Origin of the sequence: Gilliamella sp. CG35, assembly GCF_046635745.1 — a bacterium.
Lineage (GTDB): Bacteria > Pseudomonadota > Gammaproteobacteria > Enterobacterales > Orbaceae > Gilliamella > Gilliamella apicola_I.
In genome coordinates this window covers 1-57,671 of the sequence record NZ_JBIDFH010000016.1, presented here as the reverse complement: position 1 = coordinate 57,671, position 57,671 = coordinate 1, and the positions used below count along the sequence as shown (strand labels likewise).

At 36.4% G+C, this 57,671-nt stretch carries 52 protein-coding genes (1 of these 52 running past the window's edge); 33 read left to right on the top strand and 19 right to left on the bottom strand.

What is annotated here, in order from left to right:
• From ptsI to ACGH4F_RS08305, 3 genes are all read right to left on the bottom strand, one after another.
• On the bottom strand, positions 1-719 hold the 5' portion of the coding sequence (ptsI, locus tag ACGH4F_RS08315) for a phosphoenolpyruvate-protein phosphotransferase PtsI (RefSeq protein WP_065559774.1). Its footprint begins 1,009 nt before the window's first position; 719 of the gene's 1,728 nt are visible here — the first part of the coding sequence; its start codon is at positions 717-719; its stop codon lies beyond the left edge, outside the window.
• 55 nt (positions 720-774) lie between these two features.
• Positions 775-1,032 carry a phosphocarrier protein Hpr gene (gene ptsH / locus ACGH4F_RS08310; RefSeq protein WP_065559773.1) on the bottom strand — a complete coding sequence of 86 codons (258 nt, stop codon included), beginning with the start codon at positions 1,030-1,032 and terminating at the stop codon, positions 775-777.
• A gap of 142 nt (positions 1,033-1,174) precedes the next feature.
• Entirely contained in the window at positions 1,175-1,519 is a 345-nt protein-coding gene (locus ACGH4F_RS08305; RefSeq protein WP_267352127.1) for a hypothetical protein, read from the bottom strand.
• Between the two features lie 123 nt (positions 1,520-1,642).
• On the opposite strand from ACGH4F_RS08305, the gene ACGH4F_RS08300 reads away from it, so the two are divergent.
• Together ACGH4F_RS08300 and pepP are read left to right on the top strand one after the other, a co-directional pair.
• Positions 1,643-2,185 carry a UPF0149 family protein gene (locus ACGH4F_RS08300; protein WP_267352129.1) on the top strand — a complete coding sequence of 181 codons (543 nt, stop codon included), beginning with the start codon at positions 1,643-1,645 and terminating at the stop codon, positions 2,183-2,185.
• A 29-nt stretch (positions 2,186-2,214) separates the two neighbouring features.
• Positions 2,215-3,528, top strand: a complete 1,314-nt coding sequence (gene pepP, locus ACGH4F_RS08295) for a Xaa-Pro aminopeptidase (protein ID WP_411590820.1) — start codon at positions 2,215-2,217, stop codon at positions 3,526-3,528.
• A gap of 102 nt (positions 3,529-3,630) precedes the next feature.
• On the opposite strand, the gene ACGH4F_RS08290 is transcribed toward pepP, so the two are convergent.
• Positions 3,631-4,470: a TonB family protein gene (locus tag ACGH4F_RS08290; protein WP_267352132.1), complete on the bottom strand. Its 840-nt coding sequence runs from the start codon at positions 4,468-4,470 to the stop codon at positions 3,631-3,633.
• A 154-nt stretch (positions 4,471-4,624) separates the two neighbouring features.
• Between ACGH4F_RS08290 and ispB the strand changes: the two genes are divergently transcribed.
• Both ispB and ACGH4F_RS08280 read left to right on the top strand, forming a co-directional pair.
• Complete coding sequence (ispB, locus tag ACGH4F_RS08285) at positions 4,625-5,611, top strand: octaprenyl diphosphate synthase (RefSeq protein WP_267352134.1); 987 nt, start codon at positions 4,625-4,627, stop codon at positions 5,609-5,611.
• 168 nt (positions 5,612-5,779) lie between these two features.
• Complete coding sequence (locus tag ACGH4F_RS08280) at positions 5,780-6,646, top strand: EamA family transporter (RefSeq protein WP_411590818.1); 867 nt, start codon at positions 5,780-5,782, stop codon at positions 6,644-6,646.
• A 99-nt stretch (positions 6,647-6,745) separates the two neighbouring features.
• Here ACGH4F_RS08280 and ffh read toward each other — a convergent pair whose 3' ends face one another.
• Complete coding sequence (ffh, locus tag ACGH4F_RS08275) at positions 6,746-8,113, bottom strand: signal recognition particle protein (protein ID WP_411590816.1); 1,368 nt, start codon at positions 8,111-8,113, stop codon at positions 6,746-6,748.
• 184 nt (positions 8,114-8,297) lie between these two features.
• Here ffh and ACGH4F_RS08270 point away from each other — a divergent pair, with 184 nt between their 5' ends.
• The 4 genes from ACGH4F_RS08270 to galU all read left to right on the top strand — a co-directional run bounded on the left by ACGH4F_RS08270 (position 8,298) and on the right by galU (position 12,090).
• Positions 8,298-8,681: a RidA family protein gene (locus tag ACGH4F_RS08270; protein ID WP_411590814.1), complete on the top strand. Its 384-nt coding sequence runs from the start codon at positions 8,298-8,300 to the stop codon at positions 8,679-8,681.
• 372 nt (positions 8,682-9,053) lie between these two features.
• A complete protein-coding gene (locus ACGH4F_RS08265; RefSeq protein ID WP_411590813.1) occupies positions 9,054-10,247 on the top strand; it encodes an aromatic amino acid transaminase in 1,194 nt (397 codons plus the stop codon).
• 29 nt (positions 10,248-10,276) lie between these two features.
• Positions 10,277-10,426, top strand: coding sequence for an entericidin A/B family lipoprotein (locus ACGH4F_RS08260; RefSeq protein WP_411590811.1), 150 nt, complete (start codon positions 10,277-10,279; stop codon positions 10,424-10,426).
• Between the two features lie 749 nt (positions 10,427-11,175).
• Positions 11,176-12,090, top strand: a complete 915-nt coding sequence (gene galU / locus ACGH4F_RS08255) for a UTP--glucose-1-phosphate uridylyltransferase GalU (protein WP_411590810.1) — start codon at positions 11,176-11,178, stop codon at positions 12,088-12,090.
• A gap of 79 nt (positions 12,091-12,169) precedes the next feature.
• Here the strand turns inward: galU and ACGH4F_RS08250 are convergent, their stop codons facing one another.
• The 5 genes from ACGH4F_RS08250 to orn form a co-directional block, all read right to left on the bottom strand.
• Complete coding sequence (locus ACGH4F_RS08250) at positions 12,170-13,591, bottom strand: cation:dicarboxylate symporter family transporter (RefSeq protein WP_267352140.1); 1,422 nt, start codon at positions 13,589-13,591, stop codon at positions 12,170-12,172.
• A gap of 184 nt (positions 13,592-13,775) precedes the next feature.
• Entirely contained in the window at positions 13,776-15,107 is a 1,332-nt protein-coding gene (locus ACGH4F_RS08245) for a CoA-disulfide reductase (protein WP_411590808.1), read from the bottom strand.
• Positions 15,108-15,314: 207 nt separating this feature from the next.
• Complete coding sequence (hemH, locus tag ACGH4F_RS08240) at positions 15,315-16,280, bottom strand: ferrochelatase (RefSeq protein WP_411590806.1); 966 nt, start codon at positions 16,278-16,280, stop codon at positions 15,315-15,317.
• 9 nt (positions 16,281-16,289) lie between these two features.
• Complete coding sequence (gene waaA / locus ACGH4F_RS08235; RefSeq protein WP_411590805.1) at positions 16,290-17,561, bottom strand: lipid IV(A) 3-deoxy-D-manno-octulosonic acid transferase; 1,272 nt, start codon at positions 17,559-17,561, stop codon at positions 16,290-16,292.
• 5 nt (positions 17,562-17,566) lie between these two features.
• Positions 17,567-18,130 (bottom strand): oligoribonuclease, encoded by a 564-nt coding sequence (gene orn / locus ACGH4F_RS08230; protein ID WP_065559759.1) that lies wholly within the window; start codon positions 18,128-18,130, stop codon positions 17,567-17,569.
• Between the two features lie 79 nt (positions 18,131-18,209).
• Between orn and rsgA the strand changes: the two genes are divergently transcribed.
• Positions 18,210-19,238, top strand: a complete 1,029-nt coding sequence (gene rsgA, locus ACGH4F_RS08225) for a small ribosomal subunit biogenesis GTPase RsgA (protein WP_411590803.1) — start codon at positions 18,210-18,212, stop codon at positions 19,236-19,238.
• Between the two features lie 108 nt (positions 19,239-19,346).
• Here the strand turns inward: rsgA and ACGH4F_RS08220 are convergent, their stop codons facing one another.
• Both ACGH4F_RS08220 and dauA read right to left on the bottom strand, forming a co-directional pair.
• Complete coding sequence (locus ACGH4F_RS08220; protein ID WP_220215987.1) at positions 19,347-19,895, bottom strand: HdeD family acid-resistance protein; 549 nt, start codon at positions 19,893-19,895, stop codon at positions 19,347-19,349.
• 187 nt (positions 19,896-20,082) lie between these two features.
• Positions 20,083-21,756 carry a C4-dicarboxylic acid transporter DauA gene (dauA, locus tag ACGH4F_RS08215; protein ID WP_411590802.1) on the bottom strand — a complete coding sequence of 558 codons (1,674 nt, stop codon included), beginning with the start codon at positions 21,754-21,756 and terminating at the stop codon, positions 20,083-20,085.
• Between the two features lie 269 nt (positions 21,757-22,025).
• Between dauA and ACGH4F_RS08210 the strand changes: the two genes are divergently transcribed.
• Positions 22,026-23,405: a histidine-type phosphatase gene (locus ACGH4F_RS08210; protein ID WP_411590801.1), complete on the top strand. Its 1,380-nt coding sequence runs from the start codon at positions 22,026-22,028 to the stop codon at positions 23,403-23,405.
• Between the two features lie 89 nt (positions 23,406-23,494).
• On the opposite strand, the gene dtd is transcribed toward ACGH4F_RS08210, so the two are convergent.
• The 4 genes from dtd to rpsT all read right to left on the bottom strand — a co-directional run bounded on the left by dtd (position 23,495) and on the right by rpsT (position 25,754).
• The gene (dtd, locus tag ACGH4F_RS08205) at positions 23,495-23,929 is read right to left on the bottom strand and encodes a D-aminoacyl-tRNA deacylase (protein ID WP_267360798.1); all 435 of its coding nucleotides are present in this window, start codon (positions 23,927-23,929) and stop codon (positions 23,495-23,497) included.
• Between the two features lie 7 nt (positions 23,930-23,936).
• Positions 23,937-24,779: a virulence factor BrkB family protein gene (locus ACGH4F_RS08200; RefSeq protein ID WP_267352147.1), complete on the bottom strand. Its 843-nt coding sequence runs from the start codon at positions 24,777-24,779 to the stop codon at positions 23,937-23,939.
• Positions 24,780-24,787: 8 nt separating this feature from the next.
• Complete coding sequence (locus ACGH4F_RS08195) at positions 24,788-25,288, bottom strand: SPOR domain-containing protein (protein ID WP_267352148.1); 501 nt, start codon at positions 25,286-25,288, stop codon at positions 24,788-24,790.
• Between the two features lie 202 nt (positions 25,289-25,490).
• Positions 25,491-25,754, bottom strand: coding sequence for a 30S ribosomal protein S20 (gene rpsT, locus ACGH4F_RS08190; RefSeq protein ID WP_025316521.1), 264 nt, complete (start codon positions 25,752-25,754; stop codon positions 25,491-25,493).
• A 229-nt stretch (positions 25,755-25,983) separates the two neighbouring features.
• Here rpsT and pgk point away from each other — a divergent pair, with 229 nt between their 5' ends.
• From pgk to ACGH4F_RS08080, 22 genes are all read left to right on the top strand, one after another.
• Positions 25,984-27,147: a phosphoglycerate kinase gene (pgk, locus tag ACGH4F_RS08185; protein WP_065559751.1), complete on the top strand. Its 1,164-nt coding sequence runs from the start codon at positions 25,984-25,986 to the stop codon at positions 27,145-27,147.
• Between the two features lie 74 nt (positions 27,148-27,221).
• Entirely contained in the window at positions 27,222-28,301 is a 1,080-nt protein-coding gene (gene fbaA / locus ACGH4F_RS08180; protein ID WP_065559750.1) for a class II fructose-bisphosphate aldolase, read from the top strand.
• 175 nt (positions 28,302-28,476) lie between these two features.
• The gene (gene rplK / locus ACGH4F_RS08175) at positions 28,477-28,905 is read left to right on the top strand and encodes a 50S ribosomal protein L11 (protein ID WP_065559749.1); all 429 of its coding nucleotides are present in this window, start codon (positions 28,477-28,479) and stop codon (positions 28,903-28,905) included.
• Between the two features lie 3 nt (positions 28,906-28,908).
• Positions 28,909-29,610, top strand: a complete 702-nt coding sequence (rplA, locus tag ACGH4F_RS08170) for a 50S ribosomal protein L1 (RefSeq protein WP_065559748.1) — start codon at positions 28,909-28,911, stop codon at positions 29,608-29,610.
• Between the two features lie 234 nt (positions 29,611-29,844).
• Positions 29,845-30,342 carry a 50S ribosomal protein L10 gene (rplJ, locus tag ACGH4F_RS08165; RefSeq protein ID WP_025316516.1) on the top strand — a complete coding sequence of 166 codons (498 nt, stop codon included), beginning with the start codon at positions 29,845-29,847 and terminating at the stop codon, positions 30,340-30,342.
• A 58-nt stretch (positions 30,343-30,400) separates the two neighbouring features.
• On the top strand, positions 30,401-30,769 hold the full coding sequence (rplL, locus tag ACGH4F_RS08160; protein ID WP_065559747.1) for a 50S ribosomal protein L7/L12: 369 nt from the start codon (positions 30,401-30,403) through the stop codon (positions 30,767-30,769).
• Between the two features lie 245 nt (positions 30,770-31,014).
• Complete coding sequence (gene rpoB / locus ACGH4F_RS08155; protein ID WP_065559746.1) at positions 31,015-35,043, top strand: DNA-directed RNA polymerase subunit beta; 4,029 nt, start codon at positions 31,015-31,017, stop codon at positions 35,041-35,043.
• 91 nt (positions 35,044-35,134) lie between these two features.
• Positions 35,135-39,352, top strand: coding sequence for a DNA-directed RNA polymerase subunit beta' (gene rpoC, locus ACGH4F_RS08150; protein WP_065559745.1), 4,218 nt, complete (start codon positions 35,135-35,137; stop codon positions 39,350-39,352).
• 79 nt (positions 39,353-39,431) lie between these two features.
• Positions 39,432-39,746 (top strand): antibiotic biosynthesis monooxygenase family protein, encoded by a 315-nt coding sequence (locus ACGH4F_RS08145; protein WP_065559744.1) that lies wholly within the window; start codon positions 39,432-39,434, stop codon positions 39,744-39,746.
• Between the two features lie 449 nt (positions 39,747-40,195).
• Positions 40,196-40,792 carry a LemA family protein gene (locus tag ACGH4F_RS08140; RefSeq protein WP_267352149.1) on the top strand — a complete coding sequence of 199 codons (597 nt, stop codon included), beginning with the start codon at positions 40,196-40,198 and terminating at the stop codon, positions 40,790-40,792.
• Positions 40,793-40,800: 8 nt separating this feature from the next.
• Complete coding sequence (locus tag ACGH4F_RS08135; protein ID WP_220215978.1) at positions 40,801-41,718, top strand: TPM domain-containing protein; 918 nt, start codon at positions 40,801-40,803, stop codon at positions 41,716-41,718.
• A 256-nt stretch (positions 41,719-41,974) separates the two neighbouring features.
• A complete protein-coding gene (yceD, locus tag ACGH4F_RS08130) occupies positions 41,975-42,484 on the top strand; it encodes a 23S rRNA accumulation protein YceD (protein ID WP_267352151.1) in 510 nt (169 codons plus the stop codon).
• A 4-nt stretch (positions 42,485-42,488) separates the two neighbouring features.
• Positions 42,489-42,656 (top strand): 50S ribosomal protein L32, encoded by a 168-nt coding sequence (rpmF, locus tag ACGH4F_RS08125; RefSeq protein ID WP_025316508.1) that lies wholly within the window; start codon positions 42,489-42,491, stop codon positions 42,654-42,656.
• A 33-nt stretch (positions 42,657-42,689) separates the two neighbouring features.
• Positions 42,690-43,736, top strand: coding sequence for a phosphate acyltransferase PlsX (gene plsX / locus ACGH4F_RS08120; RefSeq protein ID WP_267352152.1), 1,047 nt, complete (start codon positions 42,690-42,692; stop codon positions 43,734-43,736).
• A 4-nt stretch (positions 43,737-43,740) separates the two neighbouring features.
• Positions 43,741-44,694, top strand: coding sequence for a beta-ketoacyl-ACP synthase III (locus ACGH4F_RS08115; RefSeq protein WP_411590799.1), 954 nt, complete (start codon positions 43,741-43,743; stop codon positions 44,692-44,694).
• Between the two features lie 36 nt (positions 44,695-44,730).
• Positions 44,731-45,666, top strand: a complete 936-nt coding sequence (fabD, locus tag ACGH4F_RS08110; RefSeq protein ID WP_267352154.1) for an ACP S-malonyltransferase — start codon at positions 44,731-44,733, stop codon at positions 45,664-45,666.
• Positions 45,667-45,685: 19 nt separating this feature from the next.
• Positions 45,686-46,420: a 3-oxoacyl-ACP reductase FabG gene (gene fabG / locus ACGH4F_RS08105; protein ID WP_267352155.1), complete on the top strand. Its 735-nt coding sequence runs from the start codon at positions 45,686-45,688 to the stop codon at positions 46,418-46,420.
• 150 nt (positions 46,421-46,570) lie between these two features.
• Entirely contained in the window at positions 46,571-46,804 is a 234-nt protein-coding gene (gene acpP, locus ACGH4F_RS08100) for an acyl carrier protein (RefSeq protein WP_065559736.1), read from the top strand.
• A 160-nt stretch (positions 46,805-46,964) separates the two neighbouring features.
• Entirely contained in the window at positions 46,965-48,209 is a 1,245-nt protein-coding gene (gene fabF / locus ACGH4F_RS08095) for a beta-ketoacyl-ACP synthase II (RefSeq protein ID WP_267352156.1), read from the top strand.
• Between the two features lie 165 nt (positions 48,210-48,374).
• Positions 48,375-51,851 (top strand): DNA polymerase III subunit alpha, encoded by a 3,477-nt coding sequence (gene dnaE, locus ACGH4F_RS08090; protein ID WP_411590797.1) that lies wholly within the window; start codon positions 48,375-48,377, stop codon positions 51,849-51,851.
• Positions 51,852-52,092: 241 nt separating this feature from the next.
• A complete protein-coding gene (accA, locus tag ACGH4F_RS08085) occupies positions 52,093-53,052 on the top strand; it encodes an acetyl-CoA carboxylase carboxyl transferase subunit alpha (RefSeq protein ID WP_267352158.1) in 960 nt (319 codons plus the stop codon).
• A gap of 21 nt (positions 53,053-53,073) precedes the next feature.
• Positions 53,074-53,442, top strand: a complete 369-nt coding sequence (locus ACGH4F_RS08080) for a diacylglycerol kinase (protein ID WP_065559732.1) — start codon at positions 53,074-53,076, stop codon at positions 53,440-53,442.
• Between the two features lie 68 nt (positions 53,443-53,510).
• On the opposite strand, the gene ACGH4F_RS08075 is transcribed toward ACGH4F_RS08080, so the two are convergent.
• The 3 genes from ACGH4F_RS08075 to metK form a co-directional block, all read right to left on the bottom strand.
• Positions 53,511-54,353: a 23S rRNA (adenine(2030)-N(6))-methyltransferase RlmJ gene (locus tag ACGH4F_RS08075; protein ID WP_267352159.1), complete on the bottom strand. Its 843-nt coding sequence runs from the start codon at positions 54,351-54,353 to the stop codon at positions 53,511-53,513.
• 273 nt (positions 54,354-54,626) lie between these two features.
• Positions 54,627-55,130: a SprT family zinc-dependent metalloprotease gene (locus ACGH4F_RS08070; RefSeq protein WP_267352160.1), complete on the bottom strand. Its 504-nt coding sequence runs from the start codon at positions 55,128-55,130 to the stop codon at positions 54,627-54,629.
• A complete protein-coding gene (gene metK, locus ACGH4F_RS08065) occupies positions 55,114-56,265 on the bottom strand; it encodes a methionine adenosyltransferase (protein ID WP_267352161.1) in 1,152 nt (383 codons plus the stop codon). The genes ACGH4F_RS08070 and metK overlap by 17 nt, the downstream gene beginning before the upstream one ends.
• A gap of 210 nt (positions 56,266-56,475) precedes the next feature.
• Here metK and murI point away from each other — a divergent pair, with 210 nt between their 5' ends.
• Positions 56,476-57,300, top strand: a complete 825-nt coding sequence (gene murI, locus ACGH4F_RS08060) for a glutamate racemase (protein ID WP_411590794.1) — start codon at positions 56,476-56,478, stop codon at positions 57,298-57,300.
• The last annotated feature ends 371 nt before the right edge of the window (positions 57,301-57,671 follow it).

Sequence of the window (57,671 nt, the reverse complement as noted above, 5' to 3'; positions counted from 1 at the left end):
TTGAGTTTTTCTTGGGTAGTATGATCAGGATTGATATAAATGGCGTTATTTATAGCATCAAGTATAACAAAATCACCTTGTTTAATTGTTTGTGTTGCATTTGATGTACCAACAATTGCCGGAATTTCTAATGAACGAGCCATAATTGAAGTATGGGATGTACGTCCACCTGCATCAGTAATAAAACCAAGTACCATATCTAGATTTAGTTGTGCAGTTTCAGATGGAGTAAGATCTGTTGCAACTAAAATACAAGGTTGGCTAATAGCACTTAAATCGACAATTTCAATCCCTAAAATATTTTTGAGTAAACGTTTGCCAATATCACGAATATCAGCAGCACGCTCTTTTAAGTATTCATCGTCTAAGTTTTCAAGCTCTTTAGCTTGAGTTTCAAATACTGATTGGACAGCGGCATCAGCGGTTGAATGCTTGCTTTGTATACGAGAAATAACTTCTTGCTCCAAATCCTCATCTTCTAAAAGCATAATATGCCCTTCAAAGATAGCAGCTTTATCTTCGCCTAATGTGGATTTTGCTCGTTCCATTATCGCATTTAATTGCTCGCTGGATTTTTGACGAGCATCTTTAAAACGCGCAATTTCAGCATCAATTTTGTTATCTGGAATTGCCCTATTATTAACAACAATAGGTTCTTCTTTTAATAATAGCGCTTTTGCAAAAGCGATACCGGGGGAAACAAGTATACCTGATACCATAACATTTAATCCTTATTCAATTTTAAATCTGTTCTTTATCGCATTTTGGAGCTAATTATTCCAATTCAGGAATTAATTTAACTAGATGATTTACCGCTTCTTTTTCATCTTCGCCTTCTGCTGAAATGGTGATGGTAGTACCTTGTGTTAGACCAAGTGTTTGTAGTTTGAATAGACTTTTAGCACTAGCACTTTTACCATTTGATGTGACGGTAATTTCAGCATTAAAGTTTTTTGCTTCTTTTACAAATTGTGCAGCAGGGCGGGTATGGAGACCATTTGGTGCGGTAATGGTTACATCTTGTTTATACATAATAATTCTACTCCTAAAAATATTTTCATTTACGCGACCAATATAAATAAAAACCGCCTTAATGGCTAGTAACATTTAATCGATCTTTGGAAATTTAGTTAATCTTATTCAAATCAAAATATAGTTGTTATATCCATATTTCTCAATAACGGTAAATTCGAGTGATTCTATCACTACATTTTTTAAATTCTACTTCTCCATGTATACCACGCTTTATATTTTCAAAAACAATTTCTTCACTTCCATCAAGTTGTGACTCTTTTATTTCTTTACTGCAAAATGTTTCAAATCGTTGAAGTTCTTCTTCACCATTACCTAATTGGTAATTATGAGGTAAATCGTGACTTGTTATGAATGTTTGGGTTTTGTTCTGCACGTCAAGGATGATAGTGCCTTTGTTAGATAACCATGAACTACAAGCAGTTAATGATATAGCAAACGCCAGAAGGAGAAGGGAAAATTTCATCACAAATCTTACAATATTCAAAATAATTCCTTTATAAAGCTTAGTAACCTGTTTATTATTTATAGCTAGTTGTGGATTATATACTAATAATTAATGAAAGTGCAGAGTGCTTTTTATTGATATGACAAAATCAGGGTGACATTAATGACCAAAACTGTAAATTATGATGAACTTAATCATGAATTAAACTTAAATAAAATGGGTATTACTGCTGCTGAATTACATGGTTTTATTTCGGGTATTTTAGCCGGAGGCAATCATGATGAAAGTTGGCGCCCTTTAGTTGAAGATATGCTCAATAATGGGCAAAAAATACCAGAATCTTTAAATAAGAAAATGGTGGAACTTTATTGTATTACCAAGCAACAATTTTTGGATGATGATTTTGAATTTCAATTGCTACTTAACGAACATGATCTTTTTTCACAAATTGATGATTTAGTCGGTTGGGTTAACCATTTTTTATTAGGGATTGGATTAGTTCAACCAAAATTAAATCGTATTCAAGGTGATGTAGGTGAAGCAATTTATGATTTAAGGCAAATTGTGAAGCTAGGTTACGATGAAAACGAAGATCAGCAAGAGTTAGGCTTTGCATTTGAAGAGATCAAAGAGTATGTTCGCATGACTTCGATTCTCTGTTTTGATGAATTTAATGAGGCTGATATCGCACCAACCATTCATTAATATTAACTTGTTTTTAAAAGGTTATCACTATGCTAAATATCGATACCAAAAAAGAGCTTTTTTCTCGTCGAGAAAAGCTTCTTTCGCAGATGCAACCTAACAGCGTCGCACTTTTTTTTGCCTCACCCGAAGTCGTCAGAAGCAATGACACGCATTATCCTTATCGGCAAAATAGTGATTTTTGGTATTTCACCTGTTTTGATGAACCCGAAGCCGTATTAGTGATGATTAAACAACAAGATAATCATGCTCGATATGTGCTGTTTAATCGTAAAAAAGACCCTCTGGCTGAAACATGGACAGGCTATCGTTTAGGGCAGCAAGCTGCGTTAGAAACCCTTGGCGTTGATGAAGCGCATCCTTTTGATAAAATTGATACTATTTTGCCTGAGTTGTTGAATGGTAAGCAGGCAATTTATCATGCTGATCTGCAATATGATTATGCTGACACGATTGTCAAAAAAGCCCTTACGATTTTAAAACAAGGTGCAAGATTTAAGCTTTCAGCACCCAGTAGCGTGATTGATTGGCGTCCTATTGTGCATGAAATGCGGATGTTTAAATCTAATTTTGAAATAGACCTTTTACGTCAAGCGTGCAAAATTAGTGCCCAAGCCCACTGTCGAGCTATGCGTAGATGTAAACCTTCGATGTATGAATATCAGTTAGAGGCAGAAATTTTACATGAATTTGCCTGGCATGGTGCGCGTTCTCCTTCCTATAATACGATTGTAGGAGCCGGAAACAATGGTTGTATATTGCATTATGAAAATAACAGTGCGCTTTTAAACGAGGGTGATTTAGTGTTAATCGATGCCGGCTGTGAATATCAATATTATGCAGGGGATATAACACGGACTTTTCCTGTTAATGGTCAATTTAGCCAAGCGCAACGGGATATTTATAACATTGTTTTAGCTGCTCAATATCAAGCAATTAATCTGTTAAAACCTGGAACATCGATTATGGAAGTAAATGATCATGTTGTGAAAACTATGGTGACGGGCTTAGTTAAATTAGGCATTATGCAAGGGGATGTCGATTCGCTCATTGCTGATAAAGCTTATACCGCATTTTATATGCATGGTTTAGGGCATTGGCTCGGCATTGATGTACATGATGTCGGTAGTGGAAGGGATCGTATTTTAGAGCCGGGTATGGTGTTGACTGTTGAGCCGGGGCTTTACATCAATCAAGATGCAGATGTGCCAGAGTGTTATAAAGGTATTGGTATTCGTATAGAAGATAATATTTTAATCACAACATCGGGTAATGAAGTATTGACCAGTGATGTGCCAAAAGAACCAGAGCAAATCGAAAAATTGATGTTATCGGATCAATAATCTTATCGCTAAAGCAATAATCTTCAAACTGTGATTATTGCTTTTGTTTTGATTATAGATAATAAAATCGTATTTTATTATTTTAAGAAACTGTTCCGACCATTAATTATCTAATCTGATTGATTTATCCCGATTAAAAATTATTTTTATTTTTAAATCTTTTGCTATTTTACCTTCGTATTTCCACGTTTTCATCGCTGTGATAACTGAACGATTAAAAATATTGTTCGGTTTGGTTTCGATAATTCGAATATTTTCGACCCGCCCATTACTATTGATATCAAAGAGTACAACGACATAGCCTTCTATGCGCATATCAAGTGCCCGACGAGGATATTCTGGCTGATTACGACTAATTGGCGAGGGATTACCCGAATGTTGACGGCTGTCAGAAATGGAAGATGCGACGGCTGTTTTGGCAAAGTTATCCGTGATCACTTCTTGTCTGACTTGCTGACGAGACTCTTTTTGAATCGGTTTGGATTCCGTTCTTGGTTTGGGTTTTGGCTTCGGTTTCGGTTTTTGCTCGATGACAATGTTATTTTCGGGCATGACTTCCGGTTTTTTTTCAACGATAGGTTCCGGTTTTTCTTCATTAGTCATTTGGGTTTCAATAACTGGCTCAACTATCGGTTCTGGTATTGGTTTATTATCGATAATGTCACTTTCTTTTACACCTTTGATATCAGGTGTATTTTCAACTAATGATTGTTCAGGCGCTGCCATTTGCGATATATCAATCATGATCGCTTTAATTGAGTTGTCACCTTCATCAACGATGATATTTTTGGCAAAAAGCATAGGGCTGAACAGCAACGCTAGTAAAAATAGATGTGACACAATCGAAAGTGACGTGAATAAATAAACACTCTTGGGTTTGATATGTGTTGGCGATTGAGGCGCTTTTTCGTTGCTAATGTCTATATCAAAATTGATTTTCATAACAATTATCATGTTTAACTTAAGGTAATTATTCTAAATGAAAATGCTTATCATTTGTAGTCTTTTTTAAAATATGCTAATCCAACACCTTGTTGCTCGGCAATATTTATCAGATAATAGCAATTAAATATCTATTTTTTTAGTGGTTTGGGTGATGAATAATCCTTCAATGAGTCAAATACTCGATCTTGTAAAAGATGACTTGGTTAAAGTTAATGAGGCAATTCAGGCGGAACTTAGTTCGGATGTTGTGCTTATTAATCAATTAGGTAATTATATTATTAGTAGTGGCGGTAAGCGTATTCGCCCTATTATTGCGTTGTTAGTTGCCAAAGCACTTAATTATCAAGGTGACAAGCACATCGTTGCCGCTGCGTTCATTGAATTTATTCATACTGCTACATTATTACATGACGATGTCGTTGATGAGTCCGATCTCAGGCGTGGAAAGTCAACCGCGAATGCATTATTTGGTAATGCAGCCAGTGTTTTAGTTGGTGATTATATTTATACGCGTTCTTTCCAAATGATGGTACGGACTGAATCTTTCAAAGTTTTAACTATTATGTCGGCAGCAACAAATGTGATTGCTGAAGGTGAAGTGCAACAATTAATCAATTGTAATGATCCCGATATTACTAAAGAACAATATTTAGAAGTCATTTATCGTAAAACCGCTCGTTTGTTTGAAGCAACTTCGCATTCGGCAGCGGTATTAGCTGGCGCCAATGCAGAACAAGAATTTGCCTTACAAGAATATGGAAAATATTTAGGTACGGCCTTCCAAATTATTGATGATTTATTAGATTATAGTGCTGATAGTAATCAAACCTTAGGTAAGAATTTGGGTGATGATCTTAATGAAGGCAAACCAACTTTACCATTGTTACATGCGATGCGTCATTGTCAAAATGCTGAGGAAGCCAAGTTGATTCGTCAAGCCATCGAGCAAGGAAACGGGCGACATTTGTTGGATCGTATTTTGCAGATCATGAATGAGTGTGGTTCACTTGAATATACTTTACAAATAGCACAGCAAGAAGCCCAAAAGGCTTTTGATGTGATTGCTATCCTGCCAGACTCTCCCTATAAAAAAGCATTGCAAGATCTCGCATTGCTCTCAGTAAAAAGAGAAAATTGACAGGAGTTAAATCGAAGTATGGATTGAAAACATTCCTACTCGTACTTATATGGACATTTTATATTAAATCATCATTAGCAATGATCAAAAATTGATTTCTTTAGATTTCATTGTATGTTGTGAAATGACGAGCAATTTTTTCTGATTATATTAACAAGGTAATTAGGCATGTTTAAACGATCTTGGCCGGTCTTTATTATTTTTATTTCTATGATTTCGTTACAATCAAGTGCATCTATGGCCAAATATCTTTTTCCAGTATTAGGCCCTGAAGGGATGACTGCTTGGCGATTAACTTTTTCATCCTTGATGCTTATCATTATTTTTAAACCATGGCGTAAACCCATTACTAAACAAGCTTTTAAGTATGTGTTTTTATATGGTGTAGCAACCGGTTGCATGAATTTGGCTTTTTATAGTGCCATTGCCAGAATTCCGCTTGGTATTACCGTTGCGATAGAACTTACTGGACCGATAGTTGTCGCAATGTGTTATTCGCGTCGGTTAGTTGATTTTATTTGGTTAGGCGTTGCAGTTATCGGGCTTGCGATACTTTTACCGATTCATCAAGCTTCTGGTGATTTAGATCCCGTTGGCATTTTAATGGCATTATTAGCCGGTTCAGGTTGGGCATGTTATATTGTTTTTGGGCGTAAAGCTGGGGCATTATATGGTTCATCAAGTGTTGCGATAGGGTCTTTAATAGCGTCTTTATTTGTATTTCCTATTGGTGTGTGGGATAGTGGGAGTGCTATGTTTTCTTTGGAACTTCTTCCTTTAGTGTTTGTGGTTTCATTATTGGCGTCAGCCATTCCTTATGGATTAGATATGATAGCGTTGCCAAGATTACCCGCTCAAACATTTAGTACATTAATGAGTTTGTCGCCAGTTTTTGCTGCTTTGTCAGGCTTCATTGTTTTGCAAGAGCAATTAACGCGTTATCAATGGTTAGCCATTACATTTATTATTGTTTCATCAATCGGGACGGTATTGACAATGAGCCGACCAACTAAAATTAAATCGGTTAATTCATAATGTTTTTACCAGCATTACGCAGATTAATACGCAATGCTCGTGTAAATATCGCTTGTTATACTTTGTTTAAAGCATAACAAGCGAGTTGATATCAGCTTATTAGCGGTGGGGGAAACCCATTCCGCCACCCATAAGTCCTTTCATTTGGCGCATCATTTTCATCATGCCGCCGCCTTTCATTTTTTTCATCATTTTTTGCATATCTTCAAACTGTTTAAGTAGTTTGTTGACGTCTTGTACTTGAGTACCTGATCCATTAGCAATTCGACGTTTTCGAGATCCTTTGATGATTTCAGGATTGGCTCTTTCTTTTAACGTCATTGAACTAATAATCGCCTCCATTTTAATGGTAATTTTATCGTCCATTTGCGCTTTAATGTGTTCAGGTAGTTGCCCCGCACCGGGAAGTTTTGCCAACATAGCTCCCATTCCACCCATATTTCGCATCTGTTTAAGTTGATCTTGGAAATCGTTAAAATCGAACTTGTCGCCTTTTTTTAACTTCTTGGCAATTTTTTCTGCTTTTTCACGATCAACATTTTGTTGCAATTCTTCGATTAAGGAGATGACATCTCCCATACCTAAAATTCGTGAAGCAATACGATCTGGGAAGAATGGCTCTAAAGCATCTGTTTTTTCTCCCATTCCTAAGAATTTAATCGGTTTGCCCGTAATATGACGAATTGATAATGCCGCACCACCACGGGAATCGCCATCCACCTTGGTTAAAATCACACCGGTAAGTGGCAAGGCATCATTGAAGGCTTTTGCGGTATTGGCGGCATCTTGCCCTGTCATTGCATCAACAACAAATAACGTTTCGATTGGATTGATAGCCTGATGCAGTTCTTTGATTTCATCCATCATGTTGCTATCAATATGTAAGCGTCCCGCTGTATCGACAATTAACACATCGAAGAACTGAAGTTTAGCGTGAGAAATGGCTTTATTAACAATATTCACTGGTTTTTCATGAATATCCGATGGGAAAAATTCCACATCAATGGCTTTTGCAAGCGTTTCTAATTGTTTAATTGCAGCCGGACGATAGATGTCAGCAGACACAACCAGCACTTTCTTTTTTTGCTTTTCTTTTAAAAATTTAGCTAATTTAGCGACGCTGGTGGTTTTACCTGCCCCTTGCAAACCAGCCATCAAAATAACAGCGGGGGGCTGTGTTGCCAAATTGAGTGTGCTATTAACTTCACCCATAGCCGAAGTGAGTTCAGCCTGCACTATTTTGATAAATTCTTGACCCGGTGTTAAGCTTTTAGAAACGTCCAGACCAACGGCTTTTTCTTTTACTTGATTAATAAATTCACGTACAACAGGAAGTGCTACGTCGGCTTCAAGTAATGCCATACGTACATCACGTAGTGCTTCTTTTATATTATCTTCAGACAGTCGTCCTCGACCACTGATATTACGGAATGTCTGCGATAAACGGTCGGTTAAATTCTCAAACATGTTAACTCTCAATAAACAAAAAAATTGTGATTATCATAACAGAAAATCTTAAGAAGTCCCATGATCATAATTTTGTTCTTGCTTGACACCAAATAGTGTTCCTGTTCAAATGTTGAAAATTAACTTAGCATAATATTCCCCTTTATTTTTTTAGCAAGGGCAGATGATTACAGGAGATATTGATATGAAAAAAATCATTAATACAGATAACGCACCCGCAGCAATAGGACCTTATGTACAAGGCGTTGATTTGGGCAATATGTTATTTGCATCCGGACAAATACCGTTAGATCCAGTTACCAGTAAAATGTCAGATTGTGTCAAAGAACAAGCTAAACAAAGTTTAGCAAATGTAAAAGCTATTATTACGGCAGCGGGTTATCAAGTTAGTGATATCGTTAAAACCACCATTTTTTTAGCTGATATGAATGATTTTGCGGCCGTTAATGCAATTTATGAAGCCTTTTTTACAGAACATCATGCTGCGTTTCCTGCTCGTTCTTGCGTACAAGTCGCCAGAATACCCAAAGATGCTAAGGTTGAAATTGAAGTCATTGCTGTAAAATAAACGCAATATATCCTTTACTCTGAAAAATTTTGGACTTATACCTAGTGCCCAAATCGAATTGGTGTAGTCACTTGGTGACTACTTTTTAATTGCATGAATTTTCGCCCTTCATTTCCGCTTTTTTTAGATAATCCTATAAGGTAGTCAGTATACTCGTTTAGGTGGACAAACATCTTTTATGATCAGCAATATCTAAAGAAATTTTATCGTTTAAGCTTTGCCATATTTATCTTTTTTTACATTAATCATTCAAGTGAATGATTAATCATACCCAGAACGTGTAAACTTCTATTTAATGATTGATTGCCGATTGAGTTGATGCAATAATCTACAATTATTTATCATTAGTTGCCGTGTAATTAGGTTGCAAATATGTTTGAAAAAGTTGAGTCGTACGCAGGGGATCCTATTTTATCATTAGTTGCTGAGTTTAATCAGGATAACCGAATGAATAAAACAAATTTAAGTATCGGTTATTATTATGATGAAAACAGTGTTGTACCTCAATTAGCATGTGTAAAAGCTGCACGGGATTTTATCTATCAAAACGATAAAACTGCATCACTTTATTTACCGATGAGTGGATTACCTGAGTATTGTCGAGCTATTCAATGTTTGCTATTTGGTGAAGCACACAGCGCGTTTAAAGATAAACGCATTGCAACCATTCAAACTTTAGGTGGTTCAGGTGCATTAAAAATAGGTGCTGATTTTTTGTTTCGCTATTTTCCGAAATCAGAAGTTTGGGTCAGTGATCCAACATGGGAAAATCATATAGACATTTTTCATGGTGCTGGATTTAAGGTAAATAAATATCCGTATTTTGATTCACAAACTTGTGGCGTTAAGTTTGATGCAATGCTTGAAACTTTACATCAATTACCGGCTAAAAGCGTTGTTTTGCTACACCCTTGTTGTCATAATCCAACCGGTGCCGATTTAACACATGCACAGTGGGATCAGGTTATTGATATATTAAAAACACGCGATCTTATTCCCTTTATGGATATTGCCTATCAAGGATTTGGTAAGAGTATCGAAGATGATGCATATGCAATTAGACGAGTGGCAGAGTTAGGGATATGTGGTTTTGTGTGTAACTCTTTTTCAAAAACATTTTCGTTATATGGTGAAAGAGTGGGTGGTTTATCCGTTTTATGTGATAACAGCGAAGTCGCTAATCGTGTACTTGGTCAACTTCAAGCAACCGTACGTCGAAATTATTCAAGTCCTGCGGCCTATGGTGCTCATCTTGTTAGTTATATTTTGAATAATGTCGAACTTAAAACCCAATGGATTAATGAAGTTACTGCAATGCGTGAACGTATTATCTCAATGCGAATAAAGCTTGTTGAATTACTAAATAAGTTAGTACCCGAAAACAATTTTGATTATCTGATCAAACAGCGAGGTATGTTTAGTTATACTGGATTTTCTGAAGAACAAGTTACACATTTAAAAAATAACTTTGCTGTTTATTTGGTGGGCAGTGGACGGATGTGTGTGGCGGGTTTAAATCACCATAATATTCATCGAGTAGCAGAAGCGTTTGCTACATTAAAATAACCATGTAATTAATTAGAGGAGTATTTAATATGTTCCGAAAAATGTTAATGTTAATGCTAGGGTTAGTTATGGCAATGTTTGTCGTGGGTTGTAATACGGTAAGTGGTGTCGGTAAAGATGTTCAATCTGGTGGTAAAGCAATTACCCATACGGCTGATGAAGTGAGCGATAGATTATAAATGGAGCAGTGAGTCGAAATATACATAATTTATCATTCACATTTACTTCTAAAATAAATCTATTTTTCTCATAAAAGCACAGTTCGTCAAGTTGACGAACTGTGCTTTTAATCAAGTAACTGTTGGATATTTAATAATATATATTAATTCATATTGCGTCAGATCTTATTTTTTTGAAATGAATATTTACATAAAATGATTTTTGATAATTTATTAAATTGAGACAAGCTAATACAAAAAAATTGTAAGGATTAGAGGGTTAATTCATTGTAGTCGACATTGGTATGTTTTAACTTATTTTTTATTGGTTATTAACTTTATGATTGATTACATATGATGTTTTCGCTGTTTTTAGGAAGAATTTGTTTATAGTAATTCACATCATTTTATTCCATATATTGATAAGTTGTTTTTATTTGAACTAATTGGGAATTCGCTGTTAATTGTTATAAACATCTATTTAACTTACTTATTTTCTAAAACAATATAAATTTGCTAACGCATTCGTTTTTTTTACAGATTTTCAATACTATTTTTATCGTAGGCGATCATGGTCTATACCAAAATCTATTGGTTCAATTTTTTAGACCAGTTTGATCGAAAAAAGATGTAGAGAGTATTTATTCATACACTTATTTTGATACCTTTTATGTTAAAGTCTGTGAGCGTTAAAAATACCATTTATTAATGGTCGTCCAACGGAAGCAAATTATGATAGTATTAGCCGTTAATTTTTTCGAGGAATGATTATGTCATTTAATTTTGAAAATTCCCTAAAGGGTAAAGTAAAAAAAGCGGTTATCCCTGTTGCTGGTCTAGGAACACGCATGTTACCCGCAACTAAAGCAATTCCTAAAGAAATGTTACCTGTTGTGGATAAACCACTTATTCAATATGTGGTTAATGAATGTATTGCAGCCGGTATTACCGAAATCATTTTTGTTACGCATTCATCCAAAAATTCAATAGAAAACCATTTCGACACCAGCTTTGAATTAGAAGCCATGTTAGAAGCACGGGTGAAGCGTCAATTGTTGCAAGAAGTACAAAGTATACTTCCTAAACATGTAACGATAACAAGTGTACGTCAAGGTTTAGCTAAAGGGCTTGGTCACGCTGTTTTATGTGCCTATCCTTTAGTGGGCGATGAACCTTTTGCAGTAGTATTACCGGATGTGATTATTGATGAATATGAAAGCGATCTGACTTGTGACAATTTAGCTGCCATGATTCATAATTATCACGAAACTAAACATAGTCAAATCATGGTTGAACCTGTGCCTAAGGAATTAGTGTCTTCATATGGTATTGTCGATTGTCGTGGTGAAGAACTTGCCGCAGGGAATGTGGCACAGATGTATAGTGTGGTTGAAAAACCGTCGGTTGAGGATGCGCCATCAAATCAGTCTGTGGTTGGGCGTTATGTATTATCTGAGAAAATTTGGCCATTACTTGCTAAAACGCCATTAGGTACTGGCGGTGAAATTCAATTAACAGATGGCATTGCAATGTTACTTGAAGAAGAGCCTGTCGATGCGTACTGTATTAAAGGACAAAGTCATGATTGTGGTAATAAACTTGGTTATATACAAACGTTTGTTCAATATGCCATGCGTCACAAAACATTAGGTAAAGATGTTTCTGATTGGTTGAAATCACTTTAATTGGTTTGAATTGTTTTATTAACCTAAAAAAGGACGCTTAATCGCGTCCTTTTTATCATTGAATATATATTGTTGTTACTTAAGCTTCGGCGTTGTCATTATCCAGAGTGACATTCGGATCGTTAAAGACATTCATATTCATCAATCCTACTTCACGATCTGTGGCAACCGCTGCGGTCATTGCGCCCGATACGTTAGCTAAAGTTCGAGCCATATCAATAATTGGATCGACAGCGAGTACCATACCAATTAACGGGAAGTATTCGACCATTCCCATCCCAGATAAAACCACTGTTGCTGCAACGGTTGCTGTTCCTGGAATGCCTGCAATTCCTATTGATCCAATGACAACGACTATTACAAGCATAATGTAAAATTGAACATTGGTATCTATTCCAACCATATGCGCAACCATTACCGCTAATAACGCAGGAAAAAATCCAGCACAACCATTCATACCCATGGTGCTGCCAAGTGAGCCAACTAAGTTTGCTGTACCGGTGTTGACCCCCATTCTGACGGTTAATGTTGAAATAGTCATTGGTAAGGTGCCCACTGACGAGCGGCTAGTGAATGCTAATAGCCATGTTCCTAATGCTTTTTTGATAAACATTACTGGTGAAATACCATGAATTAAGACAATTAATACATGTACGATAAGCATAACGAGAGTTGCAATATAAACCGCTGCAACAAAACTTGATACTTCAACAATTGCAGGAATACCATTAGATATGATTGTACGGGCGAGTAACGCAATGACAGCATACGGCATATATTTAATAATGGTCATTGCAATTGACATAACAATTTTATATAGCGCTTCAATAAATGTTTTAAACAAGGCAATCGGTTGAGGGTTTTTCTTTTCCATTCTATTGGCGGCAAGCCCCATTAATGCTGAAAAGATAACTAATCCTACAATATTTTCTTTTGCCATGGCTCCGATAATATTGCTAGGGATCAGATTAACGAAGGTATCAATAATATTGGTATAATGTTTAGCTTGAGCGTGATGTACTGATGTTGAGCTTATTTCACCGAGTTCAAAAACGTTAGCTAAAACAATGCCGACTATACAAGCGATTGCCGTGGTGAAAAGTAACCAAAAAATGCCACGGAATGCTATTTGGGGTAAATTCTTTTTTCCCGAAAAATCAATAATAACTTTAACAATTGAGACAAATACCAGTGGAATCACTAGCATACGTATAAAGGCAATAAAGGCACGCCCAAAAAGACCATACCATGTTGCAATCTCTTGCATCCAAACTGTTGAACTTTTTGGAAAACCTGCCGACCATTGGATTCCCAGACCAAGAACCGCCCCAAGTATCAAGCCAACTAACATGCGTACAGAAAAATTAACTTTTTTGTCTTGTAATGGTTTCATTATGACAAAAAAACAGATGAGTAATAACCCAAGACCAATTAATGTTTGGTAATAAGTAATGGATAGGAACTTTTCAAAAAAAATACCGTGAAAAATGGCATCTGACATAATCGATCCTCGCCCTTTTAGGGTGTATATAATTAAATAATTATCAATAATGCTTTAATTTTATCTATTAATCAATTTGTTAAGTGCTTTAAGAGTTTGTGTTGAGACTAAAGCCGTTGATTAACAAATTTAATTTTTTTATTGACTATTTTTGAGTGATTAGTAAACACTCTTTTCATCATCTCTATTTGGCAATAGAACCTGCAATATTTAAAATATCCCAAGGCCGTGAAAAAGGTGGTGCATACAGAAAATCTAACATTGTAAGTTCGTCAATCTTCATTTGTGACCATATTGCTGTGGCTAATACATTTATTCTCAATGCAGAACCAGTGCCGCCGACTAATTGTCCCCCCAAAATCTTGCGTGTTTCAGCATGATAAATAAGTTTAGCCGTAACGGGTGATTGACCTTCGACATAATTACTGTGGTTTTTATCGTTTACTAAAACCGTTTTATAGGGGATACCTAATTTGATGGCTTCATTTTCAGTTATTCCTGTTCGTCCTGCTTCAATATTAAATACTTGGAGCGCTGATGTGCCTAACGTACCAGGAAATTGACAATTGCCACCTGCAATGTTTTCACCTACAATTTTCCCCAATTTGTTTGCTCCAGTTGCTAATGGAATATAGACTTTAGTTTGGCTGACTTTATGGAACAGCGTGGCACAATCTCCAGCGGCATAAATATCAGTGATATTTGTTCTACCTAAATCATCGGTAATAATGGCACCATTATTTAGGGTATTAATGCCAATGTTTTTGTAGATTTGACTATTTGGTCTAACGCCAGTAGCGATAATGACCAGATCAGCAGGATATTGTCCTTTATTTGTAATAACCTGCGTCACTTTATCTTGACCAATGAAACCTTGGACACTTTCTTGTAGATGTAAGTCACAATGTTGCTCAAGATTTTCCTGAATAATGTCAGTAAGTTGCTCATCGAATGCTTCGACTAATACTCGATTGTCTAATTGAATTAATTTTACTTTCTTTCTTAATGCAACCAGTGATTCGGCTATTTCCAATCCAATATAACCAGCTCCAACAATAATAATATTTTTGCATTCCGGTTTTGACAGCGCTTCTTTGATTGCTAATCCATCATAAAGATTGCGTAACGTAAAAATATTGTCCAGCTGATCATTCGCCAGTGTTGGAATAATTGGACTTGCACCTACAGCAAATAGCAATTTGTCATAGCTATCTTCAATGTTTTCACCGTTATTTAAATCTTTAATAAGTAATTTTTTTTGTTTAACATCAACAGATATCACTTCATGTCGTGTTTTTATTTCAACACCATCTTTTTGAAATTGTTCAGGTGTTCGGGATATCATTTCATTAGCATCAGTAAAATGATTGCCAATATAATAAGGTAAGCCACACGCACCGAATGAAACAATATCCGATTTTTCATAGATACGAATTGTTGCATTAGGGTTTATTCTTTTGGCTTTAGCTGCAGCACTCGCCCCAGCTGCTTGAGCTCCAATAATGATTATTTTCATCTATTATTCTCCTTTGTGCGCCTATTTTGAACACTTATCTGCTCATTGATTAAGGTAAAGTAACAAAGCATATCGATAAGTATTCATAATTGTCCATTTTAATTGTAATAAATGTACAATGATGTGTTAAATTTAACATTTCACTTGCAAATATAGTTTTAATCTTATTTTAAATCAAATTAATCGAAAAAAAAGTCGGATCGGTTTTTAAGATTCCGTCTGATGTATGAGATCGATGATAGTATTAATATGTTGTTGTGAATCATTTAATGCAGGGATGTAATGAAAGTGTTTTCCTCCTGAATTAAGGAATATTTCTCGATTTTCTTGATCTATTTCATAACAAGTTTCAATACAATCCGCAGAAAATCCTGGGCACATCACATGAACACGAGTCACGCCATTTAAAGCTAAATTTCTAAGTATGTCACTCGTGTTTGGTTCAACCCATTTTCCTTTTCCAAATTTTGATTGATAGGCCATTTGTATTGGCAGCGTGATCCCGTTCGCTAAACACTTTTCAATTAATAATAAGGTGGTGAGTTCACATCGCTCGATATAATCATCATGGCGTTTAATAATATAGCGCTCAGGCATACCATGATAAGAAAGGAGTAAAACATCGGGTTGTCCTTGCTCTAAAAAAGCCTGTTTTATCTGTAAATAGAGTGCATTAATGTAACTTGGGTGATCAGCATAGTCTCGAATATAGTGAATATTACTTCTTATAATATTGGTATCATTTAATTGTTTGATTTTATCTAGAACGGCAAGTGTTGTGGTTGTAGAATATTGCGGGAATAGGGGTAACAACGTAATTTTTTTACAGGATTTTAAGTTATTTAAGGCAGCTTGAAGACTCGGCTCACCATACGTCATGGCAAGCTCACATTTTATATTGGGTAAGTGTTGCTGCAATTTTTCGTGTAACAATTTACTGTAATGTAACAAAGGTGAACTACCCTTTATCCAGATTTTTTGGTAATGCTTGAGAATGTAGGGGATACGTTTAGGTAAAATAACATATTTTAAAATTGGATACCAAATAAAGCTGGGCAGATCAACAACATGTCGATCAAGCAAAAATTCTGTTAAATACTGTTTTATAGCATCTGGCGTTGTCGCGCTAGGTGTACCTAAATTAACCAATAATAAACCGTTTTTTTTATCCACAGCTTAGCCTCATTTGATATTAAGATAATGGTTAATAACTGCTAAAAGTCTACTGAGTGCTCCTTGATTTTGCTTCAAAACGAGATAGGCATTTTCGCCCAGTTGTACTCGGCGACTATTATCATTTAATAGGCGATCTATTGTTGAATATAAATCATCCGCTGAGTTTGTGCAAACAATCATTCCTTGCGCTTCAATCAACTGTTCACAAATCACTTGGAAATTAAAAAAATATTCACCGGTAATAATAGCAATATGGTGCAGTGCAGGCTCTAAAGGATTATGTCCACCCTGTTTTACTAGGCTACCACCAACAAAAGCGATATCTGCCATTGCGTAAAGCTCTACTAGTTCGCCCATTGTATCGCCCAAAACTATTTGAGTTTGTTCTGTAGGTATTTGATTTGTACTACGCTTTAAATAATTAAAATCATTATCACTAATGAGTTTTTCAACCGTTTTAAAACGTTCAGGATGACGTGGAACCAGAATTAACAATAAATTGGCATGTTTAAGCAGTAATTTTTTAAATGCAGTTAAAATAATTTCATCTTCGCCACTATGGGTACTTGCTGCAATTAACACAGGCCTTTTTAATTGCCATTGTTGTTTTAACTGGTTTATGTTTTGGCGCTGCTCATTGGATAAGTTAATATCAAACTTTATGCTGCCTGTTATTGCTAAATGATCAGCAGGTAAACCAAGTGAAACAAATCGTTCACCATCTTGCTGATTTTGAGCTGCCACCATACTGATTTTCGAAAATAATTGTTTGACTGCTTTGCCTAATTTGCCATAGCGAGCAGCAGATCGTTCTGATAATCTGGCATTTGCAATAATTAAAGGAATCTTTTGTTTATAACATTGGCTAATTAAATTAGGCCAAAGTTCAGTTTCCATAATTATAACAATTTTAGGCTTTGTGGTTTTTAAGAATCGTTTTATGGCTCCGGACAGATCATAGGGTAGATAAACATGACTGACACTGTCTTTTAATAACGATTTTACTCGCTCAGAACCTGTCGGCGTCATGGTGGTAACAGTGATTGGTAACTGTGGATATTTTTGTTGCAATGCTTTAATTAGCGGAATCGCCGCTATTGTTTCACCTACGGATACGGCATGCACTAAAATACCATTTGGTTTGACTTTATTTTTGCAAAAACCATATCGTTCTAACCAGCGCTGACGGTAGGCTGGCGCTTTACGACTGCGCCATAATAGTTTTAGCCAAACAAATGGCTGAATTAGATATAATAGAAGGGTATAGATAATTTGCATGCACGTTAATGATCTAGATTAAAAAAATGCTGACGATAATAGACAAGTTCTGAAATGGAATCACGAATATCGTCAAGCGCTTGATGGGTACCTTGTTTTGTAATGCCTTTCAAAATTTCGGGTTTCCAACGTTTTGCTAATTCTTTAATAGTACTGACATCTAAATAACGATAATGAAAATATTTTTCTAACTTCGGCATATAGTTAAATAAAAACCGTCGATCTTGACCAATCGTATTACCACATATTGGTGAGCAGTTTTCTGGTACCCATTGTTGTAAGAATGCGATGGTTTGTTGTTCGGCTTGCTGTTCTGAAATAGTACTTTTGCGTACACGGTCGATTAATCCCGAATTACCATGAGTGTTTTGATTCCATTCATCCATGAGCGCTAATTGTTCATCTGATTGATGAACAGCAATAACCGGACCTTCTGCAAGAATATTCAGGTCAGAGTCAGTTACAATAGTGGCAATTTCAATAATACGATCAGTTTTTGGATCAAGTCCCGTCATTTCAAGATCAATCCAAATTAGATTACTACTATTAATTTGAGAGTGTTTGATCATAATTTGCTGTGGAAATTTTCTTTTTAATGCCGAGTAGTGTAGCATATCTGTCAAACTGTTTAGTAAAAAATTCGTAACTGTGGCAAAAAATCAATTATCAAAAAATCAAAAAAGGCGTGTAGCTGCTAAACATCAGCAACGATTAGAGACAAGACAAGATGACAACTTGTCGAGTTTTTCGTTGCCGCGTGAAGGTGTCGTTGTGAGTCGTTATGGTAAATCCGCTGACGTCGAAGATGATACTGGACTAATTTATCGTTGCAGTATTCGCCGTACCTTACCGTCGTTGGTTACCGGTGATAAAGTAATATGGCGAGATAGTTTGGAATCCAATACTAATGGTATTATTGAGGCGGTACATCCTCGACACTCAGAATTGGTGCGTCCGGATTTTTATGACGGTGTAAAACCTGTCGCAGCCAATGTCGATCAGATTATCATTATATCGGCAGTTTTACCGGAATTATCCTTGAACATTATTGATCGTTATTTAGTGGCTTGTGAAGCAACCAATATTCAGCCCATAATTGTGTTAAATAAAATTGATTTACTTACCCCTGAACAGCGTAGTGAGATTGAAAAGCAGTTATCAATTTATCGGGATATTGGTTATCCGTTATTGTTTGTCTCTTGTCAAAATCAGCAAGGGTTAGCCCCTTTGCAAGATGCGTTGCAAGGAAAAGTGTCTATTTTGGTTGGTCAGTCTGGCGTAGGTAAATCAAGCATTATTAATCTGTTATTGCCTGAACAGGCACAATCAGCTTTAACAGGCGATATCTCTGAATTATCGGGTCTTGGTCAACATACCACAACCTCTACACGGCTTTATCATCTACCCAATGGTGGCGATATTATTGATTCGCCGGGGATTCGTGAATTTGGATTGTGGCATCTTGAACCTGAACAAGTTATTCATGGCTTTATAGAGTTTGATGATTATTTAGGCGGGTGTCAATTCCGTGATTGTAATCACTTAAATACACCAGGATGTTTGTTACAAAAAGCGGTACAAGAAGGAAAAATAGCACCATCGAGACTTGATAATTATCATCGTATTTTACAATCCATGAAGGATGTGAAGGCTAAAACAAATAAAAGCTATAAATAGCCTGCTTTTCAATACGTTCAGAAAATGACAGTGAGATTGAATGAGTTAGAAAACATTGCTCATAATCCCAAAACACTTGATTATGAGCAATTAGTATAGTTATTTTAACTATTGGCGCTTTTTAAGTGCAAAACCGATAGCAACATACGCCCAACCTTGGAAAATAAGGTCAATTCCTAAAAACATGCCCAATACCCAAAGACTATCGTATGGCCAGCCGGCAATAATCATTAAACCTAAAATTAGCGTAATAATCCCCGATGCTAAAATCCATCCCCAACGTGGTATTTCTCGGTTATTTAATGAAGCAAATATTTGTGTAAATCCACTGATAACCAGTAAGAGTGAAATCAGTAATGTAAACGCAGAAGAAACGGCAATAGGTTGGAAATACGCCATTAATCCAATAAAGATATACAAAATGCCCATTACCGCCCATAAGGCTGTTTGACCAAAACCTTTAATATTAAAGGCATGTATTATTTGCGCAATACCTGCAATTAAAAGTAATGAACCGATAAAGTAAACAGAAAAGACAGTTGCAATAAACTGGTAGCCTAATGCTAAGCATCCCAAAATAATTAAAATCACACCGATAAAAATAAACCAGCCTGTTTTTTGTTTAAGATCTTGAGTATTATTTTCAGTAGATATCATATTAAATTCCTATTTTATATGGTTAACTTTCGGTTGTAATCAACATAGCCTTTCAATTCAAACTAGCCAGACGTTTTTAGCGAGTGAAAAGAAAGAATGACGGAGGTAATGCTAAATGTGCAAAAGAAATGCATATCATCCCCTTTGCGTATAATAATTAATCAATATAATAAAACTAATTGTCCTTTTAATTTTTATCTTTCAGTGCTTCATCTAATGTTGAATAAAACATTAATTTATTCGAAATCGGTATAAACTTGGCTCTGGCTAATGTTTTCAGTGGTTGGAATTGTAATTCACAAATAGATAAATCTACTTGTTCTGGCAATTCATCAACAAAATGGCGTAATGCATTAAGCCCACCCGCATCAAGAATAGGCACCGCATCCCACTGTAATACGATGTGCTCATAGCCATTTATCTTCTGATAGATTTCGGAAAAGGTACGTTCAGCGGCGGCAAAAAATAGTGGTCCATTAATGCGAAGTACTAATGTTTTTTCACTGCTTCGATTGAGTTCAACCAATCGTGTCATGTGTGCAATACGACGCATAAATAGGATTGAAGCTAACACTATGCCAAGTGTTATAGCAATAACCATATCAAATAATACCGTTAAAGACATGCAAATAAGCATGATTAAAATATCATCTTTAGGTGCGCATTTAATTATATATATCACTCGTTGTACAGCGCTCATATTCCATGCCACAATTAATAACAAGGCTGCCATTGCTGATAAAGGGATATAGGATAATAATGGTGCAAAACAAATGAGTGCAAGCAATACTACAATCGAATGCAGCACGGCAGCAATAGGTGATGTTGCGCCAGCTTTGACATTAGCAGCGGAACGGGCTATAGCGGCTGTTGCTGAAATCCCTCCAAAAAATGGCGCAATAATATTGCCTAATCCTTGTCCGATAAGTTCACTATTTGAGTGATGTTTTGTATGGGTCATTTCATCTAATACGACGGCACATAATAATGATTCAATCGCGCATAGCATTGCCATTGTAAGCGAAATTGGAAGCAGAGCGGATAACATTGACCAATCCCATTTAAAATCAGCGTGCTGCCAAGGTAAGATAAATTCGGGTAAAACGGACGGGATACCATGACCGATGCTATTATCAGGTAAAATATAGATAAATCGAGAACCGATAGTTTCAATTTCATAGCCAAATTGATTCAAAATAAACATGACCAAAATACCTGTTATTAATGCAGGTAAATGCCCGGATATTTTTATTCGAAGTTTCGGCCACACAATCAGTACTATCAGTGTTACAATCCCTACTAAAGTATCGGCAAAATTAATAGTTGGAAAGGTTTTAACTAAAGCGGTTACTTTGCTGATATAACTTTCCGGCATGTGTTCAAGTGTTAAACCAAAAAAATCTTTGATTTGCATGGTGGCGATAGTTATCGCAATGCCAGAGGTAAAGCCTAAAACAACAGGTAAAGGAATATATTCAATTAATCGACCAAGTCGAATTACTCCCATGATTATTAGAAAGACACCGGATAATAAGGTCGCAACAAGTAATCCAGACAAACCAAATTGTAATGAAACGGGATATAAAATCACGACAAATGCCGCTGTTGGGCCCGATACGCTGAAGCGTGAACCTCCGGTTAATGCAATGACAAAACCTGCAATTATTGCGGTGTAAAGCCCATGTTGTGGTGGAACACCACTCGCTATTGCTAAAGCCATGGCTAATGGTATAGCAATAATACCAACCGTAATACCAGCAATTAAATCCTTAAAAAAACGGGTAGATGTGTAACGATCTTTTATGCACGCTGCGATAAAAGCGCAACAAATTTTGGTGCCAGTTATGCCATATAATTTCATTATTTTTATTCGACTAATAGAAGTTTTTTGAAATGCTTACTAAGATAATCTTTTTTACAAAAATTAAAAGAGTGTTATTAAAATAATTTATATTGTCATTTAATTGCGTTAGGCTTTTTCAATTGAGGCATAAATAAGTTTATTAGGAATGATTTTGTAAATTGTTTCTAAGGTGCTTTTTTCTATTGATTTGATACCAGTATCGTTTAAAAATAATGTCGTAGACCCATTCGCTTTTCTTGATATGGTATGATTAGCAGGAGCAATGTATGGTAGTAATTAATCAAAACGTGTTTATTCATTCTTTTAGGGGAATAGGTGCAATTATGTTACTTGCTTTCTCTTCATTTTGTTTTGCATTACCACAACTAGCAGGCTCAAAGACGGCCTATCATTATGACACTAAGCAAACCATTACCCCTGCTCCAAAAGGCTATCAAGCATTTTATATTAATCATATTGGTCGTCATGGTTCTCGCTATATTAGTAAATCAAAATATGAAGAGATTGTTTATCAGACATTATTATTAGCCGACAAAGATAATCAACTCACTGATGAAGGAAAATCGTTACTCAAGCAAGTTTTGTATATTAAACAGTTGAATAATAATCACTATGGAGAGTTAACCGATTTAGGACGTCAAGATATAGGTCTCATCAGTCAGCGAATGTTAGCAAATAATCCAACGGTCTTTAAAGGCCATAACATTGCGGTAATTTCATCTACGTCGCCTAGGGCTAAAGAGACGGCTGAAATTTTTGTCCAACCCTTTAAAGCAAAATATCCTCATATTCAAGTCACCACCCAGCCCGAAAATGGACAAACGTTGTTACGCTTTTTTAACTATTCGCCTGCTTATGATAAATATAAACAGAGTAAAGTGGTTAAAAATGCCTTAAAAACAATTAAATGTTCACCTAAAACTGTCGCACTGAGTCAAACCGTCGCCATAAAATTTTTTACCCATAATTTTATTGAAAAATTAAATGTAGGAATGGATATTGGTGAATATAATTCGATTAAAACCGAAGATTTTAGTCTGGCCGTTTATCAACTCTATCAAGAGTTACAGGCATTACCCACAGAGGTATTAGTTAATCATCAACTTAATTTTGATGATTATTTTTCAGAGGAAGCAAATGCGTGGTTTAATACGGTTGTCACTGCCAAAAATTATTTACAAATTGGTCCGGCATTTGATGCCAATGGTATTCAAATTAAAATTGCTGCACCGTTATTAAGGAATATGCTAATGACAGCCGATAACGCAATTACCAATAATAATGTTGATGCTAATTTGCGTTTTGCCCATGCAGAGACGCTTTCTCCGTTTGCAACGCTAATGGAAATTGAGGGTACAACAAAAGTTGCCAAGACGCTATTTGATTATCCGACTGTCTGGCATGCAGAAAAAATTATTCCTATGGGCGCCAATATACAATGGATTTTTTATAAAAGTGAACAACCACATCATCCGATACTGGTTAAAATCTTATTAAATGAACAAGAAGTCCATCTGCCAATTAGTACCCAACAATATCCTTATTATCGTTGGCAGGATGTTAAACAGTATTATACCAATAAATTAAATCAATTAGGCTTAAATGAAAATCAATCCGATATCGATATGCTTAAAAAATTAAAATGATTCTAGATTGAGCATATGGTAAATGACTGTTTTGCTGAATTAGGTAAAGTAGAAACTATTTCTGCATAAGCCTATGATCCGTCAAATGACTAAACCTGAAGCCAGAAGGTTACCGGACCATCATTAATTAATGATACTTGCATATCTGCTGCAAACTGACCAGTTTGCGTCTTAATATTCTTTTGGCATTGCTCAACAAAGAATTGATACAGTCTATTGGCATCTTCTGGTTTAGCCCCTTTGGTAAAGCTTGGACGCATTCCTTTTTGGGTATCTGCAACTAAAGTAAATTGGGATACAACAAGAACTTCACCTTGAGCTTGATTAACATTAAGGTTCATCTTACCGTCGCTGTCACTGAAAATACGGTAGCCAAGGACTTTTTCACATAATCGAATTGCTTTTTGTTCATCATCATCTTGCTCGACACCAAGTAATATCAACAAACCATGATTAATTTTTCCAATAATCTGATCTTCAACAGTGACAGAAGCTTGTTTAACACGTTGGATTAAGGCAATCATAAAAATATTACTCCGCTTGAGCTTGGTTATCCGATATTCGTTTTTTAGGGCGGTTAAATTCGGTTAAGGTTGCTGCAAATTCAGCGCCAAATAAGACAATACACCAAGAACAGTAAATCCAAACAAGCATGATTGGAATAGAAGATACTACGCCATAGATTAACTGATAAGTTGGAAATGAACTTACATAAAACGCAAAGGCACGTTTACCTATTTCAAACAATATTGCTGCAACAATCGCACCAATGAATGACTCTTTAAAAGGAACGGATTCAGTAGGGATAATACTGTAAAGTAACCAAAATCCAACGACAGAAATAATAAACGGTAAACTACTCAGCATAATATTCCCCGTTGCTCCAGTTGATAACCAGTTTAACGAAAATATATACGAACTGACCGCTACACTTGAACCCGCTAAAATAGGCCCCAAAGTCAATATTGTCCAGTACATAGTTAGATTATACATAAATGAGCGTTTGCGTTTTGTTCTCCAAATATGATTAAGCGCACTATTAATTGAGTTAATAAGCAATAATGAGGTAACGATTAATCCAACTATACCCACTACCGTCATCTTTTTAGTATTGGTGATAAATTGTTCTAAGTAATTTTGAATGGTATCACTTGCGGTAGGCACGAGATTACTGTAAATGAGCTGTTTTAGCGATAGGCTAATTTCATCAAACATTGGAAAAGCGGATAATAATGAAAAAATAACAGTGATAAGCGGAACAAGTGCCAGTATTGTGGTATAGGCAAGGCTGGCAGAGGATGTGGTCAACTGATCCTGATTGATTTTAGCCCACAACATTTTTAAGAACAACGTTATCTGCTGAAATGTTTTCATGGTTTTTTCTATTTGTTAGAAAGAATACAATTATTGATCCCACTATTTTTTAATGAGTTCAACGCTTTATCAGCTTCGCTTTTGCTAGTATAGGGCCCAGCTGTAACGCGATATAACTGACCAGAAGAAATATTACCATTTATACCTGTCATAGCAAGTTGAGCTTTTAGGGTGTCCGCATTGGCTTTTTCCTTAAAAGCACCACATTGTAATGTCCATTTCGTTGTTGTCGATGAGGTTTGATTGGTATTCGATCGTGTATTGGTGTTATTCGCAAAACTATCTAAAATCTGTTGCCGTTCGCTTGCAACTGAATTCGATGTTGCGTTTGAACTGGCATTGGGCGTTTCTAACGCTTTAAGGTATGTCCAACGTTCCTGAGGTTGCTCTGGTAAGGTAACGGCAGGTGGAGGCGTTTTGACTTTTGGTTGTTCAACGGGTTTGTTAGGTTTATTATTGGTAATTAAATAGAGAATGGCGGAAAATAAGACAATAAGAACAATTGCCATAAATATCATAAATTTTGGCATAAAGCTTGATTTGTTTTTTTTCGGTCGACTTTTTCTTCTCACATAATCACGCTGAACCACAATATACTCTCTTATTCTTTTTTTATTGATATGGAATAACTGATTATTATACAAATAAAAAAAGTGGCTTACACCACTTTTTAGCATTTTCTTTAACTACAATAGTTAACAGATTCGGGCATTAAGCCAATGCTTTAATCTGTTTAATTAAATTTGCTTTATGACGTGCAGCTTTATTTTTGTGGATTAAGCCACGAGCCGCTTGACGGTCAACAACTGCTTGCATGTCTTTGAATGCTACTTCAGCTGTTTGTTTATCACCAGCTGCAACAGCTGCGTAAACTTTCTTGATATAAGTACGCATCATTGAACGGTTACTAGCATTATGTTTACGGCGTTTTTCGGATTGAACCGCACGTTTTTTAGCTGATTTGATATTAGCCAAAGTCAACTCCCAAGTTTAAATAAAATTACATATTAATAAGGCGGCAAAATATGCCTGATTTTCTGCCAGTTGTCAATGCTGTTACATAAAAAATTTGCAATTTATAAATTACACATTGATGACAAACGTTTACTATTTGAACAATAATCGCTATAACCTAAAAAGAATTTTTATGTTAGAATACATGAAGTTTATTTTTATTTATATTTTTTTATTAAGAGGAAGTCTCATGTCTGTTATTAGAATGCAAGATCTTGATCTAAAAGGGAAACGTTTATTTATTCGTTCAGATCTTAATGTACCAGTCAAAAATGGTAAAGTCACTTCTGATGCACGTATCAAGGCATCATTACCGACAATTGAAGAAGCAATCAAAAAAGGCGCTAAAGTGATGGTGACTTCTCACATTGGTCGTCCAACAGAGGGAGAATATAACCCTGAATTCTCATTGCAACCAGTCGTTGATTACTTAAAAGAACATGTTTCATTTCCTGTCCGTCTTGTTAAAGATTACCTTGATGGCGTAGATGTTAAAGAAGGCGAGTTAGTTGTTCTTGAAAATGTACGTTTCAATGTAGGTGAAGGTAAAGATGATGAAACGTTATCTAAAAAGTATGCCGCACTTTGTGATATCTATGTAATGGATGCATTTGGAACAGCTCACCGTGCTCAAGCTTCAACGCATGGTGTGGGTAAATTTGCACCAATTGCTTGTGCAGGTCCTTTATTAGCTGCGGAACTTGATGCATTAGGAAAAGCACTTGATAACCCAGCTCGTCCAATGGTTGCGATTGTTGCGGGTTCTAAAGTATCAACTAAACTTACTGTACTTGATTCGCTTTCAAAAATCGCTGATCAAATTATTGTCGGTGGCGGTATTGCTAATACTTTCATTGCGGCTGAAGGTTATAATGTAGGTAAATCACTATATGAAGCGGATTTAATCCCAGAAGCGAAAAAATTGATGGCTAACTGCCATATTCCTGTTCCAACTGATGTACGTGTTGCGACTGAATTCAGTGAAACAGCAACGGCTACAGAAAAATCAGTTTCTGATGTTAAAGAAAATGAACAAATTCTTGATTTAGGTGATAAATCAGCTGAAGCATTAGCTGATATTATTAAAAAAGCGAAAACCATATTATGGAATGGTCCAGTTGGTGTATTTGAATTCCCTAATTTCCGTCGTGGGACTGAAATTGTTGCTAAAGCAATTGCTGATAGTGAAGGTTTTTCAATTGCCGGTGGTGGTGATACGTTAGCTGCAATTGACTTATTTGGAATTGAAGATAAAATTTCTTACATCTCAACTGGTGGAGGTGCCTTCCTTGAGTTTGTTGAAGGTAAAAAACTTCCTGCTGTTGCAATGTTAGAAGCGAGAGCAAAAGCATAATATAGATTCAGTAAAAAGGATGAGATGATTACTCATCCTTTATTTTTTATAATAATTAAATCATAGGTAATAAAATGGCTACAAAGATTTCTGATGTCGTTAAACCCGGTGTTGTAACTGGTGATGATGTTCAAAAAGTATTTCAAATCGCTCGTGAAAATAACTTTGCTTTACCAGCAGTTAACTGTGTTGATACCAACACAATTAATGCGGTAATTGAAACAGCGGCAAAAGTAGGTTCCCCTGTTATTGTTCAATTCTCAAATGGTGGTGCACAGTTCATCGCTGGTAAAGGTCTTAAATTAGAAGGACAAGAATGTGCAGTACTAGGTGCTATCTCTGGTGCAAAACATGTTCATTTAATGGCTGAAAAATATGGTGTGCCAGTGATTGTTCACACTGACCACTGTGCAAGAAAATTACTTCCATGGGTTGATGGTTTACTTGATGCTGGTGAAACTCACTTTGCTAAAACCGGTAAACCACTATTTTCTTCACATATGATTGACCTGTCAGAAGAAACATTAAAAGATAACATTGATATTTGTTGTCAGTATCTTGCTCGTATGTCTGCAATGAAAATGACATTAGAGCTAGAATTAGGTTGTACTGGTGGTGAAGAAGATGGTGTGGATAACAGCCATATGGATAGTTCAGCACTTTATACTCAACCTGAAGATGTAGCTTATGCTTATGAGCGTTTAAGCGAAATTAGCCCTCGTTTCACTATCGCTGCATCATTTGGTAACGTGCATGGTGTATATAAACCAGGTAATGTTAAATTAACACCAAAAATTTTAGATAACTCACAAAAATACGTATCAGAAAAATTCAACTTACCTGAAAAATCACTGAATTTCGTATTCCATGGTGGTTCAGGCTCAACACCTGAAGAAATTGCAGAAGCAGTTAGTTATGGTGTTATCAAAATGAACATTGATACCGATACTCAATGGGCTAACTGGGCGGGTATTTTAGATTACTACAAAGCAAATGAAGCTTATTTACAAGGTCAATTAGGTAATCCTGAAGGACCTGATGCGCCAAACAAAAAATACTATGATCCACGTGTTTGGTTACGTAAAGGTCAAGATTCTTTAGTTGCTCGTTTAGAACTTGCATTTAAAGAGCTTAACGCTGTTAACGTACTTTAATTAACGTTTTCATTTTTAATACAAAGTGGGGAATCGCCTACTTTGTATTAATTGTTCATAAAATAAATCTTGCATTTGTATATCAATTGTAGGATAATTCTGCCCTCATTTAACTTAGGGGAGCTGTCTATTTATATAATAGAAGCGTTTGCACCCGAGAGAAGGAAACCAAAAAATGGCAAAAAAAGTACAGGCTTACATCAAGTTGCAAGTTGCAGCTGGTGCAGCAAATCCTAGTCCACCAGTTGGTCCAGCACTTGGTCAACATGGTGTTAATATCATGGAATTCTGTAAAGCATTTAATGCGAAAACAGAAAGCATGGAAAAAGGTCTACCTATTCCAGTTGTTATTTCAGTCTATTCAGACCGTTCATTCACCTTTGTTACTAAGACTCCTCCTGCGGCAGTACTATTGAAGAAAGCTGCTAAAATCAAGTCTGGTTCAGGTGAGCCTAACAAGAAAAAAGTAGGTAAAGTAACGAGTGCTCAAATTCGCGAAATCGCTGAATTAAAAGCTGCAGATATGAATGGTGCTACCATTGAATCAATGATGCGTTCTATTGAAGGAACCGCTCGTTCAATGGGCTTGGAAGTGGAGGGTTAATCGATGGCTAAATTATCTAAGAAAGCTAAACTTATCCGCGAAAAAGTGAATGCAACTAAACAATATGAAATCAACGAAGCAATTGCTTTATTAAAAGAGCTTGCGACTGCTAAATTTACTGAAAGCGTTGATGTTGCTGTAAATTTAGGTATTGATTCACGTAAATCAGACCAAAATGTTCGTGGTGCAATTGTATTGCCACATGGTACTGGTCGTAGTGTTCGTGTAGCTGTGTTTACACAAGGTGCAAATGCAGAAGCAGCTAAAGAAGCGGGTGCTGAATTAGTTGGTATGGACGATCTTGCGGATCAAATCAAAAAAGGCGAAATGAATTTTGATGTCGTTATCGCATCGCCAGACGCTATGCGTGTAGTTGGTCAATTAGGTCAAATTTTAGGACCACGTGGTTTAATGCCAAACCCTAAAGTTGGTACTGTAACGCCTAACGTTGCTGAAGCAGTAAAAAATGCGAAAGCAGGTCAAATCCGTTACCGTAACGATAAAAATGGTATTATCCATACGACTATCGGTAAAGCTGATTTTGATGCAGCTAAACTTAAAGAAAATTTAGAAGCATTACTTGTTGCGTTAAAACGTGCAAAACCAGCATCTTCTAAAGGTGTCTTTGTGAAGAAAGTAAGTCTTTCTACTACTATGGGCGCTGGTGTTGCTATCGATCAAACAACATTGAATGCATCTGTTTAATTAATCATTATTAATTAAATAAAAAAATCGGTTGGTGTCTGGCCTTAACCAGACCCCGTCCAAGACCGTAGGTGTAATTGACGTTTAATTACTTAATTTTCCTACGTAGACGGTGACAGAACCTGATAAGATATAATACAGGAATTCTGCTCATCGTGGTTGTGCTAACTATATTGTTATAGTTAGTTTAAATAAGTCTAGGCTTTGCCTAGTTTTAATCCAGGAGCAAAACCAATGGCACTAAATCTTCAAAATAAACAAGAAATTGTTGCTGAAGTTAATGAAATCGCCAAAGGTGCGCTATCTGCAGTTGTTGCCGATTCTCGTGGCGTAACTGTGGAAAAAATGACTGCATTACGTAAATCTGCTCGTGAAGCGGGTGTTTATATGCGTGTTGTTCGTAATACGCTATTACGCCGTGTTGTAGAGGGCACTCAATATGAGTGTTTAAAAGATACGTTTGTTGGTCCTACTCTAATTGCGTTTTCAAACGAGCACCCAGGTGCTGCTGCGCGTATTTTTAAAGCGTTTGCAAAAGAAAACGATAAATTTGAGATTAAAGCCGCAGCCTTTGAAGGTGAGTTAATTACTGCAGCGAACATTGATCGCTTAGCAACATTACCTACTTATGAAGAAGCATTAGCTCGCTTGATGTCAACCATGAAAGAAGCCGCAGCTGGCAAATTGGTTCGTACTCTTGCAGCTGTTCGTGATCAAAAAGAAGCTGCTTAATTAGCAGTATGATGACGAATTTTATTAATTAAAAATTGTAAATTTGGGAAACTATATTATGTCTATCACTAAAGAACAAATTTTAGATGCAGTTGCTGAAATGTCTGTAATGGACGTTGTTGAACTAGTATCTATGATGGAAGAAAAATTCGGTGTTTCTGCAGCAGCAGCTGTTGCAGTTGCAGCAGCAGGTCCAGCTGAAGCAGCTGAAGAGAAAACTGAATTTGATGTAATCTTAAAAGATGTTGGTGCAAATAAAGTAGCTGTTATCAAAGCAGTTCGTGGTGCAACTGGTTTAGGCTTAAAAGAAGCTAAAGATCTTGTTGAATCAGCTCCTGCAACAGTTAAAGAAGGTGTTAGCAAAGCTGATGCTGAAGAACTTAAAAAGGCACTTGAAGAATCTGGTGCAGCTGTCGAACTTAAATAAGTTAATCGATAGCAAGCTAAATGGCTGGGGGTTTTACCTCCAGCCTTTTTGCGCTGTAAAAAGTCGAAGAATTTTATTTGAAGACTATCAATAAAAAGCAATAAAGAAATAGTATATTTATTAAGCCTAATCAATTGATATTTATAGATATTTTCGATGAGGTGTCAGGCGTTATTATTCGATTGAAGTGCTCCTGATGAATATTTAATCATGCTAAAATAGCAGATAAGCAAGTTGAGGAACTAATGGTTTACTCTTATACCGAGAAAAAACGAATTCGTAAGAATTTTGGTAAGCGTCCACAAGTCTTGGATATACCGTATCTTCTTTCTATTCAACTTGATTCGTTCCAGAAATTTATTGAGCAAGATCCAGAAGGTCAGTATGGTTTAGAAGCCGCTTTTCGTTCAATATTTCCGATAAAAAGTTATAGTGGTAATGCTGAGTTACAATACGTGAGCTTTAAGATGGGCGAACCTGTGTTTGATGTAAAAGAATGTCAAATTAGAGGGATCACTTACTCAGCACCGTTGCGCGTAAAATTACGTTTAGTTATTTATGATAAAGATGCACCAGAAGGAACTGTAAAAGATATTAAAGAGCAAGACGTCTACATGGGCGAAATTCCTTTAATGACGGACAATGGAACATTTGTAATCAATGGTACCGAACGGGTAATCGTTTCACAATTACATCGTAGTCCAGGTGTGTTCTTTGATAGTGATAAAGGTAAAACACACTCTTCTGGTAAAGTTTTATATAATGCTCGGATTATTCCTTATCGTGGCTCTTGGCTTGATTTCGAATTTGATCCAAAAGACAATCTTTTTGCTCGTATTGACCGTCGTCGTAAACTTCCAGCAACAATTATTTTGCGCGCATTAGGTTATGAAACAGAAGAAATTTTAAATATCTTCTTTGAGAAGACCATTTTTGAAGTTGGCAAATCCAAATTAAAAATGGATTTAGTCCCAGAGCGTTTACGTGGTGAAACAGCCTTATTTGATATTGAATCAAAAGGTAAAGTGTACGCTGAAAAAGGTCGCCGTATTACTGCACGTCATATTCGTGAATTAGAAAAAGATAAAGTAAGCAAAATTGATGTACCTGTTGAATACATCGTTAATAAAGTGCTTGCTAAAAACTATGTTAATGACGCGACAGGTGAAGTCATTGCATTCGCTAATACACCAATTTCATTAGAATTGTTATTAGAATTAACGAATGCAGGCTACAAAAAAATTGAAACATTATTCACCAATGATCTTGATCATGGTGCGTTTATCTCTGAAACATTAAATGTTGATTCAACACGCGATCGTTTAGGTGCATTAGTTGAAATTTATCGCATGATGCGACCAGGTGAGCCACCTACAAAAGAAGCTGCAGAAGCGTTATTTGACAACTTATTCTTCTCTGATGAACGTTATGATTTATCAGCTGTTGGTCGAATGAAATTTAATCGTTCTTTAGGTCGTGATGATATCGAAGGTCAAAGCGTCTTAACTAAAGATGATATCGTTGACGTTATGAAGAAATTAATCAGTATTCGTAATGGTCATGGGGATGTTGATGATATCGACCACTTAGGTAATCGTCGTATTCGTAGCGTTGGTGAAATGGCAGAAAACCAATTCCGTATTGGTTTAGTGCGTGTTGAAAGAGCCGTAAAAGAGCGTTTATCTTTAGGTGATCTTGATTCATTAATGCCACAAGATATGATTAATGCTAAACCAATTTCAGCGGCAATCCGTGAGTTCTTTGGTTCTAGCCAGTTATCTCAGTTTATGGATCAAAACAATCCATTATCTGAAATTACGCATAAACGTCGTATTTCTGCATTAGGTCCAGGTGGTTTAACTCGTGAGCGAGCAGGCTTTGAAGTCCGTGACGTACATCCAACTCATTATGGTCGTGTATGTCCGATTGAAACGCCTGAAGGTCCAAACATCGGTTTGATTAACTCGTTAGCGGTCTATTCTCGTACTAATGAGTATGGTTTCTTAGAAACACCATATCGTCGAGTGATTGACGGTGTTGTGACTGATGAAATTAATTATTTATCAGCAATTGACGAAAGTGAATTTGTTATTGCACAGGCGAACTCAAACCTTGATGAAGAAGGTCGCTTTAAAGAAGATTTAGTGACTTGTCGTTTAAATGGTGAATCAGGCTTATATAGTCCTGAACAAGTTCATTATATGGACGTTTCAACACAACAAATCGTGTCGGTTGGTGCGTCATTAATTCCATTCTTGGAACATGACGATGCGAACCGTGCTTTGATGGGTGCAAACATGCAACGTCAAGCAGTTCCGACATTAAAAGCGGAAAAACCATTTGTTGGTACTGGTATGGAACGTGCGGTAGCTGTTGACTCAGGTGTAACAGCCGTTGCTCGTCGTGGTGGTACTGTTCAATATGTTGATGCGTCACGTATCGTAGTCAATGTAAATGCTGATGAAATGTATGCGGGTGAAACAGGGATTGATATTTATAACTTAACTAAATATACCCGTTCTAACCAAAATACTTGTATCAATCAAATTCCATGTGTGGAATTAGGCGAAAAAGTTGAACGTGGTGATGTACTTGCAGATGGTCCATCAACTGATTTAGGTGAACTTGCACTAGGTCAAAACATGCGCGTGGCATTTATGCCATGGAATGGTTATAACTTTGAGGATTCTATTTTAGTTTCTGAAAAAGTGGTACAAGATGATCGTTTTACCTCGATCCATATTCAAGAGTTATCTTGTGTATCTCGTGATACTAAATTAGGTGCTGAAGAAATCACCGCTGATATTCCAAATGTGGGTGAAGCTGCGCTTTCTAAATTAGATGAATCAGGTATTGTTTATATCGGTGCTGAAGTTAAAGGTGGCGATATTCTTGTTGGTAAAGTGACGCCTAAAGGTGAAACACAATTAACACCAGAAGAAAAATTACTACGTGCAATTTTTGGTGAAAAAGCATCTGACGTTAAAGATACGTCTTTACGTGTACCAAATGGTGTTTCTGGTACGGTTATTGATGTCCAAGTCTTCACTCGTGATGGTGTACAAAAAGATAAACGTGCACTTGAAATTGAAGAGATGCAACTTAAACAAGCAAGAAAAGATTTAACTGAAGAGCTTAAAATCTTAGAAGCAGCTTTATTTGCGCGTATTCGTGATGTGTTAATTTCAGGTGGTATTAAAGCTGATAAATTAGATGCATTACCACGAGAAAAATGGTTAACAATCGGTATTTCAAACGAAAGCAAACAAGCACAGTTAGAGCAACTTGCTGAACAGCACGAAGAAATTAAACTTGAGTTTAACAAAAAGCTTGAAGCTAAACGCATGAAGATTACACAAGGTGATGATTTACAACCTGGTGTGCTCAAAATTGTTAAAGTTTACTTAGCGGTTAAACGTCAAATTCAGCCTGGTGATAAAATGGCGGGTCGTCATGGTAACAAAGGGGTTATCTCTAAGATTAATCCAATTGAAGATATGCCATATGATGACAAAGGTCGTCCAGTCGATATCGTGTTAAACCCACTAGGGGTTCCGTCTCGTATGAACATTGGACAGATCCTAGAAACCCACTTAGGTATGGCAGCTAAAGGTATTGGTCAAAAAATTGATACAATGCTTAAAGAACAGCAAGAACTTGCTAAATTACGTGAGTTTATCCAAAAAGCATACGATCTTGGTTTAGGTGCTGCACAAAAAGTAAATGTTGCAGAATTTACCGATCAAGAAGTCATGACATTGGCACAAAATTTACGTAATGGTATGCCACTTGCTACACCAGTGTTTGATGGTGCAAAAGAGCAAGAAATCAAGTCATTACTAGAATTGGGTGATTTGCCGACGTCAGGTCAAATTACATTGTATGATGGTCGTACAGGTGAGCAGTTTGAACGTCCGGTAACAGTAGGTTATATGTACATGCTGAAATTAAATCACTTAGTTGATGATAAGATGCATGCACGTTCTACAGGTTCATATAGTCTGGTTACTCAACAGCCATTGGGTGGTAAAGCTCAATTTGGTGGTCAGCGTTTCGGTGAGATGGAAGTATGGGCACTTGAAGCTTATGGTGCTGCTTACACACTACAAGAAATGCTAACGGTTAAATCAGATGACGTAAACGGCCGTACTAAGATGTATAAAAATATTGTAGATGGTGATCATCGTATGGAACCTGCGATTCCAGAATCATTTAATGTATTGTTAAAAGAGATTCGTTCGCTAGGTATTAATATCGAGTTAGATGAAGAGTAATCTTCACTAACTAAAAATGATTTCTATTTATAGGGATAACTTATTAGCGATAATAAGTTATCTAATTGGTTTAACTCCATAGGAGCCAATTGTGAAAGACTTACTAAAGTTTCTAAAAGCACAGACAAAAACAGAAGATTTTGATGCTATCAAGATAGGTCTTGCCTCTCCTGATATGATTCGCTCATGGTCTTTTGGTGAAGTTAAAAAACCTGAAACAATCAACTATCGAACGTTCAAACCTGAGCGTGATGGATTGTTTTGTGCGCGTATTTTTGGACCAGTTAAAGACTATGAATGTTTATGTGGAAAATATAAACGTTTAAAACACCGTGGTGTGATCTGTGAAAAATGTGGCGTTGAAGTAACACAAGCGAAAGTACGTCGTGAGCGTATGGGGCATATTGAACTTGCATCGCCAACTGCACACATCTGGTTTTTAAAATCATTACCATCTCGTATTGGTTTATTGTTAGATATGCCACTTCGTGATATCGAACGTGTTCTTTATTTTGAATCATTTATGGTTCTTGATGGTGGTATGACCAACTTAGAGCGTGGTCAAATCTTAACAGAAGAGCAATATTTAGATGCGTTAGAAGAGTTTGGTGATGAATTCGATGCTCGCATGGGTGCCGAAGCTATCCAAGAGTTGTTGCGTAATATTGATGTACAAGCGGAATGTGAAGCACTACGTGACGAACTTTCAACAACAAACTCTGAAACAAAACGGAAGAAAATCACTAAACGCATTAAGATTATTGAAGCATTCATTCAATCAGAAAATAAACCTGAATGGATGATCTTAAATGTATTGCCTGTGTTGCCACCAGATTTACGTCCATTAGTACCACTTGATGGCGGACGTTTTGCAACATCAGATTTGAATGATCTTTATCGTCGAGTGATCAACCGTAATAACCGTTTAAAACGTTTATTAGACTTAGCTGCGCCAGATATTATTGTACGTAATGAAAAACGTATGTTACAAGAATCTGTCGACGCATTATTAGATAATGGTCGCCGTGGTCGTGCTATTACCGGTTCAAACAAACGTCCATTAAAATCACTTGCCGATATGATTAAAGGTAAGCAAGGTCGTTTCCGTCAAAACCTATTAGGTAAACGTGTTGACTACTCAGGTCGTTCTGTAATTACAGTGGGACCATACTTGCGTTTACACCAATGTGGTTTACCGAAAAAAATGGCACTTGAGCTTTTCAAACCATTTATCTACGGTAAATTAGAGCGTCGTGGCTATGCAACAACCATCAAAGCTGCGAAGAAAATGGTTGAACGTGAAGATGCGATTGTTTGGGATATCTTAGATGAAGTTATCCGTGAACATCCAGTATTACTAAACCGTGCACCAACACTTCACAGATTGGGTATTCAAGCATTTGAACCTATCTTAATTGAAGGTAAAGCGATTCAGTTACATCCATTAGTTTGTGCGGCATTCAATGCTGACTTCGATGGTGACCAAATGGCGGTTCACGTACCATTAACGTTAGAAGCGCAATTAGAAGCGCGTGCGTTAATGATGTCAACCAACAACATTCTTTCGCCTGCGAGTGGTGAGCCTATTATTGTTCCTTCACAGGACGTGGTATTAGGTCTTTACTATATGACTCGTGATAAAGTCAATGCGAAAGGTGAAGGCATGATTTTAACCGGTCCTAAAGAAGCAGAAAAACTGTATCGTTTAGGTCTTGTTGAGCTACATGCTAAAGTTAAAGTGCGTATCACTGAAAGCCAACGTAATAGTGTTGGTGAGTGGGAAGAAACAACGTCAGTTATTGATACTACTGTTGGGCGTGCTATTTTATGGTTGATTATGCCAAAAGGGATGAGTTACTCAGTGATTAACCAACCACTTGGCAAAAAAGCAATTTCACGTATTTTGAATATTTGCTATCGTCAACTAGGTATGAAAGAAACCGTAATTTTGGCTGACCAAGTAATGTATACCGGCTTTGCTTATGCTGCACGTTCTGGTGTTTCAGTTGGTATTGATGATATGGAAATTCCGGCTAAGAAATTACAAATCATCAACGAAGCTGAAATTGAAGTTGCTGAAATTCAAGAGCAATTCCAATCAGGTTTAGTCACAGCAGGTGAACGTTATAATAAAGTTATCGATATCTGGGCAGCAGCCAATGAACGTGTTGCAAAAGCCATGATGGATAATTTATCAACTGAAAAAGTGATTAATCGTGAAGGTAAAGAAGAAGTACAATCTTCTTTCAACAGTATTTATATGATGGCCGACTCAGGTGCGCGGGGTTCTGCAGCACAGATTCGTCAGTTAGCAGGTATGCGTGGTTTGATGGCAAAACCGGACGGCTCTATTATCGAAACACCAATTACAGCAAACTTCCGTGAAGGATTAAACGTACTTCAGTACTTTATTTCTACCCATGGTGCTCGTAAAGGTCTTGCTGATACAGCGTTAAAAACGGCGAACTCTGGTTATTTGACTCGTCGTTTAGTTGATGTTGCACAAGATTTAGTTGTTATTGAAGACGATTGTGGCACATTAGAAGGCGTAGTGATGACGCCAGTTATCGAAGGTGGAGATGTTAAAGAGCCACTTCGTGAACGTGTATTAGGTCGTGTAACGGCTGAAGATGTGTTAAAACCAGGCAGTGCCGATATCTTGATTCCACGTAACACATTACTTGATGAAAGCTATTGTGATTTACTAGAAGCTGAATCGGTTGATAGTGTTAAAGTCCGTTCTGTCGTTTCGTGTGATACTGATTTTGGTGTCTGTGCGAAATGTTATGGTCGTGACTTAGCACGTGGTCACTTAGTGAATAAAGGTGAAGCAATCGGTGTTATCGCAGCTCAATCAATCGGTGAGCCGGGTACACAGTTAACCATGCGTACGTTCCATATCGGTGGTGCGGCATCAAGAGCGGCAGCAGAATCAAGTGTTCAAGTTAAAAACAAAGGTAGTATTAAATTAACTAATGCTAAATTTGTGACTAATCCAGACAAGAAATTGGTTATTACATCACGTAATGCTGAGTTAACGATTATCGATGATTTAGGTCGAATGAAAGAGACTTACAAAGTTCCTTATGGTTCGATTTTAACAAAAGGTAATGGTGCAGCAGTCGATGCTGGTGAAACAGTTGCTAACTGGGATCCGCATACAATGCCAGTTATCTCTGAAGCGAAAGGCTTTGTTAAATTTGTTGATATGGTTGATGGTCAAACTATTACCCGTCAAACCGACGAATTAACAGGTTTATCATCGATTGTTATTTTAGATGTCGCGGAGCGAACAGGTGTAGGTAAAGATTTACGTCCTGCAATCAAAATTGTTGATGCTAAAGGTAAAGATATCTATGTTGCAGGTACTGAAATGCTTGCACAATACTTCTTACCAGGTAAAGCATTAGTTCAATTAGAAGATGGTGCAGAAATCAATGTGGGTGATACGCTTGCACGTATTCCACAAGCCTCTGTAGGGACTAAAGATATTACCGGTGGTTTACCACGCGTAGCTGACTTATTTGAAGCTCGTAAACCGAAAGAATCAGCTATTCTTGCTGAAATTGATGGTATTATTTCGTTTGGTAAAGAGACCAAAGGTAAACGTCGCTTGATCATCACGCCATTAGATGGCAGTGAACCATATGAAGAGATGATTCCTAAATGGCGTCAACTTAACGTATTTGAAGGCGAACAAGTTGGACGTGGTGATGTGATTTCGGATGGTCCTGAATCAGCACATGATATCTTACGTCTACGTGGTGTAAATGCGGTAACACGTTACATTGTTAACGAAGTTCAAGAAGTTTATCGCCTGCAAGGTGTAAAAATCAATGATAAACACATTGAAGTTATCGTTCGTCAGATGCTGCGTAAAGCAACGGTTATTCATCCGGGTGGTTCTCGTCTACTTGACGGTGAACAACTTGAAGTTTCACGCTTGAAGATTATTAATCGTGAACTTGAAGCACAAGGTAAAGAACCAATTGTTTATTTACACGATCTACTTGGTATTACTAAAGCATCATTAACAACTGAATCGTTTATTTCTGCGGCATCGTTCCAAGAAACGACTCGCGTATTAACCGAAGCAGCTGTTGCTGGTAAAAACGACGAATTACGTGGCTTAAAAGAAAATGTCATTGTTGGTCGATTGATTCCGGCTGGTACTGGTTATGCTTACCATAAAGAGCGTTTACGTAAACGTGCAATGCCATCAAGTGATGATATTCAAACAACAATTTCTGCTGAAGAAGCAACAGCTAACTTAGCTGAGTTACTTAATTCTGCAGAAGAAAACCAATAGTCAGTAGGACGAGTTATTAAAATAGCACGTGATTGCACGTGCTATTTTTTTATCTCAAATGAAATGAAAGGAGTTTTATATGTATATTGTTATGAACCGTTTTAAAATAAAACGAGGTAGTGAAGAGACTTTTATTGACATATGGCGTAATCGTGATAGTCATTTGAAAGAGATGAAAGGATTTAATCGCTTTTACTTTCTACAAGGAAAAACTGAGCAGGATTATACTTTATTTTCTTCATTTGCCGAGTGGGAATCTAAGGCTGATTTTGAAGCTTGGGTAAACTCAGATCACTTCAAACACACTCATCGTAATACGAATAATCGACCGAATAATAGTGATATCTATTTTGAACCGGCACAATTAGAATGTTTTGATGTTTTACTAAAATAATAAATTTGATGAAACAAACAAAAATCTAAAATTTTGATTCATCATTAATTCATTAAGGTTATGTGAGCAATAATCCAATAGTGACATAATGGAATTTAATAATAAGTTATGATTATGCCTCGCAAAGTTTATAAAAATAGCTATAATACAATCTAACTATTATAAAAATGTTGGTGTGATTAGCGTATATTTATTCTAAAAAAATACAAAACAAATGAAAAATTAAGCTAATCCACATTGAATTACTTTTTTCCTGACTATCTTTTCTTTATTACTTATAGTGTTCTTTTTAGTTCTGATTCAACTCATGTTTATGTATTGATGATATTCAGTGCTCATTTCATATATTGATCTATATTTTGATGTCCTTAGTTTAATTGTTATTAGTTTCGATTAGTTGTGTTTTTCTAAATTACCTATTAATTAGACAATTTTATAAGGGGTTTACGATGAAATCAAAACTTGTGTTACTCATTATTGCGTTACTTATTGTTGCTGGATTCATTTTTTTTAAAAACTACAATAGTATCCAAACCCAAGATGAAAAAGTGGCAGCTTCATGGTCAGAAGTTATTAACCAGTATAAACGTCGAGCAGATTTAGTCCCTAATTTGGTTAATACTGTTAAAGGGTATGCGACACACGAGAAAGAGGTGTTTACACAAGTCACTGACGCCCGAGCCAAAGTTGGTTCAATACAATTAAACGCAGATCAACTTACCGATCCTACTTTATTTTCTAAATTTCAACAAGCTCAATCTGAATTGAGTTCTGCATTAAGTCGTTTGATAGCAGTCAGTGAAAATTATCCAGAGCTTAAAGCTAATACACTATATCAAGATTTAATGAGCCAACTTGAAGGTACTGAGAACCGTATTGCTGTTGCTCGAGGACGCTATATTGAAGCAGTGCAAAATTTCAATATTTATATCCGTCAATTACCCACAAAATGGGTAGCAGATGTTTTAGGTGTGAAACCAAAACAACAGTTTAGTGTTGAAAATGAAAAACAGATTTCTAATGCACCTGCAGTTAATTTTGGGTAGTGAATATAATGAAGAGATACTTTCCAGTTAGCTTATTGTTAATATTCAGTTGGTTTTGTTTTGGGCTGACTGAAATTCCACAATTTACCCGGCGGGTGATTGATACGACAAATACACTGACACCATCACAAATTGATGATTTAGAATCGAGTCTAATTGAATTTGAAAAACCAAGAACTGATGGTGCACAAATTATCATTTTAATGATTGCAAAACTTGAAGATGAAACCATTGAACAATGCGCGACTCGAGTTTTTGCTCAATGGGGAATAGGAAAAAAAGGACAAGATAATGGTATTTTATTATTAATTGCTAAAGACGATAGACGTATGCATATTGAAGTCGGTTATGGGTTAGAGGGAACCATAACCGATTTAATTGCTAGTCATATTATTCGTGAACAATTAACACCGGAATTCAAACAAAATAACTATTATCAAGGTATCAAAAATGCTATATCCGTCTTGAAACAAAAAATAGATAACTCAGAACCCCTAGGTAATGAAAATAGCAATGAATCCGATATTGGTACGCTACTTGCTGGTGAATTTGGTGCTAAATTATTTAATTATGGTTTGGTCTCTTTTTTCATTTGCTTTGTTATCAATAGTATTATTCCGCTAGGATCGTCTAAACGCTCTGCCAGTCGAAATTTGGGTACTGGGCTACTTAATGGATTATCAGTAGGTGGGTTTACCTTATGGAATGGTCATTCTATATCCATTGCTTTTATCTTACTATTCTTGGCGTTTGTCATGAGTACGATTGCGAGTGGATTTTTACGAATAAATGGTAGCAGTGGTTCAGGTGGCGGCGGATTCCGTGGAGGAGGTTTTGGCGGTGGTGGGTTTGGAGGCGGCTCAGGAGGATTTAGCGGTGGCGGAGGTGGTCGTAGTGGTGGTGGTGGCGCTTCTGGTAGCTGGTAGATTGATTAGAAATCGTTTTAATTAGTTTGTTAAAATTGGCTTATAATTATCAAATAAAAATTTCAAATTTGATGTTTTTTATATTATTGAAATAATGGAGTAATAAAAATATCAAGCCAATAATCAACGACTAAAACAAATTATCTTCTACGATCCCATTGACGAAACCTTGATTTAAAGGTAATATGCGCGCCTTACGGCATCGTGTAGTTTTTAGCTACACTGAATAATTTTTTAAGGTAGATGTGCATATTTTATGCAAAATAAATTGCCATTAACGATCGATCCTATTAAAGCTGCACAGAAACGACTTGATTATGTTGGATATTATCCAGCAAAAAGTGCAACAAGGATTGAAAGTCCAAAAAGTGATATCGAGTGCCGCTTATCTTTTGATTATGATGAGCAAAAACTCTGTGTTATCAACATTGATGCGAAGATAACGTTGGAACTGATTTGCCAACGTTGTTTTAAACCTTTTATCACTGAAATTCATGTGATGAATAAATTTAGTCCTGTAAAGAGCGATGCTCAAGCAGAGACACTACCGGAACATTATGAACCTGTTCTGATGAACGAGTTCGGTGAAGTGGATATATTAGCGTTACTTGAGGACGAAATTATTCTCTCGTTACCAATTGCGCCGGTACATGATAGTAAACACTGCGAAGTGTCAGAGGCAGATATGGTATTTGGTGATATTCCAAAAGAGAATGAAAAGCCAAATCCATTTGCAATTTTAGTTAGTTTAAAGAATAAGGGGTAAATCCATGGCTGTTCAACAGAATCGTAAAACTCGTGCAAAACGTGGTATGCGTCGTTCACATGATGCATTAACTGTTGCTAATATCTCAGTTGATGAATCAGGTAAAACACATTTACGTCATCACGTAACCGCTGATGGTTATTATCGTGGTCGTAAAGTGATTTCTAAATAATTACTGCGAATTTAGAAATCCTCAGGTGACATTTTGGATAATCTAACCATCGCGTTAGATGCTATGAGCGGGGACTTCGGTCCTCGTATTGTTGTTCCTGCTGCAATACAAGCATTAAATCGTTATCCAAATCTTTCTATTTTTCTGGTAGGTAATCTAACAGAAATAAGCTCCTTTTTGTCTAAAGAAAACACCAAACTTATTGCACAGTATCAAAATGATGGTCGATTGGTATTAATAGAATCAACCACTGTGATTACGAATGACATGAAACCCTCTTACGCAATTCGTCATAGTCAAGGCTCTTCAATGAGAATCGCATTGGAACTTGTCAAAGATAACTCTGCTCAGGCATGTGTTAGTGCGGGTAATACGGGCGCTTTGATGGGGTTGTCTAAACTATTATTACATTCTCTAACCGGTATTGACCGTCCCGCTCTGGTTGCGACTATACCAGCATTAAATAATCATGATACAGTCGTTTTGGATCTTGGCGCTAACGCTGAATGTGATAGTGATATGTTAGTACAATTTGCGATAATGGGTGAGATTCTTGCCAAAACCGTACTTAAGATCGAAACTCCACGAGTTGCATTACTTAACATTGGTGAAGAGGATATTAAAGGATTAGATAAAATTCGTGCAGCAGCGGCAGTTTTAAAATCGAATGAACAAATTAATTATATCGGTTATTTAGAAGGCAATGATCTTTTAACTGGTAAAACCGATGTATTAGTCTGTGATGGATTTGTGGGTAATGTAACATTAAAAACGGTAGAAGGCTTAATCAAAATTTTTATGTCTTCGCTCAAATTATCCTTAAATCATAATTCATTTTTAATGAAATTACTGAGCAAATGGATACAAAGAAAGATTGCAAAAAATTTTTGTTATTTGGATCCTGGGCGATATAATGGAGCCTGTTTACTTGGACTTCAAAGTATTGTGATTAAAAGTCACGGTAGTGCCAATCAAAAATCTTTTTTTGCAGCAATAGAACAAGCTATTTTGGCTATACAAACAAATATACCAGAGAAGATTGCAACCAGTCTTTCTTCCGCACTACCTAAGAGCGAATAATTAGATGTATACAAAGATATTAGGAACAGGAAGTTATCTTCCAAAACAGATACGAACCAACGCAGATCTTGAAAAAATGGTTGATACTAGTGATGAATGGATTACGACACGCACTGGCATCAAAGAAAGGCGTATTGCCGCTCCAGATGAAACTGTAACAACAATGGCCTATGAAGCGGCAATTAATGCTATTGACATGGCAGGTATCGATAAAAATGATATCGGTTTGATCATTGTTGCAACAGCAACTTCAGTGAATGCTTTTCCAAGTTCTGCAACTGAACTACAAGCTAAACTTGAAATAGGTGATGTGATTGCCTTTGATGTTTCGGCTGCATGTTCAGGATTTGTTTATGCGTTAGATATTGCGGATAAATATGTAAAAAGTGGTGCGATCAAATATGCTTTAGTAGTGGGGGCTGACATGTTAACACGTGGTGTTGATCCGGATGATCGTGGCACTATTATTATTTTTGGTGATGGAGCAGGTGCTGTTGTTGTAGGCGCATCTGAAGAGCCTGGTATTATTGCTTCACATTTACATGCCGATGGACGTTACGGGGATCTATTAAAATATCCTTATGTTGATCGCCGTGATATGAATGATCCTGTTTATATGACGATGCATGGTAATGAAGTGTTTAAAATAGCAGTTAAAGAACTCTCAAATTTAGTTGATGAGCTTTTAACTGAAAATGCTTTTAATAAAGCCGATTTAGATTGGTTGGTGCCTCACCAAGCAAATTTAAGAATTATTTCAGCGACAGCTAAACGATTAGATATGGATATGAGTAAAGTCATTGTAACGTTGGATAAACAAGGAAATACTTCAGCTGCATCGGTACCTTGTGCATTAGATGCAGGTGTCCGAGATGGACGCATTCAACGTGGCCAATTAATTCTATTAGAGGCATTTGGTGGCGGTTTTGTATGGGGCTCTGCGCTCATTAGATTTTAACTAATCAATTATTTTTATGTGATCAAGGATTTTAAAATGACCAAATTTGCAATGGTATTTCCAGGACAAGGTTCACAAGCGGTAGGTATGCTAAAAGATCTTGCTGATAATTATCCAATTGTGAAATCAACTTTTGATGAAGCTTCACAGGTATTAGGCTATGACTTATGGACACTTGTACAAGATGGTCCAGTAGAAGAATTAAATAAAACTTGGCAAACACAACCTGCGTTACTTGCTGCATCTGTAGCAATTTATCGGGTATGGCAGAGTGTAAATGGTGCACAACCAGATTTTATGGCAGGCCATAGTTTAGGTGAATATTCAGCATTAGTTTGTGCAGGTGTTATTGATTTTAAAGATGCTATCAAATTAGTCGAACTACGCGGACAACTTATGCAAGAAGCCGTACCAACAGGTACAGGCGCAATGTATGCAATCATTGGACTTGATAATGAATCAATTCGTAAAGCATGTGAACAAGCCGCTCAAGGTCAAATTGTTGCACCTGTTAATTTCAACTCACCGGGTCAAGTTGTTATTGCTGGTAATAAAGAAGCGGTTGAACGTGCTGGTGCTTTATGTAAAGAAGCAGGTGCTAAACGCGCATTACCTCTTGCCGTGAGTGTTCCTTCACATTGTGCATTGATGAAACCGGCAGCAGATAAATTAGCAATAGCATTAGAAAACATTACTTTTAATACGCCAAAATTTGCAGTAATTAATAATGTCGATGTTAAAGTTGAATCATCTGCAGATCAAATTAAAGCAGCGCTTATTGCTCAGCTTTATAGTCCTGTTCGATGGACTGAAACAGTTGAAGAAATGGCAAAACAAGGTATAACCATTTTAGTTGAAATGGGACCAGGTAAAGTATTAACAGGATTGACTAAACGTATTGTTGATTCATTGTCTGCTTGTGCAGTCAATGATAAAGCTTCATTAGATGTTGCGTTAGAAAATACTAAATAAAAATTTAAAAGAGGTAGTTATGAACCTATCAGGAAAAATTGCTTTAGTTACAGGTGCCAGCCGCGGAATAGGTAAAGCGATTGCAGAAAAATTAGTTGCATGTGGTGCAACAGTTATTGGTACAGCAACAACGGAAAAAGGTGCTGAAGCAATAAGCCAATATTTAGGCTCACACGGTAAAGGTTATGCTTTGAATGTGACAGATGAAGCATCAATTGAATCGGTTATTGGTGCAATTAAAACGGAATTTGGTGATATTGATATTTTGGTTAATAATGCAGGTATTACCCGTGATAATTTATTAATGAGAATGAAAGAAGATGAATGGCAAGATATTTTGAATACCAATTTAACTTCTGTGTTTCGTCTCTCAAAAGCCTTAATGCGAACTATGATGAAAAAGCGTTATGGCAGAATTATTACTATCGGTTCAGTTGTGGGAACGATGGGTAACGCCGGTCAAGCGAATTATGCGGCAGCAAAAGCAGGTTTAATTGGTTTTAGTAAATCATTAGCTCGTGAAGTCGCATCACGAGGAATTACAGTCAATGTTGTTGCGCCAGGCTTTATCGCAACAGATATGACAGAAGCACTTACTGATGATCAGAAAGCGTTAACATTAGCACAAGTCCCTACAGGGCGTTTAGGTGAACCCGCTGAAATTGCAAGTGCTGTGGCATTTTTGGCATCTGATGAAGCTTCTTACATCACGGGTGAAACTTTGCATGTCAATGGTGGCATGTATATGGTGTAATTGATTGGAATAGTGTAAAATAAGTTAATATTTTGACGATTCGAACAAAAATTAAGCAATTGGGTTGAAAAATGATTTGCATCTTTTTCAACATTTTATAAACTTACATTCACCGCCACTTTCGGCGATTTTTATAGGAAAAAAAAGAGTATGAGCACTATTGAAGAGCGAGTTAAAAGTATTATTGTTGAGCAACTTGGTGTGAAAGAAGACGAAGTAAAAAATGAATCTTCTTTTGTGGAAGATCTTGGCGCTGACTCTCTTGATACTGTTGAACTAGTTATGGCTTTAGAAGAAGAATTCGATACAGAAATTCCTGACGAAGAAGCTGAAAAAATCACAACTGTTCAATCAGCAATTGATTATATTACTGCAAATCAATAATTTTAGCTGAGTTTTCATAATAGGCGGTCAACTGATCGCCTAGTTTATATTTATGTCTTTAACTTGTTGAAGTATATCAACTTGATGTTTATTATTAGAAAACTCAAAGTAAAAATTTCATTGATTCAAATTTCATCTCAATCCTTTTCTGGAGGACAATGTGTCTAAACGCAGAGTTGTTGTTACTGGAATGGGCATGATATCTCCAGTTGGTAATACAGTTGAATCCACATGGCAAGCTTTATTAGCAGGTCAAAGTGGTGTTGAACTCATCGAACATTTTGATACAGCCCCTTTTGCAACGCGCTTCGCAGCGATGGTTAAAAACTTTAATGGCGAAGATTATAATATTTCACGTAAAGATGCACGTAAAATGGATTATTTTATCCAATATGGCATAGCCGCTGGTATTCAAGCAATGCAAGATGCTGGCATCGAAATTACGGAAGAAAATTCAGAACGTATTGGCTGCGCTATTGGTTCAGGTATTGGTGGACTTGGATTAATTGAGGAAAATCACAGTGCGCTAATTAATGGCGGACCACGTAAAATTAGCCCATTTTTTGTTCCATCAACCATCGTTAATATGATTGCTGGTCATTTATCTATTATTTATGGATTAAAAGGACCGAGTATTACTATAGCTACCGCTTGTTCTTCTGGCGTTCATAATATCGGACATGCAGCAAGAATGATTGCTTATGGTGATGCAGACGGCATGCTTGCCGGTGGTGGCGAAAAAGCTAGTACACCGCTTGGTATTGGTGGTTTTGGTGCAGCACGTGCATTATCAACCAATAATGACAATCCTAAAGCGGCGAGTCGACCTTGGGATAAAGACCGTGATGGTTTTGTACTTGGCGACGGTGCAGGAATCATGTTTTTAGAAGAGTATGAGCATGCTAAAAAACGTGGTGCTAAAATTTATGCTGAAGTTGTCGGTTTTGGAATGAGCGGCGATGCTTACCATATGACTTCACCTCCAGAAGATGGTAGTGGTGCAGCTTTAGCGATGAAATGTGCAATTCGTGATGCAGGTATTACACCTAATCAAGTTGGTTACATCAATGCGCATGGGACATCGACTCCTGCAGGTGATAAAGCTGAAACTCAAGCAGTAAAAAGTATTTTTAAAGAAAATTCAAGCAAAGTTATGGTCAGTTCAACAAAATCAATGATTGGTCATTTACTCGGTGCAGCTGGTGCTGTTGAATCAATCTTTACTGTACTTGCATTACGTGATCAAGCTGTACCGCCAACAATTAATTTAGATAATCCTGATGAAGGATGTGATCTCGATTATGTTCCTCATACAGCTCGTCAAGTTAAGAATTTAGAGTATGCACTGTGTAACTCGTTTGGTTTCGGTGGAACGAATGGTTCAGTGTTATTCAAAAAAATCTAATTTCTTATTCTGAAATTATTCGTCGGTAATTTTTATTATCGACGAAAGCCTTCCTGAAAATTATTTTAGATGTGTTAAATCTTATCGACAAAGAGAATAAGAATATTTATATAGCTTGTGATATAATCTGATATAAATTTTAAAGCATTATCATTACTGGAAATTATGGCAGAACCTCAATTTATTCATCTCCATTTGCATAGCGATTTTTCTATGGTTGACGGAATTGCGAAAGTAGGCACATTAGTAAATGAGGTGAGCAAGTTACAGATGCCAGCCTTTGCGATTACCGATTTTACTAATTTATGTGGTCTTGTAAAATTTTATGGCACAGCAATGTCAAAAGGCATCAAACCTATCATTGGTGCTGATCTTGCTATAAAAAATCCACAAATGCCAGATGATATTTTTCGGTTAACTTTACTTGCAGCCAATAATGATGGATATAAAAATCTTACCTTACTGATTTCCAAAGCTTATGAAAGAGGTTACATCGGTGATATTCCGGTTGTTGATCAAGAATGGTTAACAGAGTATCGATCTGGATTAATTGTTTTAGCAGGTCGTGAAAGTGATATTGGTATCGGAATCATTCGCAATAATCAATCAATTATTGATAATGCTATTCAATTTTATTGTGAAAACTTTCCAGATCATTTTTACTTTGAATTAGTACGTACCAAACGTGTTAATGAAGAACTATTTATTCATAGTGCGGTTAAACTTGCAGAACAATATGCATTACCTGTTGTGGCAACTAATGATGTAAGATTTTTGGTTCCTTCTGATTTTGAAGCTCACGAAATTCGGGTTGCTATTCACGATGGTAATACCCTTGAAGATCCTAATAGACCCAAACACTACTCAGCTGAACAATATTTACGTTCAGAACAAGAAATGTGCGAACTGTTTTCTGACATTCCAGAAGCATTAGAAAATAGTGTTGAAATAGCCAAACGTTGTAATGTGTCGATTCGATTAGGGGAGTATTTTTTACCTAAGTTCCCAACAGGGAATATGTCTACAGAAGATTTTTTAGTTCACAAATCACGTGAAGGTTTGGAAGAAAGATTAGAACTTTTATTTCCTGATCCTAACGTTAGACAACAAAAACGACCAGAATATGATGAACGTTTAGAAACCGAATTAAACGTAATCAACCAAATGGGGTTTCCTGGCTATTTCCTGATCGTTATGGAATTTATTCAATGGTCTAAAGATAATGATATTCCTGTCGGTCCGGGTCGTGGTTCAGGGGCTGGTTCTCTTGTTGCTTATGCACTGAAAATAACGGATTTGGATCCGTTAGCCTTTGACTTACTTTTTGAACGTTTTTTAAATCCTGAACGGGTATCAATGCCAGATTTTGATGTTGATTTCTGTATGGAAAAACGTGATTTAGTGATTGATCATGTTGCTGACATGTACGGTCGAGATGCAGTTTCACAAATTATTACATTTGGTACAATGGCTGCTAAAGCCGTTATACGCGATGTGGGACGAGTGCTGGGACACCCTTATGGATTTGTTGATCGTATCGCAAAGCTCATACCTCTTGACCCCGGAATGACCCTTGCAAAAGCGTTTGAAATCGAGCCTCAATTGCAAGAAATTTATGACAATAATGAAGATGTCAAATCGTTAATTGATATTGCCAGACAATTAGAGGGGGTGACACGAAACGCAGGTAAACACGCCGGTGGGGTCGTGATTTCACCAACTAAAATTACAGATTTTTCGCCTATCTATTGTGATTCTGAAGGTCATCATCCCGTTACACAATTTGATAAAAATGATGTTGAATATGCAGGACTGGTCAAATTCGACTTTTTAGGATTACGTACATTAACCATTATTGATTGGGCAATCAAAATGATTAATGAGCGTCAGGCAAGAGAAGGTCTGGAAGCGGTTGATATTACACGCATTCCGCTTGATGATCAGAAATCGTTTGATTTACTGTTAAATGCTGAAACGACCGCTGTTTTCCAGCTTGAATCGCGCGGTATGAAAGATCTCATCAGACGTTTAAAACCTGACTGCTTTGAAGACATGATTGCATTAGTCGCATTATTTCGACCAGGACCTCTACAATCAGGAATGGTGGATAATTTTATCGATCGTAAACATGGTCGTGAAGAAGTGTCTTATCCCGATATTAATCATCAGCACGAATCCTTGAAGCCTATATTAGAACCAACCTATGGCATTATTCTCTATCAAGAACAGGTCATGCAAATAGCACAAACGTTATCTGGTTATACCTTAGGTGGTGCGGATTTATTACGTCGAGCTATGGGTAAGAAAAAGCCAGAAGAAATGGCTAAGCAACGTTCTGTATTTAAAGAAGGCGCTGAGAAGCAAGGCGTAGATGGAGAACTGGCTATGCGGATTTTTGATTTAGTTGAAAAATTCGCAGGTTATGGTTTTAACAAATCACATTCGGCTGCTTATGCACTTGTTTCTTATCAAACTCTCTGGTTAAAAACACACTATCCTGCAGAGTTTATGGCGGCAGTTATGACGGCTGATATGGACAATACCGATAAAATCGTTGGTCTGGTCGATGAATGCCTACGTATGGGACTCAAAATTAATCCGCCGGATATTAACAGTGGGTTGTATCATTTTCATGTGAATGAAAAAGGTGAAATTGTTTACGGTATTGGTGCAATAAAAGGTGTGGGCGAAGGTCCGATTGAGGCGATAGTTGAAGCGCGCAATAGTGGTGGATATTTCAAAAATATTTTTGAATTATGTGCACGAGCAGATATGAAAAAAATTAACCGTCGTGTTTTAGAAAAACTCACCATGGCTGGCGCTTTTGATAAATTAGGTCCACATCGAGCAGCGATTTTAAATAGTATTAACGACGCTATGCAAGCGGCGGATCAATATGCTAAAGCACAAGATATTGGTCAAGAAGATATGTTTGGTGTATTAGCTGAAGAACCAGAACAAGTTGAACATGCTTATGCAGCTGTTCCAGAACTGCCAGAACAAGTTTTGCTTGATGGTGAACGTGATACTTTAGGGCTTTATTTAACGGGGCATCCGGTTACACAATACCTGAAGGAGTTAAATCGTTATGCTGGAGGTTTACGGATAAGTGAAGCTTCTCCAACGGGTTGGGGAAAAATGGCCACTTTTGCTGGTATTGTTGTTGATGCTAGAGTTCGCATTACTAAAAAAGGAAACAAAATCGGTTTATTTACGTTGGATGATCGCTCAGGTCGTATTGACGGTATGCTTTTTACTGATGCACTGGAAAAATTTGAGCATTTATTGGTTAAAGATAAAATTTTGATAGTCACCGGTCAAGTCAGTCATGATGATTTTAATGGTGGATTCAAAATGACGGTACGTGATATGGTCGACTTGAAGGATGCCCGAGCGAAGTATGTTAAAGGTTTGGTGGTAACATTAACTGACAGTGAAGCTGACAGAGCAATGTTGCAGCGTCTACAACAACTATTTGAACCCTATCGACATGGTAGTGTACCTGTAAATCTTTACTATCATAGGGATGACTCGATCGTTAGAATACAATTCGGTACAACTTGGCGAGTTATTCCTGAGGATGCTTTGATTGTAGAGCTTAAAACCTTGCTAGGTAATGATCGTATTGAATTTGAATTTTAGTAAATTAGTATAAAATTATTCCTATTAAGTAAAATAAAGGAATATAGCAAATCTACATTTAAGGATAAAAATAAGTTGTTCTTTTTTATATCCCAGTCGATAACTGATAAATGTAGATGACTTTAATTAGTATTACATAGTAAAATTGACTTAATTTTATTTTAAGAATTAGTCTTTATACTATATTAAATAATGTATTTATTACAAATACAAAATAAATTAAGAGGCAATCATAAGCGTTATGAACAATTTTTTGGAATTTGAAAAGCCGATAGCGGAATTAGAAGCAAAAATTAATTCCTTAAAGAATATTGATTCACAACAAGTTGAATTAGATATCAATTTAGACAAAGAGATTAAACAACTAAATAAAAAAAGTCGAGAGTTAACAAAAAAAATATTTGCAAATTTATCTCCATGGGAAATCGCACAATTAGCCAGACATCCAAATAGACCCTATACACTTGATTATATCAAAGAAATTTTTACTGATTTTGATGAGTTAGCAGGTGATCGTGCTTATGCTGATGATAAAGCAATCGTCGGTGGTATTGCTCGTATTGATGATCGACCAGTTATGGTAATTGGTCATCAAAAAGGTCGTGAAACAAAACAGAAAATATATCGTAACTTTGGTATGCCTGCACCTGAAGGTTATCGAAAAGCATTACGTTTAATGCAATTAGCTGAACGTTTTAAATTACCTATTATTACTTTTATTGATACGCCGGGAGCATATCCTGGTATTGGTGCCGAAGAGCGAGGACAAGCTGAAGCAATAGCTAGAAATTTACGCGAAATGTCTCGTCTTAACGTTCCAACTATTTGTACTGTTATTGGTGAAGGCGGTTCTGGTGGAGCACTCGCGATTGGTGTTGCTGATAAAGTGAACATGTTGCAGTACAGTACTTATTCGGTTATTTCTCCTGAAGGGTGTGCATCTATTTTGTGGAAAAGTGCTGATAAAGCTCCTGTTGCTGCTGAAGCAATGAATATGACAGCTGATAAATTACTTAAATTGGATCTAATTGATTCAATAATTCCTGAACCACTAGGTGGTGCTCATCGTGATTATTTTGCGGTATCCGATTCTTTGAAAAAACAGTTAATTAATGATCTTAATGAACTTGAAGAAATGGATTTATCCGTACTGCTTGAAAGAAGATTTCAACGCCTTATGAACTATGGTTATGCAAGATAGCCTTATTGGAATACTATTATTATGGAAAAAAAGACGGGTTTAAAACGTATAATCAATGCAACAAAGTACTCTTTTAAAGGGTTTAAATCAGCGATCAAATATGAAACCGCATTTCGTCAAGAATTATTGTTGTTGATTGTGGCTTATATTGTGGTCATGCTAATTGATTTCACGATATATGAACGTATTTTATTATTAGGTTCTATTGGTGTTGTGATGATTGTCGAGCTTATCAACAGTGCCATTGAATGTGTGGTAGATAGAATCGGTAGTGAAAGACACGAGTTATCGGGTCGTGCTAAGGATTATGGATCTGCAGCCGTGTTTTTATCGTTATTATTAACGGTAATTTTATGGATTTACTTATTTTCCTGCCACTTTTTTCCCTAAATTCTTTCTAACTCATTGACAATTTGAATGATAATAGTGCGAGTGAAATACTCGCATTTCATTCTTTTTTATTCCGATACTAGCTCTTTAATGGTGAAGTTGCCTGTTTTTTCTGTATCCAGCTTCTCTTTTAACCAAGGCATGATCGATTGCATTTGCTCATGTAGCTTCCAAGGCGGATTAATTACAATCATACCGGATGCTGTCATTCCTTTCTGATTATTGTCAGGTTTTAGAGCAAGCTCAAACTGTGAAATTCGCTTAATTCCTAAATTTACAATTCCATCAATCATCCTTTGGGTCTGTGTTCGTGATACGACAGGATACCAGATAAGATAAACACCAGTCGCAAAACGTTTATACGCTTCATTTATCGCCGTTGGAATTTTTTGATAATCATCTTTGATCTCATATGAAGGATCAATTAATATCAGTCCTCGGCGTGATTCGGGAGGTAATTTTGATTTTAATTGTGCAAAGCCATCTTCACGTAATACTCTTGCGCGTTTATCCTTATTAAATTCCTGCCTTAACAAAGGATAGTCGGTTGGATGTAATTCGGTAAGATTAAGTTTATCTTGTTCCCGAAGTAGCTGTTTAGCAATGAGCGGTGAACCAGGATAATACTTTAAAGTATCAAATGGATTGTAGCGCTGAAGAATTGATAGATAAGTATCAAGTTGTTTTGGAAGATCCGGTTGTTGCCATAATAAATTAATCCCAGATAAATATTCTCCCGTTTTCTCAGCATGTTCACTTTTTAATAAATATCGCCCCGCACCACTGTGAGTATCCAGATATAAAAAAGGTTTTTCTTTTTCCTTTAACGATTCAATACATAGTGTTAATACAATATGTTTTAAAACATCTGCATGATTACCAGCATGGTAGCTATGACGATAACTTAACATTAAAAATTTAGCCTCATTTGTTTATTATTTTGCATGTGAAATAGATAAAGCTTAATAAAGTAGGCAAGTCATTTTCATTAATTTTCAATTAAAGTTGAATACTGATGTTATCATCAGAAATTGATAGCCATATAAACTATATTTTGCGATATCGGTGTAACCTAAATATAAGGAGAATGAGTATTATAAGTCAGAAAGGGATTTTTTCAACTTTGTAGCCTTAAAGTGTATATGGCAAGAGATTATACGTAATGTGTGCTCGTCATCTCACATTTAGGACAACATTTTTTGTTTAAGTTGTGTACCACATTTGCGACATAAATAATTTATATTATTGTGCTGAACTTTATTGTGTCTAATCTTTGTTAATCGATGCTCCTGACACTCACAATAGTATAAATAAAAGTCTCGTTTAACATCGAAATTATGAGTTGTTTTAGGCATTTTACCTAGGATATTTGACATAACATATTGCCATTCTTTGCCATGAGGCTTTACGTTGCCAAATTTTTTAAAAACAATTAGGTGCGCTAACTCATGGGGCACAACTTCTTCAATAAATACTTGTCCATTGTCGGCAAGCATTGTTGAATTCAATTGGATTTCCCAACGCATTAGAAAAGCACTTCCTGCCACACTTCCTTTAGGTTTATAAATTATTTTAGGTTCGGTAAATTGCATATTTAGCAATTGATTAGCTTGCGCTAAGTATTTTCTTAGGCAAGCTATAACTTGGTTGTGCAAATTTATGGGGATACGTTTAAAGTCCGGCTGCATCTCGTAATTGAGCCGCTTTATCTGTTTGTTCCCAAGGAAAAATATCTCGTCCAAAGTGACCATAACTTGCTGTTTTTTGATAAATTGGTTGAATTAAATTTAGCATTTTAATCAGTCCATAAGGTCTTAAATCAAAAAATTCCTTAATTAATGCAACAATTTTATCATGCGCAATTTTTTCCGTGCCAAATGTATTAACATAAATTGAAGTTGGATTAGCAATACCAATTGCATAAGATAGTTGTAATTCACATCTATCAGCTAATCCAGCAGCAACAATATTTTTTGCAACATAACGAGCAGCATAAGCAGCCGAACGGTCAACTTTTGATGGATCTTTACCAGAAAAAGCCCCACCACCATGACGAGCTGCTCCACCATAAGTATCCACAATTATTTTACGTCCGGTTAACCCACAATCCCCCATAGGTCCGCCAATAACAAAACGCCCAGTTGGATTGATGAAATATTTAGTTCGGGAAGTTAACCACTCAGCTGGTAAGGTTGGTTTGATGATCTCCTCCATTACCGCTTCATGTAATGCATTTTGTTCAATATCTTCTGCATGTTGAGTGGATAAAACAATCGTATCAACACCTTTAATTATGCCATTTTCATAAATTAATGTTACTTGGCTTTTGGCATCAGGTCTTAACCATGGAAGTATTCCTTTCTTTCTAACTTCAGCTTGGCGATGCATAAGCTCATGAGCATAACTGATTGCTGCTGGCATAAAGTTTGGCATTTCATTGGTTGCGTAGCCAAACATTATCCCCTGATCACCTGCTCCTTGCTGTAAAGGATCTTCACGATCTACACCTTGGTTAATATCGGGTGATTGTTTTCCAATTGCATTTAAAACAGCACAAGAATTAGCATCAAATCCCATTTCTGAACTGGTATATCCAATATCACTAATTGTTTTTCGGGTTAACTCTTCTATATCTACCCATGCTGAGGTTGTAATCTCGCCACCAACAAGTGCCATACCTGTTTTTACATAGGTTTCACATGCAACACGAGCTTTAGGATCCTGCTTTAAAATAGCATCAAGTACCGCATCTGAGATTTGATCGGCAATTTTATCTGGATGACCTTCTGAAACTGATTCAGAAGTGAATAGAAATTCTGACATTCAATACCTTCTTAAATTTATTCGTACGAATAACATATAAATTCAAAATAGCGCTCATTTTAGCAGTTTTACCATCTAGACGTCTAGTTAAAAAATTTTTCTGAGTGTCTTTTCTTCAATGACTGGTAATAAAATAACTTGCATTAATTTTTAATCAATTTACGATAGTTTGCGTTTTTACCTATCAATTAGCTAAACATCTACAGAAATATGAAAATAAAAAATACAACTCCTACAGTGCTAGTCTTTGATTCCGGTATTGGTGGATTATCGGTATATGACGCCATTTACAAGAAGATGCCTAATCTACATTACATTTATGCATTTGATAATGAAATGTTTCCTTACGGCGATAAGTCATCCGAATTTCTTATTGATAGGGTCACGTCAATTATTGGACATATTTCGAAACATTATTTAATTGACATAGCTGTTATTGCATGTAATACAGCAAGTACTATCTGTTTACCGAGTTTAAGATCCCAATTTTCTTTTCCTATTGTAGGTGTTGTTCCTGCTATTAAACCAGCTTGCCAAATTACCCAAAACAAATGTATCGGACTGCTGGCAACAAAGGCAACCATTGAACGCGCTTATACAACAAATCTCATTCAAGAATTTGCAACGGACTGTACAGTTAAACTACTTGGCTTATCTGAGCTTGCATTTATTGCAGAAAATAAATTGCAAGGTGTTACTGTCGATATAAATCAATTACAAACTTTACTTGCGCCGTGGCTTTCTGAACCTGTTATACCAGATACTATTGTATTAGGTTGTACTCACTATCCATTTATCAAAGAAGAGTTACAAATAATTTTTCCTAATGCGACATTTATTGATTCAGGAAATGCTATTGCTACTCGTGTCTATAATTTACTCAACGAACAATTTGATTTAAATGCAGAAAACAAGAGTGCTAAGGAAAATATTGTAATGAGTACCAACTATAACCAATATGTTGAAAAATTAACTGACAAATTAACTAAATATAAACTTAATAAATATCAATATATTAATATTTACCGTGTTTAAACCTTACTCGAACGGAGCAAAGATCTGCTTTTTTTGCTTGTAAAAAAAAATGAAGTGCCTATAATGCGCATCCACTGACACGGCGTCAGCGAAAGCAGGCGGTAAAAGAGGTTAGTGAGCAGGATCAAAAAATTTGAAAAAAGATCTTGACGAATAAAAAGGTGTAGCGTAGTATACGCAGCCCTTGAGACAGTAAAAGCGAAAGCGGAAAAAATACTGTCAGCTCTTTAAAAAGAAGAAACAGACAATCTGTGTGGGCACTTGCGAGACGAAAGATAAGAAGTCTACGGACTCAAAAAATTAAGTCTTGATAAGTGACACTGAAGATTCATTTGAATATGTCAGAAACAGTTATTGAGCATCAAACTTTA

Bases quoted from the DNA above. Each gene is read 5' to 3' on its own strand.
- ptsH (WP_065559773.1), bottom strand. From the start codon at position 1,032: ATGTATAAACAAGATGTAACCATTACCGCACCAAATGGTCTCCATACC.
- ACGH4F_RS08300 (WP_267352129.1), top strand. From the start codon at position 1,643: ATGACCAAAACTGTAAATTATGATGAACTTAATCATGAATTAAACTTA.
- pepP (WP_411590820.1), top strand. From the start codon at position 2,215: ATGCTAAATATCGATACCAAAAAAGAGCTTTTTTCTCGTCGAGAAAAG.
- ACGH4F_RS08290 (WP_267352132.1), bottom strand. From the start codon at position 4,470: ATGAAAATCAATTTTGATATAGACATTAGCAACGAAAAAGCGCCTCAA.
- ispB (WP_267352134.1), top strand. From the start codon at position 4,625: ATGAATAATCCTTCAATGAGTCAAATACTCGATCTTGTAAAAGATGAC.
- ACGH4F_RS08280 (WP_411590818.1), top strand. From the start codon at position 5,780: ATGTTTAAACGATCTTGGCCGGTCTTTATTATTTTTATTTCTATGATT.
- ffh (WP_411590816.1), bottom strand. From the start codon at position 8,113: ATGTTTGAGAATTTAACCGACCGTTTATCGCAGACATTCCGTAATATC.
- ACGH4F_RS08270 (WP_411590814.1), top strand. From the start codon at position 8,298: ATGAAAAAAATCATTAATACAGATAACGCACCCGCAGCAATAGGACCT.
- ACGH4F_RS08265 (WP_411590813.1), top strand. From the start codon at position 9,054: ATGTTTGAAAAAGTTGAGTCGTACGCAGGGGATCCTATTTTATCATTA.
- ACGH4F_RS08260 (WP_411590811.1), top strand. From the start codon at position 10,277: ATGTTCCGAAAAATGTTAATGTTAATGCTAGGGTTAGTTATGGCAATG.
- galU (WP_411590810.1), top strand. From the start codon at position 11,176: ATGTCATTTAATTTTGAAAATTCCCTAAAGGGTAAAGTAAAAAAAGCG.
- ACGH4F_RS08250 (WP_267352140.1), bottom strand. From the start codon at position 13,591: ATGTCAGATGCCATTTTTCACGGTATTTTTTTTGAAAAGTTCCTATCC.
- ACGH4F_RS08245 (WP_411590808.1), bottom strand. From the start codon at position 15,107: ATGAAAATAATCATTATTGGAGCTCAAGCAGCTGGGGCGAGTGCTGCA.
- waaA (WP_411590805.1), bottom strand. From the start codon at position 17,561: ATGCAAATTATCTATACCCTTCTATTATATCTAATTCAGCCATTTGTT.
- orn (WP_065559759.1), bottom strand. From the start codon at position 18,130: ATGATCAAACACTCTCAAATTAATAGTAGTAATCTAATTTGGATTGAT.
- ACGH4F_RS08220 (WP_220215987.1), bottom strand. From the start codon at position 19,895: ATGATATCTACTGAAAATAATACTCAAGATCTTAAACAAAAAACAGGC.
- dauA (WP_411590802.1), bottom strand. From the start codon at position 21,756: ATGAAATTATATGGCATAACTGGCACCAAAATTTGTTGCGCTTTTATC.
- ACGH4F_RS08210 (WP_411590801.1), top strand. From the start codon at position 22,026: ATGGTAGTAATTAATCAAAACGTGTTTATTCATTCTTTTAGGGGAATA.
- dtd (WP_267360798.1), bottom strand. From the start codon at position 23,929: ATGATTGCCTTAATCCAACGTGTTAAACAAGCTTCTGTCACTGTTGAA.
- ACGH4F_RS08200 (WP_267352147.1), bottom strand. From the start codon at position 24,779: ATGAAAACATTTCAGCAGATAACGTTGTTCTTAAAAATGTTGTGGGCT.
- ACGH4F_RS08195 (WP_267352148.1), bottom strand. From the start codon at position 25,288: ATGGCAATTGTTCTTATTGTCTTATTTTCCGCCATTCTCTATTTAATT.
- pgk (WP_065559751.1), top strand. From the start codon at position 25,984: ATGTCTGTTATTAGAATGCAAGATCTTGATCTAAAAGGGAAACGTTTA.
- fbaA (WP_065559750.1), top strand. From the start codon at position 27,222: ATGGCTACAAAGATTTCTGATGTCGTTAAACCCGGTGTTGTAACTGGT.
- rplK (WP_065559749.1), top strand. From the start codon at position 28,477: ATGGCAAAAAAAGTACAGGCTTACATCAAGTTGCAAGTTGCAGCTGGT.
- rplA (WP_065559748.1), top strand. From the start codon at position 28,909: ATGGCTAAATTATCTAAGAAAGCTAAACTTATCCGCGAAAAAGTGAAT.
- rplJ (WP_025316516.1), top strand. From the start codon at position 29,845: ATGGCACTAAATCTTCAAAATAAACAAGAAATTGTTGCTGAAGTTAAT.
- rplL (WP_065559747.1), top strand. From the start codon at position 30,401: ATGTCTATCACTAAAGAACAAATTTTAGATGCAGTTGCTGAAATGTCT.
- rpoB (WP_065559746.1), top strand. From the start codon at position 31,015: ATGGTTTACTCTTATACCGAGAAAAAACGAATTCGTAAGAATTTTGGT.
- ACGH4F_RS08145 (WP_065559744.1), top strand. From the start codon at position 39,432: ATGTATATTGTTATGAACCGTTTTAAAATAAAACGAGGTAGTGAAGAG.
- ACGH4F_RS08140 (WP_267352149.1), top strand. From the start codon at position 40,196: ATGAAATCAAAACTTGTGTTACTCATTATTGCGTTACTTATTGTTGCT.
- ACGH4F_RS08135 (WP_220215978.1), top strand. From the start codon at position 40,801: ATGAAGAGATACTTTCCAGTTAGCTTATTGTTAATATTCAGTTGGTTT.
- yceD (WP_267352151.1), top strand. From the start codon at position 41,975: ATGCAAAATAAATTGCCATTAACGATCGATCCTATTAAAGCTGCACAG.
- rpmF (WP_025316508.1), top strand. From the start codon at position 42,489: ATGGCTGTTCAACAGAATCGTAAAACTCGTGCAAAACGTGGTATGCGT.
- ACGH4F_RS08115 (WP_411590799.1), top strand. From the start codon at position 43,741: ATGTATACAAAGATATTAGGAACAGGAAGTTATCTTCCAAAACAGATA.
- fabD (WP_267352154.1), top strand. From the start codon at position 44,731: ATGACCAAATTTGCAATGGTATTTCCAGGACAAGGTTCACAAGCGGTA.
- fabG (WP_267352155.1), top strand. From the start codon at position 45,686: ATGAACCTATCAGGAAAAATTGCTTTAGTTACAGGTGCCAGCCGCGGA.
- acpP (WP_065559736.1), top strand. From the start codon at position 46,571: ATGAGCACTATTGAAGAGCGAGTTAAAAGTATTATTGTTGAGCAACTT.
- dnaE (WP_411590797.1), top strand. From the start codon at position 48,375: ATGGCAGAACCTCAATTTATTCATCTCCATTTGCATAGCGATTTTTCT.
- accA (WP_267352158.1), top strand. From the start codon at position 52,093: ATGAACAATTTTTTGGAATTTGAAAAGCCGATAGCGGAATTAGAAGCA.
- ACGH4F_RS08080 (WP_065559732.1), top strand. From the start codon at position 53,074: ATGGAAAAAAAGACGGGTTTAAAACGTATAATCAATGCAACAAAGTAC.
- ACGH4F_RS08075 (WP_267352159.1), bottom strand. From the start codon at position 54,353: ATGTTAAGTTATCGTCATAGCTACCATGCTGGTAATCATGCAGATGTT.
- ACGH4F_RS08070 (WP_267352160.1), bottom strand. From the start codon at position 55,130: ATGCAGCCGGACTTTAAACGTATCCCCATAAATTTGCACAACCAAGTT.
- metK (WP_267352161.1), bottom strand. From the start codon at position 56,265: ATGTCAGAATTTCTATTCACTTCTGAATCAGTTTCAGAAGGTCATCCA.
- murI (WP_411590794.1), top strand. From the start codon at position 56,476: ATGAAAATAAAAAATACAACTCCTACAGTGCTAGTCTTTGATTCCGGT.